At 69.3% G+C, this 54,884-nt stretch carries 51 protein-coding genes (1 of these 51 only partly in view); 29 read left to right on the plus strand and 22 right to left on the minus strand.

Going from position 1 to position 54,884, the window contains the following annotated elements; translation table 11 throughout:
• A protein-coding gene (locus U6958_RS06830; RefSeq protein WP_012207447.1) for an aldehyde dehydrogenase family protein crosses the window boundary here: on the minus strand, positions 1-414 show its start. The gene continues 1,110 nt to the left of window position 1, outside the view; the window shows 414 of its 1,524 coding nt (coding positions 1-414); it begins with the start codon at positions 412-414; its stop codon lies beyond the left edge, outside the window.
• 322 nt (positions 415-736) lie between these two features.
• Between U6958_RS06830 and U6958_RS06835 the strand changes: the two genes are divergently transcribed.
• Positions 737-2,707 carry a sigma-54-dependent Fis family transcriptional regulator gene (locus U6958_RS06835; RefSeq protein WP_074921518.1) on the plus strand — a complete coding sequence of 657 codons (1,971 nt, stop codon included), beginning with the start codon at positions 737-739 and terminating at the stop codon, positions 2,705-2,707.
• A 15-nt stretch (positions 2,708-2,722) separates the two neighbouring features.
• Here U6958_RS06835 and U6958_RS06840 read toward each other — a convergent pair whose 3' ends face one another.
• Both U6958_RS06840 and U6958_RS06845 read right to left on the minus strand, forming a co-directional pair.
• Positions 2,723-4,141, minus strand: a complete 1,419-nt coding sequence (locus U6958_RS06840) for an RtcB family protein (protein ID WP_074921517.1) — start codon at positions 4,139-4,141, stop codon at positions 2,723-2,725.
• Positions 4,142-4,304: 163 nt separating this feature from the next.
• Positions 4,305-5,069 carry an IclR family transcriptional regulator gene (locus tag U6958_RS06845; protein ID WP_013800690.1) on the minus strand — a complete coding sequence of 255 codons (765 nt, stop codon included), beginning with the start codon at positions 5,067-5,069 and terminating at the stop codon, positions 4,305-4,307.
• Positions 5,070-5,139: 70 nt separating this feature from the next.
• Here U6958_RS06845 and U6958_RS06850 point away from each other — a divergent pair, with 70 nt between their 5' ends.
• On the plus strand, positions 5,140-6,327 hold the full coding sequence (locus U6958_RS06850) for a M20 family metallopeptidase (RefSeq protein WP_016445477.1): 1,188 nt from the start codon (positions 5,140-5,142) through the stop codon (positions 6,325-6,327).
• A gap of 51 nt (positions 6,328-6,378) precedes the next feature.
• Positions 6,379-7,383, plus strand: coding sequence for a tripartite tricarboxylate transporter substrate binding protein (locus U6958_RS06855; RefSeq protein WP_046986376.1), 1,005 nt, complete (start codon positions 6,379-6,381; stop codon positions 7,381-7,383).
• A gap of 16 nt (positions 7,384-7,399) precedes the next feature.
• Here U6958_RS06855 and U6958_RS06860 read toward each other — a convergent pair whose 3' ends face one another.
• Positions 7,400-8,254 (minus strand): LysR substrate-binding domain-containing protein, encoded by an 855-nt coding sequence (locus tag U6958_RS06860; protein WP_074921516.1) that lies wholly within the window; start codon positions 8,252-8,254, stop codon positions 7,400-7,402.
• Between the two features lie 131 nt (positions 8,255-8,385).
• On the opposite strand from U6958_RS06860, the gene U6958_RS06865 reads away from it, so the two are divergent.
• Both U6958_RS06865 and U6958_RS06870 read left to right on the plus strand, forming a co-directional pair.
• Positions 8,386-8,799 (plus strand): VOC family protein, encoded by a 414-nt coding sequence (locus U6958_RS06865; RefSeq protein ID WP_012207434.1) that lies wholly within the window; start codon positions 8,386-8,388, stop codon positions 8,797-8,799.
• Positions 8,796-9,749, plus strand: coding sequence for a glyoxylate/hydroxypyruvate reductase A (locus U6958_RS06870; RefSeq protein ID WP_074921515.1), 954 nt, complete (start codon positions 8,796-8,798; stop codon positions 9,747-9,749). The genes U6958_RS06865 and U6958_RS06870 overlap by 4 nt, the downstream gene beginning before the upstream one ends.
• 17 nt (positions 9,750-9,766) lie before the next feature.
• Here the strand turns inward: U6958_RS06870 and U6958_RS06875 are convergent, their stop codons facing one another.
• Positions 9,767-10,657 (minus strand): LysR substrate-binding domain-containing protein, encoded by an 891-nt coding sequence (locus U6958_RS06875; RefSeq protein WP_061287322.1) that lies wholly within the window; start codon positions 10,655-10,657, stop codon positions 9,767-9,769.
• 156 nt (positions 10,658-10,813) lie between these two features.
• On the opposite strand from U6958_RS06875, the gene U6958_RS06880 reads away from it, so the two are divergent.
• Positions 10,814-11,209: a RidA family protein gene (locus U6958_RS06880; RefSeq protein WP_074921514.1), complete on the plus strand. Its 396-nt coding sequence runs from the start codon at positions 10,814-10,816 to the stop codon at positions 11,207-11,209.
• A gap of 86 nt (positions 11,210-11,295) precedes the next feature.
• Here U6958_RS06880 and U6958_RS06885 read toward each other — a convergent pair whose 3' ends face one another.
• Positions 11,296-12,240, minus strand: a complete 945-nt coding sequence (locus U6958_RS06885) for a LysR family transcriptional regulator (RefSeq protein ID WP_013800697.1) — start codon at positions 12,238-12,240, stop codon at positions 11,296-11,298.
• Positions 12,241-12,395: 155 nt separating this feature from the next.
• Between U6958_RS06885 and U6958_RS06890 the strand changes: the two genes are divergently transcribed.
• The 11 genes from U6958_RS06890 to U6958_RS06940 all read left to right on the plus strand — a co-directional run bounded on the left by U6958_RS06890 (position 12,396) and on the right by U6958_RS06940 (position 25,060).
• A complete protein-coding gene (locus tag U6958_RS06890) occupies positions 12,396-13,247 on the plus strand; it encodes a fumarylacetoacetate hydrolase family protein (protein WP_074921513.1) in 852 nt (283 codons plus the stop codon).
• A gap of 172 nt (positions 13,248-13,419) precedes the next feature.
• On the plus strand, positions 13,420-15,516 hold the full coding sequence (locus U6958_RS06895) for a hydantoinase/oxoprolinase family protein (RefSeq protein WP_074921512.1): 2,097 nt from the start codon (positions 13,420-13,422) through the stop codon (positions 15,514-15,516).
• Positions 15,513-17,303: a hydantoinase B/oxoprolinase family protein gene (locus U6958_RS06900; RefSeq protein ID WP_043790064.1), complete on the plus strand. Its 1,791-nt coding sequence runs from the start codon at positions 15,513-15,515 to the stop codon at positions 17,301-17,303. Before U6958_RS06895 ends, U6958_RS06900 begins: the two co-directional genes overlap by 4 nt.
• Positions 17,304-17,311: 8 nt before the next feature.
• Positions 17,312-17,689, plus strand: a complete 378-nt coding sequence (locus tag U6958_RS06905; protein WP_074921559.1) for a hypothetical protein — start codon at positions 17,312-17,314, stop codon at positions 17,687-17,689.
• Complete coding sequence (locus U6958_RS06910; RefSeq protein ID WP_074921511.1) at positions 17,686-18,771, plus strand: GTP-binding protein; 1,086 nt, start codon at positions 17,686-17,688, stop codon at positions 18,769-18,771. The genes U6958_RS06905 and U6958_RS06910 overlap by 4 nt, the downstream gene beginning before the upstream one ends.
• A gap of 46 nt (positions 18,772-18,817) precedes the next feature.
• Positions 18,818-19,816, plus strand: coding sequence for a tripartite tricarboxylate transporter substrate binding protein (locus tag U6958_RS06915; protein ID WP_074921510.1), 999 nt, complete (start codon positions 18,818-18,820; stop codon positions 19,814-19,816).
• A 78-nt stretch (positions 19,817-19,894) separates the two neighbouring features.
• Positions 19,895-21,013 (plus strand): porin, encoded by a 1,119-nt coding sequence (locus U6958_RS06920; RefSeq protein WP_074921509.1) that lies wholly within the window; start codon positions 19,895-19,897, stop codon positions 21,011-21,013.
• 131 nt (positions 21,014-21,144) lie between these two features.
• Positions 21,145-22,125, plus strand: coding sequence for a quinone oxidoreductase (locus tag U6958_RS06925; RefSeq protein ID WP_013800704.1), 981 nt, complete (start codon positions 21,145-21,147; stop codon positions 22,123-22,125).
• A complete protein-coding gene (locus U6958_RS06930; RefSeq protein ID WP_074921508.1) occupies positions 22,122-23,117 on the plus strand; it encodes a LysR family transcriptional regulator in 996 nt (331 codons plus the stop codon). Before U6958_RS06925 ends, U6958_RS06930 begins: the two co-directional genes overlap by 4 nt.
• The gene (locus U6958_RS06935; RefSeq protein WP_016445490.1) at positions 23,114-24,004 is read left to right on the plus strand and encodes a DMT family transporter; all 891 of its coding nucleotides are present in this window, start codon (positions 23,114-23,116) and stop codon (positions 24,002-24,004) included. The genes U6958_RS06930 and U6958_RS06935 overlap by 4 nt, the downstream gene beginning before the upstream one ends.
• A gap of 84 nt (positions 24,005-24,088) precedes the next feature.
• Positions 24,089-25,060 (plus strand): LysR family transcriptional regulator, encoded by a 972-nt coding sequence (locus U6958_RS06940; protein ID WP_016445491.1) that lies wholly within the window; start codon positions 24,089-24,091, stop codon positions 25,058-25,060.
• Positions 25,061-25,094: 34 nt separating this feature from the next.
• On the opposite strand, the gene U6958_RS06945 is transcribed toward U6958_RS06940, so the two are convergent.
• Together U6958_RS06945 and U6958_RS06950 are read right to left on the minus strand one after the other, a co-directional pair.
• Positions 25,095-27,362: a xanthine dehydrogenase family protein molybdopterin-binding subunit gene (locus U6958_RS06945; RefSeq protein WP_074921507.1), complete on the minus strand. Its 2,268-nt coding sequence runs from the start codon at positions 27,360-27,362 to the stop codon at positions 25,095-25,097.
• A gap of 14 nt (positions 27,363-27,376) precedes the next feature.
• The gene (locus U6958_RS06950) at positions 27,377-27,850 is read right to left on the minus strand and encodes a (2Fe-2S)-binding protein (RefSeq protein ID WP_016450919.1); all 474 of its coding nucleotides are present in this window, start codon (positions 27,848-27,850) and stop codon (positions 27,377-27,379) included.
• Between the two features lie 252 nt (positions 27,851-28,102).
• Here U6958_RS06950 and U6958_RS06955 point away from each other — a divergent pair, with 252 nt between their 5' ends.
• Both U6958_RS06955 and U6958_RS06960 read left to right on the plus strand, forming a co-directional pair.
• The gene (locus U6958_RS06955) at positions 28,103-28,384 is read left to right on the plus strand and encodes a hypothetical protein (RefSeq protein ID WP_016445493.1); all 282 of its coding nucleotides are present in this window, start codon (positions 28,103-28,105) and stop codon (positions 28,382-28,384) included.
• A complete protein-coding gene (locus U6958_RS06960; RefSeq protein ID WP_074921506.1) occupies positions 28,381-28,662 on the plus strand; it encodes a type II toxin-antitoxin system mRNA interferase toxin, RelE/StbE family in 282 nt (93 codons plus the stop codon). Before U6958_RS06955 ends, U6958_RS06960 begins: the two co-directional genes overlap by 4 nt.
• A 45-nt stretch (positions 28,663-28,707) precedes the next feature.
• On the opposite strand, the gene U6958_RS06965 is transcribed toward U6958_RS06960, so the two are convergent.
• From U6958_RS06965 to U6958_RS06980, 4 genes are read right to left on the minus strand one after another with little or no spacing between them, the layout of a single operon-like run.
• Entirely contained in the window at positions 28,708-29,898 is a 1,191-nt protein-coding gene (locus U6958_RS06965) for a cytochrome c (RefSeq protein WP_074921505.1), read from the minus strand.
• Between the two features lie 12 nt (positions 29,899-29,910).
• Complete coding sequence (locus U6958_RS06970) at positions 29,911-30,747, minus strand: ABC transporter ATP-binding protein (protein WP_012207417.1); 837 nt, start codon at positions 30,745-30,747, stop codon at positions 29,911-29,913.
• Entirely contained in the window at positions 30,741-31,796 is a 1,056-nt protein-coding gene (locus U6958_RS06975) for an ABC transporter permease (RefSeq protein ID WP_074921504.1), read from the minus strand. The genes U6958_RS06970 and U6958_RS06975 overlap by 7 nt, the downstream gene beginning before the upstream one ends.
• Entirely contained in the window at positions 31,793-32,899 is a 1,107-nt protein-coding gene (locus U6958_RS06980) for an ABC transporter substrate-binding protein (RefSeq protein ID WP_074921503.1), read from the minus strand. Before U6958_RS06980 ends, U6958_RS06975 begins: the two co-directional genes overlap by 4 nt.
• Positions 32,900-33,117: 218 nt before the next feature.
• Here U6958_RS06980 and U6958_RS06985 point away from each other — a divergent pair, with 218 nt between their 5' ends.
• The 7 genes from U6958_RS06985 to U6958_RS07015 all read left to right on the plus strand — a co-directional run bounded on the left by U6958_RS06985 (position 33,118) and on the right by U6958_RS07015 (position 39,923).
• Positions 33,118-34,521 (plus strand): O-acetylhomoserine aminocarboxypropyltransferase/cysteine synthase family protein, encoded by a 1,404-nt coding sequence (locus U6958_RS06985; RefSeq protein ID WP_074921502.1) that lies wholly within the window; start codon positions 33,118-33,120, stop codon positions 34,519-34,521.
• Positions 34,522-34,556: 35 nt separating this feature from the next.
• The gene (locus U6958_RS06990; protein WP_074921501.1) at positions 34,557-35,660 is read left to right on the plus strand and encodes an isopenicillin N synthase family oxygenase; all 1,104 of its coding nucleotides are present in this window, start codon (positions 34,557-34,559) and stop codon (positions 35,658-35,660) included.
• A 19-nt stretch (positions 35,661-35,679) separates the two neighbouring features.
• On the plus strand, positions 35,680-36,492 hold the full coding sequence (locus U6958_RS06995) for a MetQ/NlpA family ABC transporter substrate-binding protein (protein ID WP_012207412.1): 813 nt from the start codon (positions 35,680-35,682) through the stop codon (positions 36,490-36,492).
• A gap of 13 nt (positions 36,493-36,505) precedes the next feature.
• A complete protein-coding gene (locus U6958_RS07000) occupies positions 36,506-37,654 on the plus strand; it encodes a methionine ABC transporter ATP-binding protein (protein ID WP_074921500.1) in 1,149 nt (382 codons plus the stop codon).
• Positions 37,632-38,297, plus strand: a complete 666-nt coding sequence (locus U6958_RS07005; RefSeq protein WP_013800725.1) for a methionine ABC transporter permease — start codon at positions 37,632-37,634, stop codon at positions 38,295-38,297. Before U6958_RS07000 ends, U6958_RS07005 begins: the two co-directional genes overlap by 23 nt.
• Before the next feature lie 111 nt (positions 38,298-38,408).
• Entirely contained in the window at positions 38,409-38,897 is a 489-nt protein-coding gene (locus tag U6958_RS07010) for a VOC family protein (protein ID WP_012207409.1), read from the plus strand.
• A gap of 87 nt (positions 38,898-38,984) precedes the next feature.
• The gene (locus U6958_RS07015) at positions 38,985-39,923 is read left to right on the plus strand and encodes a CysB family HTH-type transcriptional regulator (RefSeq protein WP_013800726.1); all 939 of its coding nucleotides are present in this window, start codon (positions 38,985-38,987) and stop codon (positions 39,921-39,923) included.
• A gap of 20 nt (positions 39,924-39,943) precedes the next feature.
• Here U6958_RS07015 and U6958_RS07020 read toward each other — a convergent pair whose 3' ends face one another.
• From U6958_RS07020 to metK, 6 genes are all read right to left on the minus strand, one after another.
• Positions 39,944-40,435, minus strand: coding sequence for a GNAT family N-acetyltransferase (locus tag U6958_RS07020; RefSeq protein WP_012207407.1), 492 nt, complete (start codon positions 40,433-40,435; stop codon positions 39,944-39,946).
• A 72-nt stretch (positions 40,436-40,507) separates the two neighbouring features.
• Positions 40,508-41,626, minus strand: coding sequence for a bifunctional nicotinamide-nucleotide adenylyltransferase/Nudix hydroxylase (locus U6958_RS07025; protein ID WP_074921558.1), 1,119 nt, complete (start codon positions 41,624-41,626; stop codon positions 40,508-40,510).
• A gap of 46 nt (positions 41,627-41,672) precedes the next feature.
• Positions 41,673-43,373, minus strand: a complete 1,701-nt coding sequence (locus U6958_RS07030) for an NAD+ synthase (protein ID WP_074921499.1) — start codon at positions 43,371-43,373, stop codon at positions 41,673-41,675.
• 39 nt (positions 43,374-43,412) lie between these two features.
• The gene (gene pncB / locus U6958_RS07035) at positions 43,413-44,612 is read right to left on the minus strand and encodes a nicotinate phosphoribosyltransferase (protein WP_012207404.1); all 1,200 of its coding nucleotides are present in this window, start codon (positions 44,610-44,612) and stop codon (positions 43,413-43,415) included.
• Positions 44,613-44,668: 56 nt separating this feature from the next.
• Positions 44,669-45,499 carry an isochorismatase family protein gene (locus tag U6958_RS07040; RefSeq protein WP_074921498.1) on the minus strand — a complete coding sequence of 277 codons (831 nt, stop codon included), beginning with the start codon at positions 45,497-45,499 and terminating at the stop codon, positions 44,669-44,671.
• 180 nt (positions 45,500-45,679) lie between these two features.
• Complete coding sequence (gene metK, locus U6958_RS07045; RefSeq protein WP_074921497.1) at positions 45,680-46,861, minus strand: methionine adenosyltransferase; 1,182 nt, start codon at positions 46,859-46,861, stop codon at positions 45,680-45,682.
• Between the two features lie 135 nt (positions 46,862-46,996).
• On the opposite strand from metK, the gene U6958_RS07050 reads away from it, so the two are divergent.
• Entirely contained in the window at positions 46,997-47,848 is an 852-nt protein-coding gene (locus U6958_RS07050) for a lysophospholipid acyltransferase family protein (protein WP_074921496.1), read from the plus strand.
• Positions 47,845-48,711: a lysophospholipid acyltransferase family protein gene (locus tag U6958_RS07055; RefSeq protein WP_034364842.1), complete on the plus strand. Its 867-nt coding sequence runs from the start codon at positions 47,845-47,847 to the stop codon at positions 48,709-48,711. Before U6958_RS07050 ends, U6958_RS07055 begins: the two co-directional genes overlap by 4 nt.
• On the opposite strand, the gene U6958_RS07060 is transcribed toward U6958_RS07055, so the two are convergent.
• The 3 genes from U6958_RS07060 to zwf all read right to left on the minus strand — a co-directional run bounded on the left by U6958_RS07060 (position 48,705) and on the right by zwf (position 52,096).
• Complete coding sequence (locus U6958_RS07060; protein ID WP_074921495.1) at positions 48,705-49,616, minus strand: alpha/beta fold hydrolase; 912 nt, start codon at positions 49,614-49,616, stop codon at positions 48,705-48,707. The two genes, U6958_RS07055 and U6958_RS07060, sit on opposite strands and share 7 nt — an antisense overlap.
• A gap of 45 nt (positions 49,617-49,661) precedes the next feature.
• A complete protein-coding gene (yihA, locus tag U6958_RS07065) occupies positions 49,662-50,423 on the minus strand; it encodes a ribosome biogenesis GTP-binding protein YihA/YsxC (RefSeq protein WP_017403957.1) in 762 nt (253 codons plus the stop codon).
• A 218-nt stretch (positions 50,424-50,641) separates the two neighbouring features.
• Positions 50,642-52,096 (minus strand): glucose-6-phosphate dehydrogenase, encoded by a 1,455-nt coding sequence (gene zwf, locus U6958_RS07070; RefSeq protein ID WP_074921494.1) that lies wholly within the window; start codon positions 52,094-52,096, stop codon positions 50,642-50,644.
• A 154-nt stretch (positions 52,097-52,250) separates the two neighbouring features.
• Here zwf and pgi point away from each other — a divergent pair, with 154 nt between their 5' ends.
• Positions 52,251-53,795 carry a glucose-6-phosphate isomerase gene (gene pgi / locus U6958_RS07075; RefSeq protein WP_034364876.1) on the plus strand — a complete coding sequence of 515 codons (1,545 nt, stop codon included), beginning with the start codon at positions 52,251-52,253 and terminating at the stop codon, positions 53,793-53,795.
• Positions 53,796-53,818: 23 nt separating this feature from the next.
• On the opposite strand, the gene U6958_RS07080 is transcribed toward pgi, so the two are convergent.
• On the minus strand, positions 53,819-54,721 hold the full coding sequence (locus tag U6958_RS07080) for an SMP-30/gluconolactonase/LRE family protein (RefSeq protein WP_205626946.1): 903 nt from the start codon (positions 54,719-54,721) through the stop codon (positions 53,819-53,821).
• Positions 54,722-54,884 lie beyond the last annotated feature (163 nt).

Genomic DNA, 54,884 nt, shown 5'->3' on the forward strand with positions numbered 1-54,884 from the left:
GCCTTCCTGGGCGCGCACGCAGCCCGCGAAATAGCGGAAATGGTCCACGGTCAGCGGGATGTCGGCATTCAGCGTCTCGCGGATGGCCTTGCCGTTGTCCACGGTCTCGGCATAGGCGAGCAGCTCCAGGTTGGCCTCGATGCGGTCGGCGATCTTCAGCAGGACGTTCGCACGCTCGGCCGCGCTGGTGCGGCCCCAGGCGTCGCTGGCGGCATGGGCGGCGTCCAGCGCCAGTTCGATGTCCTCGGCCGTGGAGCGCGCGGCGCGGGTGTAGACCTTGCCGCTGATGGGGGTGACCACGTCGAAGTACTGCTCCTTGACCGGAGGTACGAACCTGCCGCCGATGAAGTTGTCGTAGCGGGCCTTGTAGGCGATCTTGGCGCCAGCGGCGCCGGGTGCTGCGTAGACGGTCATGCTGCTTGTCTCCTGAGGATGCTTATGGGTCTGTTGTGATCGGGTGTGGATCGGGATATCCGGCCATGGCCGGACGGCAGACATGATTCAAAAGCCGTGCCAGCCTGCAGGCCGCAGGGCAGGTGCCCGCAAAGGCGCGCGGGACGTGACTGCTGCGGGTATTCCCGTGCGCGTTCGCCCTGTGCCGTGACGTTGCGCAACAGGACAACTGTCCAGAAATGGAACAGTCGGGCGCCTGACCCGCCACTTGGCTTGCCCGGTGCCCGCCGGCCCCGCATACTGGCCCGCAACGCGGCGCAATGACGCCCGAGCAGGAGACAGCATGCAATCGAGAGCCTCCCTTGTGGCCTTGCGCCAGGCCCGTCACAGCCTGATGGAGTCGGGCCGCTGCCCCAGCGGCCTGGTGGACGAGCGCCTGGCGCGCTCGTGGCAGCGCTGCATCGAGCAGGGACTGCGTCCCACAGGACGGCTGGGCGCCGCCGACAACCTGGAGCAGCATGCGCTGGGCGTGCTGCGCAGCCGCCACCATGCGCTGCTGGCGCATTCACGGCCCGTCATGGAATACCTGTCCGAGCAGGTGCGCGGCAGCCAGAGTGTGGTGGTGCTGGCCGGCCCCTGCGGCACCCTGGTGGATACCTGCGGCGACCCTTTCTTTCTGGGCAAGGCCGAGCGCGTGGCCCTGGCCAGCGGCGCGTCCTGGCATGAGGCGCAGCGCGGCACCAATGCCATCGGCACGGCACTGGCCGAGATGGACTCCATCGAAATCCAGGGCGGCGAGCATTTCCTGGAGCGCAACGGCTTTCTCACCTGCGCGGCCGCGCCCATCCTGTCGGGCACGGGCCAGCTGCTGGGCATTCTGGACATCTCCAGCGAATATGGCCGGGGCAGCCCGCACACGCTGGGCCTGGTCGGCACGGCGGCCCGCATGATCGAAAACCGCCTCATGGCCTGCGACGGCCAGCGCCACATCCGCCTGCACCTGCACGCGCGGCCCGAAGGCATTGGCACGGTGGGCGAAGGCATTGCGCTGATCTCGGGCGACGGCTGGGTGGTGGGTGCCAACCGCGCCGCGCTGGCCTTGCTGCGCCTGTCGCACGCGCAGCTGGGCAGCGTGGCGCTGGACCAGGTGCTGGACGCCAGCCTGCAGGAGCTGCTGTCACGCCAGCACCGCCAGCCCGATGCGGCCCAGCCGCTGCGGCGCCATGACGGCACGGCGCTGTTCGGCCAGCTGGTGCCGGACCGGCGCACCATCATGGCGGGGGCGGCGGCGCAGACAGTGCAGGAGGCGCTGGGAGCGCGGCAAGCGGGGGAAACACGGCAGGCCCCCCGCGATGCGCTGGCGCGGCTGGACACGGGCGATGCGCGCTGGCGTGCGGCGGCCGACAAGGCCCGGCGCGTGCTGGGCAAGCCGATTGCGCTGCTCATCCAGGGCGAGTCCGGCGTGGGCAAGGAATGGTTTGCGCGCGCGGCCCACGACAGCGGGCCGCGCCGCGACGGCCCCTTCGTGGCCATCAACTGCGCGGCCATGCCCGAGTCGCTGATCGAGGCCGAGCTGTTCGGCTACCGCCAGGGCGCCTTCACGGGCGGGCGGCGCGAAGGACAGGCGGGCCTGCTGCGCCAGGCGCACGGCGGCACCCTGTTCCTGGACGAGATCGGCGACATGCCGCTGTCGCTGCAGACCCGGCTGCTGCGCGTGCTGCAGGAGCGGCAGGTGGTGCCGCTGGGCGGTGGCACGCCCGTTGCGGTCGATTTCGCGCTGGTCAGCGCCTCCAACCGCAGGCTGCGCGAGGATGCCGACCAGGGGCGCTTTCGTGCCGACCTGTACTACCGCATCAACGGCCTGGCCGTGGAGCTGCCTCCGCTGCGCGAGCGCGGCGACTTCGAGGCGCTGGCCGCGCGCATGCTGGCCGACATCGAACCCGCGCGCCCGCTGCGCATGGCACCGGCCCTGCTGGCGCAGCTGGCCGGCCATGGCTGGCCCGGCAATCTGCGCCAGTGCGCCAGCGTGCTGAGAACGGCCTGCGCCATGCTCGATCCCCATGAGGACTGCCTGCAGTGGCAGCACCTGCCCGACGACTTCCAGGCCGAGCTGGCGCAGACCGCCCGCAGCGGCCCCCGGCTCGACGCTGCGCCGCAGAGCCTGGATGAACTCTCGCGCTCGGCCGTGCGGCAGGCGCTGGAGAACTGCCGGGGCAATGTCACCCAGGCCGCGCGCATGCTGGGCATCAGCCGCCAGACGCTGTACCGCAAGCTTGCCCAGGACCGTGCGGCGGACGGCTTGCGGCTGCAGTGAGGCGCCTGCCGGTGCTCAGGCCTTGAAGGTGATCCAGGGCCTGAGCTTCACGGCGGCATGGATCAGGCCGGCGGCCTCCTGCGACTCGATGACCGGGCCGATGGGCTTGTAGGCTTCGGGCGCCTCCTCGATGCGGCGCTCCTCGCGCAGCGTCACGCATTGCCAGCCCTGTTCGGCCGCATGGCCTGCACGGGCTTCGGGGCGCAGCGCGCGCACGGCCTGGCGGCGCATGCGCCGCCCCGCGCCATGGCTGCAGGACCAGAGCCAGTCGGCCGCGCCCAGGCCCGTGACCAGGTAGGAGGCATCGCCCATGGACCCCGGGATCAGCGCGAAGTCGCCCTCGTTGGCCGGCGTGGCGCCCTTGCGGTGGATGTTCATGCCGCCTTGCTGCAGGACCACGTTGTGCGGCACATCGACCACCAGGCGCGAATCCGCTGCGCCCACGATCTGCTCCAGGTCCTTGCGCACCAGCTCGGCCAGCACCACGCGGTTGGCCCAGGCATAGCGCGCCGCCACGCCCATGGCCTGCAGGTACTCGCCGGCCAGCGGACCCGACAGGCCGTACAGACCGCTGGCCGGGTGCTTCACGCCTTGCGGCCACTCGGCCCGGGCGCGGTCCTTCCAGGCCTGGCCCACGTAAAAGCCCAGGTCGCGCGAGCCGCTGTGGATCATCACCACCACGTCGCCCGCGCGCAGGCCGGCCCGGTAGGCCGCGTGGCGGTCCAGCACCTCGTCGACCACCTGCAGTTCCACGAAATGGTTGCCCGATCCCACCGTGCCCAGGCACGGGTCGCGGAACACGGCATGGCGCTCCTGCAGATAGGCATGGGGCGCGTGGCGGGCGCTGCCAGCGAAGCTGTCCAGGCCGATGCAGGCGGCCAGCTCGCGGTGCAGGCGGTCCCTGTCGACATGGCCCCACAGGCCCTGGCCGCTCAGCCGGTCCACAAAGGCGGCCGGCCCGTGGTCGAACAGCGCGCGGAAGGCGGCCGTGGTCACGGGCACGTCGCGCCCGCTGCCCAGCAGGCTGGCGGTCAGCAAGTCCACCAGCCGGCCCTTGTGCGGTGCCAACTGGTCCAGCCGGGCACCCGTGGTCAGCAGGCGCACGCTGCAGTTGATGTCCGTGCCGATGGCGGCCGGAATGACGAAGTCCGATGGCGTGGCCACCACGCTGCCCACGGGCGCCACCGTGCCCGGATGGAAGTCGGGCGTGGCGCAGGCGCGGCAGACGGCGCCGTGGCTGCCCTGGCCGTCATGCCGGCGCACGGCCGCAAAGGCCAGCAACTGGCGCACGGCCTTGTCCTCCAGGGGAAGACTGTCGGGAAGAAGAATGTGGGCCTCGGCCTGGCCATCGCGCACGTGGTAGATGCCGTCGCGATAGTCGAGAGAGATGCCCGTGCGTGCAAAGGCACGCTGGAGTCGTTGAGGAGTGCTCATGGCTGCAGATCCGCGAGGCCTGGTTGGCGCTCGCCGCGTCCGGTGGGTGTACGGACGATGAAAGACACCCGGGCGGCAAAGGCCCGGAAAACGTCTTTCCTGCAGCAGCTCGTTCAAGAAAGAAGGGGCGCAGTATAGCGGGATCCGCGCTGGACGGCAGGCGCTACGCGTTGCGCCGCTCGTACTGGGCGATGGCGTTGAGCAGCAGGGGCGAGAACTTCTTCGCGTAGTCGGCTCCACTCCACTGGCTTGACGATCCGCTCAGGTGCAGGGCGCCCAGCGGCACGCCGTCGGCATCGACCACGGCGGCGGCCAGCGCGACCTCGCCCATGATGAATTCATCGACCACCATGGCGTAGCCGCGCTCGCGCACCTTCTTCAGTTCCGCCTGGACGGCCTTGGCCGTGGTCAGCGTCCGGGGCGTGCTGGCCACCAGGCGGCCGGGGGCCAGCAGTTGCTCCACCTGCGCCTCGTCCAGCCGGGCCATCACGGCGCGCCCGCCTGCCGTGCATTGCAGGGGCACGCGCCGCCCGACCAGGGAGGCATGGTAGTGCTCGGTGCTGGTCTGGTGGCGCAGCACATGCACCAGCCAGTCGCCGTCGCGCAGCGACAGGCTGATCTTCTGCTCCGTGTCCTTGGACAGCTGCAGCAGCAGGGGGTTGAGCGCCTCGGCCAGCGCATGGGTGCGCAGGAAGTGGAAGGTCAGGTCCAGCACGCCCGGCCCCAGCCGGTAGCGGCGGGTCTGGCTGTTTTGCTGCAGGTAGCCCTCGGCGCTGAGGGTGTAGGCGTAGCGCTGGGCGGCGCTCTTGTCCAGGCCGCTGCGCTCCATGATTTCCGTGAGGCTCAGGTCGCCCGCCGCGCCCTTGAAGCAGTCCAGCACGCGGAATGCCTTGCCCACGGAACCCACATACAACGCGTTTTCGATCATCGTTTTACCTGATTGTGAATCTGAGGTATTAAATAACAATACCAAGTATTGAAAAATACGGAGGCAGCGGATGCCACAGCAAGCCATTGTCAGTGCGGACCGGGCGGTCGGCGCGTCGGAGTGGATCAAGGACCAGCGGGAGAACATGCTTTCGCTGCTGGCCGACATTGTCAACATCGATTCGGGCAGTTTCGACAAGCCTGGCGTGGCGCGCGTGTTCCGGCGCCTGGAGGCCTTCTTCCTGGGCCAGGGGCTGCAGGTCAGCCCGCATTTCGTCGATGGCGTGGAGGCCGCGATCTCGGTCACCGTGAACGCGGGCAGCACCGTGGGCAGGCCCGTGCTGCTGATGGGGCACTGCGACACGGTCTTCCCTGAAGGCGAGGCCGCGCGCAGGCCGTTCCGCATCGAAGGCGGCAGGGCCTACGGCCCGGGCGTGGCCGACATGAAGTCGGGCATCGTCATGAACGCCTTCCTGCTGGCTGCGCTGGCCCACAGCGCGGAGCCTGCGCCCGAGGTCACGGGCCTGTTCACCTGCGACGAGGAAATCGGCTCGCCCCTGAGCAAGTCCGTCATCGAGCCCTTTGCGCGCAAGGCGGGCTTTGTCTTCAATGCGGAGCCGGGCCGGCCTTCGGGCAACGTGGTCACGGGCCGCAAGGGCGGCGTGTTCTTCGGCGTGGAGATCGAGGGCAAGGCGGCCCATTCGGGCGCCAACTTCGCCGAGGGCATCAGCGCCATCTCGGAGTTGGCGCACAAGGTGGTGGCGCTGGACGCGCTCACCGACCTGGACAAGGGCGTCACCGTCAACGTGGGTCTGGTGTCGGGCGGGCTGTCGGTGAACACATCGGCGCCGTCGGCCAAGGCGGCCATCGACCTGCGCATTTTCGATCTGGACCAGCGCGAGTCCCTGGTGGGCCGCATCCGCTGCATCTGCGACAAGTCCTTCATCCAGGGCACGCGCTCCACGCTGAACATCACCGGCGAGTTCCGCCCCTTCGTTCCCACGCCGCAGTCGCAGCAATTGTTCGAGCTGTACCAGGCCGAGCTGGGCGCGCTGGGCCACAAGGCCGAGGGCGAGTTCAGCGGCGGCTGCGCGGACTCGGGCGTGACCTCCAGCCTGGGCGCCATCACGCTGTGCGGCACCGGACCCGTGGGCGGCAAGTTCCACACCACCGACGAGTACTGCGAAGTGGACACCATCGTTCCGCGCGGCCTGGCGGTGCTCCACACCATTGCGCGCCTGCCCCACGCCCGGTGGTAGGGCGCGCCTGATTCCCGCCTTCCCCCTCAAGCCACTGCCTGGTGCACTTTCATGAATCCACTTGCCTTGCCCACACGCCGCTCGCTCCTGAAAATCGCCGCCGGCCTGCCGCTGGCGCCCCTGCTGCTGCAGCCCGCCGCGGCCTCGGCGCCCGGCCCGGTCAGCCTGATGGTGCCCTACCCGGCAGGCGGGCCCAGTGACGTCAGCGCCCGCATCCTGAGCAAGCCCATAGGCGAGGGACTGGCGGCCAAGGTGATCGTGGAAAACCTGGGCGGCGCCACGGGCACGATTGCCGCATCCAAAGTGCTGGGCGCCAGGGCCGACGGCAGCATGTTCTTCCAGGGCACGCAGAACGAACTCATCCTGCCGCCGCTCACCAACAAGGCCGTGCGCTACCAGCCCGATGCGTTCGAGAACCTGCAGTACATCACCGTCACCCACCTGGTGCTGCTGGTGCGCTCGGGCCTGCCGGCCCGGGACATGCAAGAGTTCCTGGCGCTGGCGCGCTCGCGCAACGAGAGCAATTCGCTGACCTACGGCTCGGTGGGCGTGGGCTCGCTCTACCACCTGATCACCGAGTACATGGGCAAGGTGGTGAAGGTGCCGTTCACCCACGCGCCCTATGCGGGCACGGCGCCCGTGATCCAGGACCTGGCCGGCGGCCAGATCGACTTCAGCATCATGCCGTTCCAGGCGTCCATGCTGGAGATGATCCGCACCGGCCGCTTCCGGGCGCTGGCTGTGCTGTCGCGCAACCGGCCTGCCGTGCTGTCGGCCGTGCCCAGCATCACCGAAGTGCCGGCGCTGCGCGATTTCGAGTACGCCAGCCTGGCGGGCTACTTCGTCAAGCGCGGCACGCCGCAGGACGTCAAGCAGCGCCTGAACCAGGCCATCGGCCAGGCCCTGCTGGACCCGCAGGTCATCGCCAAGCTGGAGGCCGACGGCCGTGATGTCGCCAAGCCCATGGGCCTGGACGATGCGGCGGCCGCCTATGCGCGCGAGATCGCCAAGTACCGCGAGATGATCCGCGTCACGGGCTACGTGCAGGCGGATTGAGAACGAAGGCCGCAACCTAAGCGAGTGCACCCTCCAGCAGCTCGGCCATGCGCGGCAGGTCGGGCTCGGCGCTGGTCACCAGCAAGATGGCGCGCTCATAGGCGGCGCCCGCAATGGGCAGCATGCGGCAGTCGCCCATGAAGCGCTCCAGGCCCGTCCAGTGCGGCACCAGGCCCACGCCCATGCCGTCGGCGGCCAGCATGGCAATGGCCTCCAGCGCGTCCAGGTCGCACAGCACCGCAGGCTCCAGCCCCTGGTCGGCCAGCCAGTCGGCCGCATGGCGGCCACCCCAGGCATCGGGGTCGTAGCGTATGTAGGGCAGGCTGCGCAGCAGCGCGGCAGGCCGGCCGCGTGCCTGGGACGGGGCCAGCAGCACCAGCGGCTCGCGGCGCAGCTGCACGCTGCGCAGCGCCTTGGGCAGTTCAAAAGGGGGCGCCACGATGACGGCGGCATCGAGCTCGCCGGCCTGCAGCATCTGGAACAGCGCGCGCGAGGTACCCGGCACGATGACGGGCCGGCACTGTGGCGCCGCCTGCGTGAGCTTGCGCAGCGCGGCCGGCAGCATGCCGGTGAGCGCGGTCGAGATGGCGCCGATGCGCAGCGTGCCGGCCAGCCCATCGGCGCTGGCATCGCTGCCCAGCAGCGCGGCCTCGCGCACCAGGCGCCGCGCGCGCGGCAGCAGGGCCAGGCAGGCCTGGGTGGGGCGGGCCGCATGGCCGCTGCGCGAAAGCAGGGCAAAGCCCAGCTCGCGCTCCAGCGCCTGCACGCGCTGGCCCACGGCGGCGGCGGTCAGGTGCTCGGCGCGCGCCGCATCGGCGATGGAGCCGCTGTCCACCACGGCGATCAGGCTCTTGAGATAGCGGGTCTCCAAAAGATTTCCTTGGGGATTGCAAAGAAATCAACGCTATCACTTTTGAAAAGCCTCTGCTAGGCTCGCGCCACCCACGGCAGGCCACGGCCTGCGAACCTGCCTGCACCACAAGCACAACCAAAGGATCAGCCATGCGCACCAGCTTCCACCTTGCCTACCATGTCCGCGATCTGGACGAAGCGCGCGCCTTCTACGGCACGCTGCTCGGCTGCCAGGAAGGCCGCAGCACCGAGACCTGGGTGGACTTCGACTTCTTCGGCCACCAGATCTCGCTGCACCTGGGCGAGCCCTTCCCGGTCACGAACACCGGCCGCGTGGGCGACCACATGGTGCCCATGCCCCACCTGGGCCTGGTGATGGCCATGGACGACTGGAAGGCCCTGGCCGCGCGGCTGTCGGGCGGCGTGGTGGATTTCGTGCTGCAGCCCGGCATCCGCTTCGAGGGCGAGCCCGGCGAGCAGGCCACCATGTTCTTCCGCGACCCCAGCGGCAATCCCATCGAGGTCAAGGGCTTCGCCGACCTGGACAAGGTCTTCGCCAAATGAGCGCCTCGCTGCCCCCGCTTCCTTTCGTCTGCGCACCCGGCTACCCGGCAGCCCAGGCCTGGCTGCAGGCCCTGCAGGCCGCCCTGCCCGAGGAGCGCGTGGTCGCCCTTGATGCGCTGAATGCGGGCCAGCGCGCGGCCTGCGAGGTCGCCATCGTCGCCAACCCCCAGCCCGCCGACCTGCGCACGCTGCCGCGCCTGCAATGGGTGCACAGCGTCTGGGCCGGCGTGGAGCGCCTGGTGGCCGACCTGGGCGATACCGACCTGCGCATCGTCCGCCTGGTGGACCCGCAACTGGCCGACACCATGGCCGAGGCCGTGCTGGCCTGGACCCTGTACCTGCACCGCGACATGCCGCGCTATGCCCGCCAGCAGGCCGCGCGCCAATGGCTGGCGCATGACGGCGTGCGCGCGCAGGACAGGACGGTGTCGCTGCTGGGCCTGGGCGCACTGGGCGAAGCCAGCGCGCGGCGGCTGCTGGCGGCAGGCTTCCAGGTGCGCGGCTGGAGCCGCACGCCCAGGCAGATGGAAGGCGTGCAATGCCATGCGGGTGATGCCGAGCTGCCGGCCATGCTGGCGCAGACCGACATCCTCGTGTGCCTGCTGCCGCTCACGCCGCAGACGCGCGGCCTCGTCGGCGCGCAGGCGCTGGCCGCGCTGCCTGACCATGCCTCGCTGATCAACTTTGCGCGCGGCCCCATCGTGGACGATGCCGCGCTGCGCGCCGCCCTGGACAGCGGCCGCCTGGCCCATGCCGTGCTGGACGTGTTCGACCAGGAGCCCCTGCCCGAAGCGTCCTGGCAGTGGGCGCATCCCGCCGTGACCGTGCTGCCCCACATCTCGGCACCCACGGACCGCGCGACGGCATCGGCCATCGTGGCGGGCAATATCCGCCGCTGGCGCGCCAGCGGCGAGCTGCCGCAGGCGGTGGACGCGGCACGGGGCTACTGAGGGCGGCTGCGGTACGGCTACGGCAAGGCCATGGACTGGCTTCTGAGCCAGTCCATGACGGCGCGCACATGGGGGCCCGGCTCCCGTTGCTCGCCCACGGCCAGATGGTAGGTATGGCCGGTGATCGAGGGGCCGAAGGGCTGCAGCAGGTGGCCGGCCGCAATGTCCTCGGCCACCAGGGCCAGGCTCACCAGGGCAATGCCATGGCCGGCAATGGCCGCCTGGATGGCATGGCCCTCGTCGGAAAAGCGCAGTTGCCCCGCCGGTGAATTCCAGGCCAGGCCTGCCTCGTCAAACCAGCGCTCCCAGGTGGGATTGCTGGCGTGCGCCGTCTTCCAGTCAAAGCGGATCAGCGGCAGGCGGGCCAGGTCGGCCGGACCCAGCACGCCCAGCCGGGGATTGGCCACGGGCGCAAAGCGGTCGCTGAACAGGGGCTCGGCCACCAGGCCCGGATAAGGGCCGCGCCCGTAGCGCACGGCGATATCGACGGCATGGGAGCGCAGGTCCACCACATCGTCCGAGGCCTGCAGTTGCAGGTCCACCTCCGGGTGCATCGCGCGGAAGCTGGCCATGCGCGGCACCAGCCATTTCACGGTGAACGCATTGGTGGCCGAGATGCTGACCTGGGCGCGCAGGCGCTTTTGCAGCAGGCGCTCCAGCGTGGCGGCAAAGGCGTCGAAACCGTCGCGCAGCACCGGATAGAGCTGGGCGCCCGCCTCGGTCAGCACCACCTTGCGTACCTGGCGATCGAACAGCGCCAGGCCCAGCTGTTCCTCCAGCGCGCGGATCTGGTGGCTGATGGCCGTGGGTGTCACGGCCAGGTCGTCGGCGGCCTGCTTGAAGCTGCCCAGGCGGGCGGCGGCCTCGAAGGCGCGCAGTGCGGAAAGCGGCAGCTGGTTGCGTTGCATGAGGGCTGGAGGACGCAAGGGGCGGGTGAGCAATGGGGTGAGGAAAACTCATCTTATGCCTGACAAATGAACCTTTGTCGCAATCATCCGGCTTGCCTATCGTCCGCCCATGCCCCAAGCGCGATCCTGCCGGGGATGGATGAAGGAAATGAAACCATGCTGCACCGTGTCACCACGCAACCCGACCCCTACGAGCCGTTTTTGCTGCCGCAAGGCATTCGCTTTGGCGAGCTGCTGTTCATCTCCGGCCAGGCCGGCGCCGGAGACGATGGCCGCATCGTGCCGGGCGGCTTCCTGGCCCAGGGCCGGCAGGCGTTTGCCAATCTGCGCCGCGCGCTGGAGGCGGGCGGCTCCAGCCTGAAGGACGTGATCAAGGTCACCATCTTCGTCACCGACATGGGCCACTTCGACGAGGTGGTCGCCCTGCGCCGCGAGTTCTTCGGCGCCCCCTATCCGGCCGACACGATTGCCCAGATCCAGGCGCTGTACGACCCGGCGGCCATGATCGAGATCGAAGCCATTGCAGCCGTGCGTGATGGGCAGGCCCGCTGACATGGTTGCGGCCGTTCTGTTCCGATGGCCTGGCCACGGCGTGCATGGCCGACGACTGGAGCCGATGGGGCCGATATCTGATCCCTTCAACCGCCGAGCAGTCCCGAGGTGCTCAGCGGCCCCGGCGACAGCTGCTGTCCCCATGCCTGCGTCAATGCCTCGATGGCATCGCCCACCACGCGGCAGGCCTGGGTGAGCTTGCCGTGCCGGGGCAGGGCCAGCGTCACATGGCGCACCAGGCCGGGGTTGACCAGGCGGCTGGCCTGCAGCCGGCCCTGGCGCAGCTCGGCATCGATGGAATACGGGCCGATCACCGAGTAGAGGCCGGGCGCGTGGGCCACGAGTTCCTTTTGCACGGTCAGCGAGTCGGCCTCGGCCGCCGCCGCGAGCCGAAAGCCGTGGCTGTGCGCGGCCTCATCGAGCGCGTCGCGCCAATGGCTGGGGCGGCGCGGCAGCACCAGCTGCAGGCCGTCGAGCGCGGCGAACTCCGTGGTGGGCGCCAGGGTCAAGGGGTCGCCAGGGCGCGACACCAGATAGCTGTGCGCGGTGCTAAGCAGCCGCTCGTCGCCGCCGGCCGGGCGCGCGAAGCGAAAGAGGATGGCCAGGTCCACGGCGCCGCTGTCCAGCAGCGCGTCGAGCTCCGTGCCCTGGGCCTCGGTGATGTTCAGGCGTATGCCGGGGTGCTCGCGCTGCAGCCAGTCGAACACATGCGTCATCAGCGGGTGCGCGGCCGAGGGCACGATGCCCAGCCGCACCTCGCCCCATAGCTGGCCTGCGTCCGCACGCAGCGTTTCCTGCAATTGCTCGGTTTCCTGCAGCCAGCTGCGCAGCCGCAGCGCGGCCCGCGCGCCCAGCGGCGTCAGCGTGACGCCCCGGCCCGTGCGCCGCAGCAAGGGGCCGCCCAGAGACGCTTCGAATTCGCTGATCTGCCGGCTGATGTGCGACTGCACGGTGTGCCGCCGTGCCGCGACCTTGCTGATGCTGCCGGCTTCGGAGACCTCGAGGAAGAGCTTGACGCTGGGCAGGTGCATGGTGGTTACCCGGTTGAGGTATGCCTGATGAGGCAATTCTGAAAGCCTGAAATTCTATCTATCCAGATATCAACGGGATTTCTACAGTGCAGTCATGCCTTGCCAGCGGCCTTGCCTTGGCAGGTTTTCCAGACACTGAACCTAAGGAAAATCCGTTGAAACTCGCCAGCTTCATCCATGCCGGACAGCCCCGCTACGGGCAGGTTCTGGCCGAGCGCTTACTGCTGCCGCCCGCCGAATTTCTCGCCCGCCATCCCGACCTGCTGTCCGTGCTGCGCGCACAGGTGCTGGGCGAGCTGGAGCAGGCCCTGCAGGCCGGCGCCGTGTCCGTCGATGCGGCGCAGACCCAGGCGCTGCCCGTCATCCCCAACCCCGGCAAGCTCATCTGCGTGGGCCTGAACTACAAGACCCATGTGGCCGAGACGCGGCGCGCCGACAGCGAGCACCCGTCGCTGTTCCTGCGCTTCAACGACAGTCTGGCCGCCGATGGCGACGAGCTGCTGCGCCCGGCCTTCTCGGAGCGTTTCGACTGGGAGGGCGAGCTGGCCTTCGTCATCGGCCGGGGCGGGCGCCACATTGCAAAGGAAGATGCCTTCGACCACATCGCCGGCTATGCCTGCTTCAACGATGTGAGCGTGCGCGACTGGCAGCGCCATACGCACCAGTTCACGCCCGGCAAGAACTTTCCCGGCACGGCGCCCTTCGGCCCCTGGCTGGTCACGCGCGACGAGGTGGCCGACGTGCGCAGCCTGGCGCTGCAGACGCGCCTGAACGGCAGCGTGATGCAGCAGGCCAGCCTGGGCGACCTGATCTTCGACATCCCCACCATCGTGGCCTATGTGTCGCGCTTCACGCCGCTGTCGCCAGGCGACGTGATCGCCACGGGCACGCCGGGCGGCGTGGGCGACCGCCGCGAGCCGCCTCTGTACATGAAGCATGGCGATGTGGTCGAGGTCGAGATCACGGGCCTGGGCGTGCTGCGCAACCGTATCGGCACTGATGTCTGAGATGACACCCCCTGAGTCGCTTCGCGCCTTCCCCCTCTCTCGCTTCGCGGGAGGGGGACGACACCCTCGGTGCGGGGCGGCCCTTCCTCGGTGTCCCTCGCTTTGGGGCACGCCGGTTTCAAGGACTGTGGGCGGCGCATGGCGCTGTGAATAACTGTCTCTGGAGAATTTCATGGATAACCAACAAGCGATTTCGCAGCGGCCCCGGCTGCGCATTGCCGTCGATATCGGCGGCACCTTCACCGACATGGCGGCGTTCGACGAGGCCAGCGGCCGGCTGCTGTTCGGCAAGGCCCTGTCCACGCATGGCGAGCTGGTCAACGGCATCCAGGCCACGATAGACAGCGCGGGCATCGACTGGCGCGACGGCCATCTGTTCCTGCACGGCTCCACCATTGCCATCAACACGCTGCTGGAGCGCAACGGCGCCCACACCGCGCTGCTGATCACCGAGGGCTTTCGCGACATCTACGAGATCGGCCGCGTGAACCGGCCCGATGCCTACAACCTGTTCTTCAACAAGCACCAGCCGCTGGTGCGGCGCTCTCTGCGCCATGAGGTGTCCGAGCGCCTGCGCGCCGACGGCAGCCTGCACAAGCCGCTGGACGAGGCGGCCGTGCGCGAGCTGGCCCGCGAGCTGGCAGGGCAGGGCGTGGAGGCCGTGGCCGTGCTGCTGCTGCACTCCTACCGCAATCCGGCGCACGAGCAGCGCGTCAAGCAGATCCTGCAGGAAGAGATGCCGGGCGCCTTCGTCTGCGCCTCGCACGAGCTGTCGCAGGAGTACCGCGAGTTCGAGCGCGTGTCCACCGCCGTGGCCAATGCCTATGTGGGGCCGCGCGTGTCGCAGTACCTGGGCCAGCTGGAGAGCCACCTGGGCGGCAAGGGCTTCGAGGGCGATTTCTACATCGTGCAGTCCACGGGCGGCCTGTTCCCGGTCGAGCATGCCAAGGTGGGCTGCGTTCGCATGCTCGAATCGGGTCCGGCGGCCGGCGTGATCGGCGCCCAGGCCATCTGTGCGCAACTGGGCATGGGCGATGCCATCGCCTTCGACATGGGCGGCACCACGGCCAAGGCCGGCGTGATCAGCGAAGGCCGGCCGCTGACCACGGGCTCGGCGCTGATCGGCGGCTACGAGCAGGCCCTGCCGATACAGATCCCGATGATGGACATCCACGAAGTGGGCACGGGCGGCGGCTCCATCGCCCGCGTGGAGACGGGCAACGCGCTGCGCGTGGGCCCGCAGAGCGCCGGCTCCATCCCCGGCCCCGTGGCCTATGGCCGTGGCGGGCTGGAGCCCACGGTGACCGACGCCAACCTGGTGCTGGGCCGGCTGGACGCGGAGCATTTCCTGGGCGGCGAGCTGCAGCTGGACATGGACGCCTGCCAGCGCCAGATGGCCGAGCGCGTGGCGACCCCGCTGGGCCTGGAGCCCACCGAGGCGGCCGACGGCATCCTGCGCATCGCCGTGACGCAGATGTCGCATGCCGTCAAGGCCGTGACCACCGAGCGCGGCCTGGATGCGGGCAGCTTCACCATGGTCGTCTACGGCGGCGCGGGTCCGTTGCACGCCTCGGCCATTGCGCGCGAGATCGGCATCCGCAAGGTGCTGATTCCCTATGCGCCCGGCTATTTCTCGGCCTACGGAATGCTGTTCTCCGACCTGCGCTACGACTATGTGCGCTCGGTGTTCCGCAAGCTGGGCGAGGTGTCCTTCGAGGAGATCGAGGCCGCCTACCAGAGCATGGAGGACGAGGGCCGCGCCGCGCTGGCGCAGTCCGGCATCGCGCCGGACGGCATCGTGATCGAGCGCGCCGCCGACATGCGCTACGTGGGCCAGGAGCATGCGGTGACCGTGGACCTTCCCATGGCCTTCTTCGAGGGACGGGACCGCTCGGCCATCAAGCGCCAGTTCGACGAACTGCACAAGGTGCGCTACGGCACCTCGGCCCCGCAGGAGCCGGCCGACCTCGTGAGCCTGCGCGTCACCGTGCTGGGCACGATGAAAAAGCCGCCCCGGCACAGCGTGGAGCGCGGCAGTGCCGAGCCCAGCCGTGCCTCCGTGCGCACGGTCAAGCTCGTCTATTTCCGCTCCAGCGGCTGGGTGGACACGCCGGTGCATCTGCGCGAGCGCCTGCTGGCGGGCAACGAGATCGCGGGGCCCGCGCTGATCGAGGAACACGCATCCACCACCGTCGTGCAGCCCGGCGACCGGCTGCGCGTGGACGAACTGGGCAATCTGCAAATCGACATCGGGAGCGACCGCACATGAACCACCCCACTGACTCCAGGCCCGTCGATCCGGTCACCGTCGAGATCATCCGCAACGGCCTGTACGCCGTCACGGAGGAGATGAAGACCAACCTGACGCGCACGGCCTACAACCTCATCATCTACGAGGCGCTGGACTTCACGGTCGGCCTGTTCACGCGCGAGGGTGACACGGTGTCCATCGGCCTGGGCCTGCCCATGTTCATCCGCGGCATGTCGGAGACGGTCAAGGCCAAGATCCGCCACTTCGGCTACGAGAACATCCTGCCGGGCGACATCCTGGTCACCAACGATGCCTACACCACCGGCAGCCACCTGAACCATTTCACGTTCACCATGCCGGTGTTCCATGAGGGCCGGCTCGAAGGCTTCACCTGCTGCATGGCCCACTGGCTGGACGTGGGCGGCACGCTGGGCAACGTCACCACGGACATCTTCAGCGAAGGGATACAGATCCCCATCATGAAGTACCAGCGCCAGGGCGAGGTCAACCAGGACCTGATCGACATCATCGCGATGAACGTGCGCCTGGCCGAGCGGGCCCTGGGCGATCTGCGCGCGCAGATCACGGCCATCACCACGGGCGAGCGCCGCTATGTGGAACTGCTGCAGCGCTATGGCGTGGATGCGGTCAACGGCGCCATCGCGCAGATCATGGATTCCAGCGAGGCCGTGGCGCGCAAGAACACGCTGTCGATTCCCGATGGCGTGTACGAGGCCGAGTCCTTCATGGACGACGACGGGCTGGACATCGGCAAGCGCATTCCCATCCGCGTCAAGGTCACGGTGCAGGGCGACGAGATGACGGTGGACCTGTCGGATGTCTCCAAGCAGGTGCGCGGCTTCTACAACTCCGGCTTCACCACGGGCATCGCCTGCGCGCAGGTGGCCTACAAATGCCTCACCACGCCGACCGACTACCCGGTCAACGACGGCAGCTTCCGGCCGCTCAAGGTGATCATGCCCATGGGCACGGTGATCAGCGCCGAGAGGCCCTATCCCATGCGCGTGTGGATGACCTTCCCCATGACGGTGATCGACACCATCTTCAAGGCCCTGGCGCCGGCGATTCCCGACCGCTCCATCGCGGGCCACCATGCGGACCTGGTGTTTCCCAACATCCATGGCATCTCGCCCGAGGACGGGCGGTTGTTCATCGTCGGCATCGGCCCGCTGGGCGGCGGCTGGGGCGCCAAGAGCCGCGAGGACGGCGTGTCCGTCACCGTCTGCATCAATGACGGCGACACCCACAACAGCCCCACCGAGCAGCTCGAGGCCAAGTACCCGGTGCTGGTGGAGAAGTACGAGATCCGCCAGGACTCGGCCGGCGCGGGCCAGTACCGGGGCGGCCTGGGCGCGGAGATGGTGGTGCAGGCGCTGTCGCCCTTCACTGTCACCACGCGCATCGACCGCGTGCACTGCAAGCCCTGGGGCCTGGAGGGCGGCGGCGACGCCATGGGCAACGGCCTGGCCGTGCGCCACAAGGGCGAGTGGAAGACCGACCATGCCAACGCCAAGATCTTCAACGTGCGCCTGGAGCGCGGCGATGCCTACCGCATGCTGTCGGGCGGCGGCGGGGGCTTTGGCGACCCGCTGGCGCGCGAACTGGACAAGGTGGCCGAGGACGTGCGCGAAGGCTATGTGAGCGCCCAGGTGGCCCGCGAGGTCTACCGCGTGGCGCTGGACAGTCAGGGGCAGGTGGACCACGAGGGCACGCAGGCGCTGCGCAGCGGCAGGTCTCCGTCCGCCGCAACGGCAACCTCGGCCGTTGCCTGGGACGGGCAGTGAGCACGGCCATGGCCTCCGACCACGCCCTGCAGGCCGGCCGGCTCTGGGACCTGTGGTGCGCCCTGGCGCTGCGCCATGTCGCCCTGGGCGGTGCCTGCGCCTGCGGGGCGGGCGGCATCAGCCTGCGGCTGGAGGACTTCGAGCTGGACATCGTGGACTACCTGCAGGACGGAGGCGAGCGCTGCGAGCAGCCCGAGGTGGCGGCCTGGTTCCGTGCCCGGCCCGCACCCGGGCAGGGCGCGCAGCCGCTGCGCGGCCTGCTCGATGCGCTGGGCTCGGACGAGGTGCCGCAGGCCGTGGCGCAGTGGGCGCTGGCGCGGCTGGAGCGCACGCTGCGCTCGTTCGCAGAGGTGCATGGTGGGGCACAGGGCGGGGTGGCGTCATGAGCGGGCATTTCTCCAGCCTGCTGGCCCTGCCCGAAGCGGCGGGCCAGCGCATTCCGGTCACCGTGCTCACGGGCTTTCTGGGCAGCGGCAAGACCACGCTGCTCAACCGGCTGCTGGCGCTGCCGGACCTGCACGGGACGGCCGTCATCGTCAACGAGTTCGGTGCGGTCGGCATCGACCAGGACCTGACCAGCCTGGCCTGCGAGGACACGGTGCTGCTGGCCAATGGCTGCCTGTGCTGCAGCGTGCGCGGCGATCTGGTGGAGGCGCTGGAGCGCTTGGCCCTGCGCGAACAGGGCGCGCCGCGCCGCGTGCTGATCGAAACCAGCGGTCTGGCGGACCCGGGGCCGATACTGCGCTCCTTCCTGGGCGAGCCCGCCGTGCGCGCGCGCTATGCGCTGGCCGGCGTGGCCTGCACGGTCGATGCCGTGCTGGGCAGCGCCACGCTGGCAGGCTATCCCGAAGCGGTGCGGCAGCTGGCTGTGGCCGACCTGGTGCTGCTGACCAAGACAGACTTGCTGGGCGGCGCACAGCCCGCTGCGCAACTGCTGGCCCAGGTGCAGGCCATCAACGGCGAGGCGCCGCAAGGCATGGACCCCGGCCACCATGTGGCGCTGCTGCAGCGGCTGATGTCGGAAGGCGCGACGGGGCAGCAGGACGCCGCAGCGGGCATGCTCCAGACGCCCGGCTACCGGGCCATGGCTCCGGTGACAGCTCCGGTGACAGCGCCGGCAGGCGCGCACCGCGACGGCATCTCGTCCTTTGTGCTGCAGCGCGACGAGCCCCTGCCCGCGCAGGCGTTCGGCGAATGGATGGACTGGGTCACGGCCATGCGCGGCGATGACCTGCTGCGCGTCAAAGGCATCGTGCACCTGCAGGAGCACCCGGACCAGCCCCTGGTCATCCATGGCGTGCAGCACCTGTTCGCCCCGCCGCAGACGCTGCCCCGCTGGCCGGGTGCCGACCGGCGCACGCGCATCGTCTTCATCACGCGGGGGCTGGATGCCCAGGCCCTGGACGACACGCTGAGCGTGCTGGTGCGCAGGCACAGGCGGCGCGCGCCGAATCAGGACCCGGGCTGAGCCACACAACGGCCGGCCCATTTTCAAAAGAAACAGGAGACAAAGCATGAAAACTCTGACACGGCTGAAGGGGCCGGTGCTGGGCGCCTTACTGGGTGCGCTGGCTGCCTTGCCCATCGCCTGCATGGCCTCGTCCAGTGCGCCCGCCGCCTTTCCCGAGCCGGGCAAGATGGTCAAGGTCATCGTCCCCTTCGTGGCGGGCGGCGGCGTGGACAGCGCCGCGCGCCTGTTCGCCGAGCAGTTGCGCAAGCAGCTGGGCACGACGGTCATCGTCGAGAACCGTGTGGGCGGCAGCGGCGTGGTGGGCGGCCGTGCGGTGCTGGCGGCTGCCCCCGATGGCTACACCCTGCTGTTCTCGGCCGCCACGCATGTGCTGGCCAAGCAGGTATTGGCCCATCCGCCCTATGACCCGCAGACCGACTTTGTCCCCGTGGCGCGCGTGGGCGAGGCGCCGCTGATGCTGGTGATCTCGCCGCAGCTGCCCCACAGCAAGCTGGGCGAGGTGCTGGCCGCAGGCGCCAAGAGCACGTGGACGGCGGCCATTCCCGCCGTGGGCGCACCCAGCCACCTGGCCACGCTGCTGCTGGCCCAGCAGGGCCGCATGCGCCTCGAGTACGTGCCCTACAAGGGCACGCAGCCCGCGCTGGTGGATGTGGGCGGCGGCCATGTGGACCTGCTGCTCGACTCCATGGTCTCCGTGCTGCCGCTGGCCAAGGCCGGCAAGGTGCGGCCGATTGCCATCACCTCCGGCAAGCGCAGCCCGCTGGCGCCCGAGGTGCCCACCATGCAGGAAAGCGGCCTGCCGCGGTTTGCCTACACCTCCTGGTACGGACTGTGGGCGCCCAAGGACACGCCTGCCGACCGGGTGCAGCGGCTGAACCAGGCCTCCAACGCGGCGGTGGCCGAGCTGGCCAGGTCCGGCGCCTTCGCGAGCCTGGGCATCGACACGGTTTCGGAGAGCACCGAGCAGTTCAAGCGCTTCATCGCCGCCGATGTGGCGCAGAGCGCCGCGCTGCTCAAGGGCGCGGGCTTCAAGCCCGAGTAGCCGGGCAGACACCGGCACACGCCCGAGAAAAACAAAGAGCAAAGAGCAAAGCAAAGCAAAAAATCACAAGGAGACAACATGCAGGTATTCATACGCCATGCCCTGGCCGCCTCGCTGGGGCTGGCCGCCGCGCATGCGGGCGCGCAGTCCTCGGTATCGATCTCGGGCACCGTCGATGTGAGCGTCAGGCAGGTGCGCAACCAGGGCCTGGGAACGGTCACCTCGCAGGCCAGCGGCGCCAACTCCACCAGCAAGCTGGTATTGCGGGGGCAGGAGGACCTGGGCGACGGCCTGAGCGCGGGCTTCTACCTGGACGGCAGCCTGCTGGCCGACACCGGCGCCATGGGCGCCAGCGGCCCGTTCTGGGACCGACGCTCCACGGTCAGCCTGGCCTCGCGCCAATGGGGCGAGCTGCGGCTGGGGCGGGACTGGGTGCCCACGCACCTGGTGTGGAGCGGCTTCGATCCGTTTGCCACGCTGGGCATCGGCAGCGCCAATGGCTTTCGCTCGTTCACGGCTTCCCGCGCGCTGGGCCAGGCCTTCGGCACGGCGCCGGAGTCGCAGGCGGCCAATCCCACGCTGCGCGTGAGCAATGCGGTGGAGTATTTCCTGCCGGCCGGCCTGGGCGGGCTGCAGGGCGTGTCCGGCAGCCTGATCGCCACCTTGGGCGAGAAGGGCGCCACGGCGGCAGGCCAGACGCGCGGCAACGGCTTTCGGCTGGGCTGGGCGGGCGCGGGCTGGAACGTGGCGGGCGCGCAGTTCACCACGCGCAACACCCTGAGCGGCATCCATTTCAAGGACCAGAGCTACGGTGTCTCCTACGACTTCGGCTGGCTCAAGGCCAGCCTGGCCCAGCGCCGCTGGGTCCATGGCGTGGACCGCACGGTCAACACCCTGGTGGGCATGAGCGTTCCCGTGGGCAGCGGCGTGGTCAAGCTCAGCTACGTCAAGGCCGACCAGAAGGGCGCAACGGCGGCGCAAAGCGCCAGCGATGCCGACCTGTGGGCGCTGGGCTATGTGCACTCGCTGTCGCGGCGCACGGCGCTGTACGCGCATGCGGCCCGCATGTCCAACCGCAATGGGGCGGCCTTCGCCATTGCCGGGGGTGCAGCCGTCAGCGGCAATCCGGCCGCGGCCAATTACTTTGGCGGGCGCGCTTCCACGGCCTTCGAGCTGGGCCTCCGGCACGACTTCTGACGGGCGGCGTGGGCGGCGTGCGCGCTGGTTCGTGGTCATTGCTGCACCCCATGCAGCAGTGAACTGCACGCCGGCCTATTGCTGCCCTCAATCGCTTCTTCTACGCTGCACCCATTTCACGGAGCAGCGAGATGAACCCATTGATCAAGGTCCGCATGGACGCCGCAGGCACCCCCGACGCCATGCGCCTGGAGCCGGTCGAGGTGCAGGCGCCCGGCCCCGGCCAGGTCTGGCTGGAGCAGACGGCCATCGGCGTGAACCCGCTGGACGTGAGCCAGCGCAAGGGCGCTGTCGCCATCGCCTTTCCCTCGGGCCTGGGGCTGGAGGGCGCGGGGCGGGTGGCCGCCGTGGGCGAGGGCGTGACGAATGTGGCCGTGGGCGAGCGCGTGGGCTACGCCACGGGGCCGCTGGGCGCCTATGCCAGCGCCCGCCTGTATCCGGCCGAGCGCCTGGTGAAGCTGCCCGATGCGCTGCCTGACGACGCGGCGGCGGCCGTGCTGTTCAAGGGCATCACGGCGCAGTACCTGCTCAAGACCACCCATGCCGTGGGCCCCGGCAGCCGCATCGTGATCTATGGCGCCGCCGGTGCGCTGGGCCAGTTGATGTGCGCCTGGGCCAGGCACCTGGGCGCCCTGGTGATCGGCGTGGTGTCCAAGGCAGCCAGCGTGGAGCGCGCGCGGGCGGCCGGCTGCGATGAGGTCTTCGTGTTCGATGCGGCCACGCTGCCGGGCCAGGTGCTGCAGGCCACCGGGGGCCTGAAGGCCGACGTGGTCTACGACCCCATCGGCCGCACGACGCTGGGCGCCTCGCTGGACTGCCTGCGCCCGCGCGGCCTGCTGGTGTCCTTCGGCGCGACCTCCGGCCTGCCCGATCCCATCTCGGTGGCCACGCTCAATGCCAAGGGCTCGCTGTTCCTCACGCGCCCCTCGCTGGCCGCGCACACGGCCACGGCGGCCGAGTACCAGGAGCGCGCACGGGACGTGCTGGCCGCCGTGGCGGCCGGCATCATCGTGCCCGGCGTCTGGCGCCGGTATGCGCTGGCGGAGGTGGCGCAGGCGCATGGCGATCTGGAGCAGGGACGCTCCCAAGGTGCGATCATCCTGACCCCATGAACCTTCTGGACAGCCAGCACGCCGATGAACTGGCGGCCCTGGTGGCGCTGCATGAACAAGGCTCCTTCGCTGCGGCGGGGCGGGCCTTGCTGCGCCATCCGTCCGTGCTGTCCAAACGCCTGAACGCGCTGGAGACCCGTCTGGGCGTGCGGCTGGTGGAGCGCAGCACACGCCATCTGCACCTGACCGACGAGGGCCTGCGCCTGGTGGACAAGGTGCGCCAGGCGGCCGGCCTGATTGCCGATGCCCAGAAGGAGGCCGCCCAGGGCGCCTCGCAGGCCCGGGGCCGGCTGCGGCTGTCGCTGCCGGCAGCGATGGGGCGGCGCTGGCTCAGCCCGCTGCTGGCGGAGTTTGCGCTGGCGCATCCGCAGATCGTGCTGGAGGTGGAGTATGCGGACCGCTTCGTGGACATCGTGGGCGAGCGCTTCGACGCGGCGGTGCGCATAGGCCGGCTGGCGGACAGCCGGCTGGTGGCGCTGCGGCTGGGCGGGCACCAGCGCATCCTGGGCGCCGCTCCCGCCTACCTGCAGGCCCACGGCACGCCGGTGCACCCCGAGGACCTGGCGGCGCACCGCTGCCTGGGCTTCACGGGGCTGCAATCGTTTCCGCAATGGGAGCTGGTGCACGGTGGCGCATCGGGCGATGTACCGCAAGGCCAGGCCCGGCACACCGTGCTGGTGCGCGGCCCCATGGTCAGCAATGACAGCGAGGCACTGCTCACGGCCGCCGTCATGGGCGTGGGCATTCTGGCCGGCGGCGACTGGCTGATGAGCGAGCACATGGCCGCAGGCCGGCTGGTGCGGGTGCTGCCGCAATGGCGCCTGGATGGCGCCTCGGGCATCTACTTCGTGCGGCCCTCGGCGGCGTTCAGCAGCGCGGCCATGACGGCGCTGCGCGACTGCCTGGTGCGGTGGTTTGCCACGCGCAGCCCCTGGCGCACGGGGCATGACACACTGGCGCCGCCCCCGCCCTTTTCCGCAACCGCTCCATGACCCAAAGACCCTCGCCGCCCGCCATGGCGGCCGCCTTGCTTCCCTGGCTGTTCGTGCTGCTGTGGAGCACGGGCTTCATCGGCGCCAAGTTCGGCCTGCCCTATGTGGAGCCGCTGACCTTTCTGACGCTGCGCTATGCCATCGTCCTGGTGCTGATGGCGGCGGTAGCCCTGGTGCTGCGCGCGCCCTGGCCGCGGTCGGCACGGCAGTGGCTGCACATTGGCGTGTCAGGGCTGTTCGTGCATGGCGTGTACCTGGCCGGCGTGTTCACGGCCATCGCCCACGGCCTGCCTTCGGGCGTGACGGCCCTGGTGGTGGGGCTGCAGCCGCTGATCACGGCCCTGGTGGCCGGCACCTTGCTGGGCGAGTCCGTGCGGCCCCGGCAGTGGGCCGGGCTGGCGCTGGGCTTCACGGGCGTGGCCCTGGTGGTGGCGGGCAAGATCGCCTCGGTGCCGGTCCATGCCCTGCTGGCCATGCTGGTGCCGGCCGTGGTGGCGCTGGCCGGCATCACGGCCGGCACGCTGTACCAGAAGCGGTTCTGTCCATCGTTTGATCTGCGCACGGGCTCGGTCATCCAGTACCTGCCCTGCCTGGTGGCGACGGGGGCGCTGGCCCTGGCCACGGAAACCATGCAGGTGCGCTGGAGCGGCGAGTTCCTGTTCGCGCTGGGCTGGCTGGTGCTGGTGCTGTCCGTGGGCGCGGTCAGCCTGCTCAACCTGCTGATACGCCGCGGCGGCGCCGTGCACGTGGCCAGCCTGTTCTACCTGACGCCGCCGGCCACGGCCCTGATCGCCTGGGCCATGTTCGGCGAGACGCTGGGCGGCCTGGCGCTGGCGGGCATGGCCTTGACGGCAGCCGGCGTATGGCTGGCGCGCCAGGGGCGCTAGCTTGCCCCGCAAGCCGCGGGCAGGGCATGCGCAAAGGCGGGATACTGCGGCACTGTCAGCCCACGAATACCGGATTTCCGCACCATGCCCATCAATGAACTGCGCGCCATCGCCACCTTTGCCAAGGCGGTCGAGCTGGGCAGCCTGCGCCAGGCGGCGCTGTCCCAGGGCGTGAGCCCGCAGGCCGCCAGCCAGGCGGTGGCCCATCTGGAGCAGCACCTGGGCGTGCGCCTGCTGCACCGGACCACGCGCAGCCTGGCGCTGACCGAGGAGGGCCAGCGTTTCCTGCAGGACACCCAGCCGGCGCTGGCCGCGCTGGACCGCGCACTGAACCTGGCGCGCGACAGCCGCGAGGGCATTGCGGGGCCGTTGCGCATCGTGGGCCCCAAGTCCTGCTTTGCGCCCGTGCTGATGCCGCTGCTCGATGAGTTCTGCCGCCTGCACCCGGGCATCGTCCCCGATGTGCGGCTGGACGACGGCATAGGCAACTGGGTGCTGGACCGGGTCGATGCGGGGTTTCGCATCGGCGCCTCGCCCGATGAAAGCGTGATCGGGCGGCGGCTGTTTCCCGTGCAGCTCATCGTCTGCGCGGCGCCGCAGTACCTGCAGCGCCATGGCGTGCCCCGGTCGCTGGACGAGCTGGCCGCGCACCGCTGCAGCATGTTCCGCCATGCGGCCACGGACACGGTGATGCCCTGGTACCTGCCGGTCGATGGCGAGCTCACGCACCGCTACCTGCAGCCGGCCCTGTCCACCAACGATGCCGAGCTGGAGCTGCATGCCGTGCTGGCCGGCCAGGTGCTGGGCCAGCTGTCCAACATCTGCGCGGCCGCGCACATCCGCGCGGGGCGCCTGGTGCCCGTGCTGCTGGAGCATGTCAGCGAGCACATCGGCCTGCATGTCTACTACGGCAGCCGCGACGCGCTGCCCCGGCGCGTGCGTGCCTTCATCGACCTGGCCGTGCAGCGGCTGCAGGACTGCCCGGACTATCTGCTGACCATGGAAGAACTGGAAAGGGCGGCGGCCGCAGGTGCCGCCGCCCTTTCCGGGGGCTGACCGGGATCAGGTCCGGCCGTTCAGGCCAGATCGATCACGCCAGATCGAACGGCAGCTTGCGCACGGGCTTGCCCGTGAGCTGCGCCACGGCGTTGGCGAAGGCCGGTGCCAGCGGCGGCAGGCCGGGCTCGCCCATGCCCGTCGGCGGCTCGGCGCTGGGCACGACGTGGACGGCGATCTCGGGCATGTCGGTGATGCGCGGCACGGCGAAGTCGCCGAAGTTGCTCTGCTCCACCACACCGTCCTTGAGCGTGATCGCCGCGCCGGGCAGGCACATGGACAGGCCCATCAGCGCCGCGCCCTGCACCTGCGCCTCGATGGTGCGCGGGTTCACGGCCAGGTTGCAGTGCACGCCGGCCGTGGCCTTGTGCAGCACCGGGCGGCCGTCCTTGACCGAGGCCTCCACCACATAGGCCACCACCGTGTCGAAGGACTCGTGCACGGCCACGCCCCAGGCACGGCCCGCGCGCAGCTGGCGCTTGCCGTAGCCGCTCCTGTCCACGGCCAGCTGCAGGGCCAGGCGATGGCGCGGGTGCTTGTCGCCGAACATCTGCATGCGGTAGGCCACGGGGTCCTGGCGGCTGCTGCGCGCGATCTCGTCGATCAGCGTTTCCATGACGAAGGCCGTGTGGGTCGATCCCACGCTGCGCCACCACAGCACGGGCACGTTGACCTTGGGGTGGTGCACGGTCAGGCGCATGGGCAGCGGATAGGGCTCGCGCATGCCCTCCACGGCCGTGGCGTCGATGCCGTTCTTGATCATGCCGCCCTCGAACATGGTGCCCGCCGTGATGGACTGGCCCACGATGGCGTGGTCCCAGGCCAGCACCTTGCCGCGTTCGTCGAAGCCGATCCTGGCGCGGTGCAGGTGCATGGGGCGGTAGTAGCCGCCCTTGATGTCGTCCTCGCGGCTCCAGACCATGCGCACGGGGGCGTTCAGGCCGGCGCGGCGCGCGGCCAGCGCCACCTGGCAGGCCTCGACCACATAGTCGCTGGTGCCCACGCCCCGGCGGCCAAAGCCGCCGCCGGCCATCTGCACGTGCACGCGCACCTGTTCGGGCTTGAGGCCCAGCACACGCGCGGCGGCCATGCCGTCCACGCCCGCGAACTGCGTGCCCAGGTAGAGGTCGGCACCCGCCTCGCCGGTCTCGCCCATCTGCACCGTGCAGTTGAGCGGCTCCATGGGCGCATGGGCCAGGTAGGGGAAGCTGAACTCGGCCTCGATATGGCGCGGCGCCTTGTCCAGCGCCGAGATGTCGGCGTCGAAGTGGCGCGCGCCGGGCTGCGCGGCCAGCTCGCGGTACTGGGCCAGCTGGCGTTCGCTGTCCACCTTCTCCACGGCGTCGGTGTTCCATTGCGCCTTGAGCGCCTCGCGGCCCTTGCGCGCTGGCCAGTAGCCGGTGGCGATCACGGCCACGCCTTCGCCGCCACCGTCCACGGGCACGCGCAGCACGGCCTTGACGCCGGGCACGGCACGCGCCGCAGCGTCGTCCAGCGAGGCCAGCTGCGCCTTGAACACGGGCGGGTGTGCAATCACCGCCGTCAGCTGGCCCGGCAGGTGCATGTCGATGCCGAAGCTCTGCTGGCCGCTGCTCTTGGCCCGGGCGTCGATGCGGCCCGTGGGCTTGCCGATCAGCCGGAAGTCCTTGGGATTCTTCAGCACGACGGTGGCCGGCACGGGCTGGGCCATGGCGGCCTGGGCCAGCTCGCCATACGACAGCTTCTTGCCATTGGGGCCGAGCACGAAGCCCTCGCGCGTGCGCAGCGTGGCTGCGTCCACCTTCCACTGCGCGGCGGCGGCGGCCACCAGCATGGCGCGCGCACGGGCGCCCAGCTCGCGGTACTGGGTGTAGCTGTGCTTGAGGGCGGTGGAGCCGCCCGTCATCTGGATGCCGTAGCGCGGATCGGCATAGGCCGCATCGTTGCCGCCCAGGCGTGCGCGGACCTTGCTCCAGTCGGCGTCCAGCTCCTCGGCCAGCACCAGGGGCAGGGCGGTGTGCACGCCCTGGCCGAACTCCAGGCGGTTGATGGCCACGGTGACTTCGCCGCTGGGCGAGATCTCCACGAAGGAGGCGGGCTGCTCGGTGGGCTTGAGGCCGGCGGCCTCGCCCTTGCCCGGCGCCTGCGCCATGGCGGGAAACACGCCCAGGGCCAGCGAACCGGCACCGGCGATCTTGAGGAAGCTGCGGCGGGGGATCTGTGCAAGGGTGGGCGCGTCGGCGATGGCAGCGGTGGCCTCGTCACGGTCCAGGATGTGCTGCAGGGCGCGCGGCAGTTCGGCGGGGTTGAAGGTGGTCAGCATGCGGCGTTCTCCGTTCAGCCCAGGGTGCGCGCGGCATCGGCCACGGCCGCGCGGATGCGTGCATAGGTTCCACAGCGGCAGATGTTGCCGGCCATGGCCGCGTCTATCTCCTCGCCGCTGGGCTTCTTGCCCTTGGGCAGCGACTTGAGGAAGGCCGTGGCGCTCATGATCTGCCCGCTCTGGCAGTAGCCGCACTGGGCCACGTCGTGGCGCACCCAGGCATCGCGCACGGCGGTGCCCACGCGGTCGGAGCCCGAGGTCATGGCCTCGATGGTGGTGATCTTCTGGCCCGCGGCCGCCGAGATCGGCGTCACGCAGGAACGTATGGCCTGGCCATTCATGTGCACCGTGCAGGCGCCGCACAGCGCCGCGCCGCAGCCGAACTTGGTGCCGGTCATCTCCAGCGTGTCGCGCAGGGCCCACAGAATGGGCGTCTCGGGGTCCAGGTCCATGGAAACGGTCTTGCCGTTGATGGTGAGATCGGTCATCGCAGTCTCTCCTTGTTGTGGGTCAGTCAGGCAGGGGTGGGGTCCCCGCAGTAGTGTCGTGCGCAGCGGCGGCCCATGGAAGCCGGGCGCCGTCGAGGCGCGAATATAGAAAGAGGCCTTGCTTGCAACTAGTCCTGATTTGATTGATGCATTGGCAAGTGCAAGTTGCGAATGGGGCGGAGCGGTTGAGTCTCTGGAGTGTTTGGTACTGACGATGTATATACTTTGTTGGTATCTTCACAGGAGTCAATCATGCCCAAGGAAGCCGTTTTCACCATGAAACTGGAAGCCGAGCTGCGCGAAGACTTCATGGCCGAAGCCGCAGGCGAGGACCGGCCCGCATCCCAGGTCATGCGGGAGTTGATGCGCGGCTACATTGAGCAGCGCCGCAAGGCCCGTGAATATGACGGCTATCTTCAGCGCAAGGTCGAGGAGGGACGTGCCTCCATGCGCGCTGGACTTGGCCGCTCGAATGAGGAAGTCGAGGCCGAGTTCGCTGCCCGGCGCCGTCAGGTTGCGGCAGACCGTGCGTGAAAGTCATCTGGACGCCGCAGGCGCAGCAGGATCGCGCCGATATCTGGGACTACATCGCAGCTGACAATCCTCGCGCAGCCTTGCGCATGGACCTGCTTTTCAGCGACGCAGCGGCCCGGTTGGCCGCGTATCCCAAGATGGGCAAAGCGGGCAGGATTGCCGGCACGCGCGAGCTGATCCCCCATGAAAGCTATCGCCTTGTCTATGAGATCGATGGCACGACGGTCTGGGTGCTGGCCCTGGTGCACACCGCGCGCCAGTGGCCGCCAGCGCGGTGACGATAACTGCATGCCAGGCCGGGATGGCCCTGATCAATGCACAACTCAATGCACAAACCCACCCTTGATGAACCGCACGGGCTCGGCGTCCATGCGTGCAATCAGTGCGCCCAGGCCGTCGGCCACGGCGCCAGCGCCGGAGGTGGTCTTGGCCGCCGTGTCCGTGCGGCAGACCAGGTCGTCCTCCGACCAGCCCTGTGCGCCCGGACGCGATAGCGCGCGCAGCCAGCCGCTGCGGTCGCCCAGCCATTGCATGCCCTGCAGCTGCTCCGAGCCGCTGAGCAGCGCCATGGCCTGCCAGGCGCGCGGGTCGTTGACGGTGCAGTCCAGGGCGCTGGCGGCGCGGTTGCCGCCATCGGGTGACAGCTGCAGGCTGACCAGGCGCGGGTCTTCCTGCACCGGGCCGCTGCCTGCCACCACCCTCAGCCGCTGCTGGCGGCTTTGCCAGGTGCTCAGGCGGCGTGCGGGCTGGCCTGCGCACTGCACGGCCATGTCGGGAAGTCCCACGGGATAGGGCCAGTTGCCGGCGATCTGCAGCATCTGGCCTGCGGCGCGGGCCTTCATGAAGTCGATCAGGGCCCATGCGTCGTCGCTGGACAGCCGGTCGGCCTGGCCGTGTGCCCGTGCGCCGTCGCCAGACTCCACGGGGCGGCGGTCATGAAGAATGGCCCAGAGCAATTCCCCATCGGCGCGGCGCCACAGCAGCGGGCTGGTGAAGTTGGGGGGCCAGACCGGCTGGCTGGCGGCCAGCGGGCCGTGGCCCCGGCCATCGGCGCCGTGGCAGGCCGTGCAGTGCTGGGCATAGGCGGCGCCGCCGCGCGCAATGCTCTCCACGCTGAAGCCCGTGGGCGAGGCATGGAAGCTGGTGGCATGCGCGGGCACCAGGATCAGGTCGGCACGCGGCCAGGGGGCCAGCAGCAGGGCGAGCGCGGCCAGCGCGGTCAGCACCAGGGCCGGCAGGCGGATGCGGCGCAGAACCAGGACCAGCACCAGGGCCAGCAACAGCAAAACGATGGCGGTGGCCACGGCCGCCAGCGACCACAGCAGGCCCCGGGCCTGGCCCAGGTCGATCAGCAGGTTTTCGCCGGACAGGCGCAGGGCCCAGGGCCAGGCGGGCTGCCCATCCACCGTGCCGGCCAGGCCCAGGCCGTGCAGCAGCTGCAGCAGGCCGACCTGGGCCTGCTGCATGGCGCCGATCAAGGGGTTGAGCCAGTCGGGGGAGTCGCTGCGTTGCATCGGAGGCGGGCGCTACCAGGTCTGGTCCAGGCCCAGGTGGCGCAGGGCCTCGTGGCGCAGCTCGGACAGGCGGGCGTGGCCGCGCTGGCGCGGGTAGGGCAGGTCCACATCGATCTCGGCCACGATGCGGGCGGGCCGCTGGCTGAAGACCAGCACGCGGTGGGCCAGGAAGAGGGCCTCTTCCACATCGTGCGTGACCAGCAGCACGGAAAAGCCTGCGCGCTGCCAGATCTTGAGGATCTCGCTTTGCATGGCCAGCCGCGTCAGCGAGTCGAGCTTGCCCAGCGGCTCGTCCAGGATCAGCAGGCGCGGGTCGTTGACCAGGGCGCGCGCCAGGGCAGCGCGCTGTGCCATGCCGCCCGACAGCTGGTGGGGATGGCTGTCCGCAAAATCCTCCAGTCCCACCAGGCGCAGGGCCTCGTCGATGCGGTGGGCCTGGCTGTCCAGCAGGCCGCGTGCCTGCAGGCCCAGGGCCACGTTGCCGCGCACCGTGCGCCAGGGAAACAGCGTGGGGTCCTGGAAGACGACGATGCGCGAGGGATCGGGCTCGGTGATGGCCGTGCCGTCCTGCGCCACGGCGCCGGCCGTGGGCGCGTCCAGTCCGGCCACCAGGCGCAGCAGCGTGGACTTGCCGCAGCCGCTGGGGCCCAGCAGGGCCACGAACTCGCCGGGCCGCACCTGCAGGCTGACCTCGTCGAGCACCTGCAGCGCGCCCTGCCCCTGGCCGAACCAGTGGCTGACGGCCTGCACATCGATGGCCGCGCCGGCTAGGGCCGCCCCGGCTAGGGCCGCCCCGGCGATGGCGGGCGTGGCTGCGGCGTTGGCGGCGTGTTCTGCGGCAATCACCATTTGACGGTTCCCTTCTGCCACGACAGCGTGCGGTCGCGCACGGTGAACAGCAGCGTGATCAGGCCCGAGCACAGCACGGCCATGACCAGCAGCGCCGTGTACATGTTGGCGTAGGCTGCCCAGCCCTGGGCCCACTGCAGATACCAGCCCAGGCCGGCCTTCACGCCCATCATCTCGGCCGTGATCAGCACCGAGAACGAGGCGCCCAGCCCCATGAACAGGCCCACGAAGACCTGTGGCAGGGCGGCCGGGATGGCCACGCGCAGCACCAGGAACCAGGGCGATGCGCCCAGCGTGCGCGCCACGTCATAGTAGCTCTTGCTGACCGATGCCACGCCCGACCAGGTCAGCACGGCCACCGGAAAGAACGTGGCCAGCGCCACCAGGAACACGGCTGCCGAGTAGCTGGACGGCGCGAAGAAAAAGGCCAGCGGCAGCAGGGCCGAGGCGGGCACCGGCCCCAGGAAGCGCAGCAGCGGATGCACCCAGTAGCCCGCGATGCGCGACCAGCCTATCCACACGCCCGTGAGAAACCCGATCACCGCGCCGAACACGATGCCGTTGAGCAGCAGCCGCAGCGAATACAGCGTGGACAGGCCCAGGCGCTGCCAGTCCTCATGAACCACGTCGATCAGGCTTTGCGGTGGCGCGAAGAACGGCGGCGGCAACGCGCCGAGCTTGGCCGTCAGCGTCTCCCACAGCGCCAGCAGCAGCGGCGCCGCCACCAGCCAGGCACCGGCCGGGCGCAGCCAGCGGTCGATGCGCCGTGCTGCCCGTACGGGTCGCACAGGCAGCACGGCCGATGCCAGCAGCAAAAGGGCCACGGCCAGGGCGGCAATGCCGAACTCCTGCGTGAATGCCCATTCGCTGAAGCCGATCTCCTTGTTGGGCCACAGCAGGGTCAGCATGCCCAAGCCGGCCCAGGCGGCGGCGGCCAGCAGGCCGGTGCGCCAGGGGCCTGCCTTGCGCGAGTCCTGCACCTGTTCCCGTTCCAGGCCGGGTGCGGCATCCGTGGCGCCCAGGCGCCAGCGTGGTCTTGCGGTGCTCATGCGAGGACGTCCAGCGTGATGTGGCTGGCAAAGCGGCCAGGGTCGGTCTGCTTCTTGAGCACGCCGGCCGTGCGGAAGTCGGCCGCAAAGGCCTGGACCTCGTCGCGCAGCGGCTTGCCGTGCGGATGGTGCTTGAAGGTCAGCTCGGCCAGCAGGCGCTGCAGGTCCTCGACAGGCACCTTGGGCGAATACTTGGCAAAGATCTTCGCCGTTTCATTGGGGTTCTCGGCGATGTAGTCCGAGGCCTGGGTCAGCGCGCGCACCACGCTGGCCGCTGCGGGCTTGTTGGCCCGGGCGAACTTTGCGCCTGCGCCGATCACGCAGCAAATGCTTTCGGCGTACTCGTTCTTGGCGCTGTTGCCCAGTTCGAGGAAGGTGCCGGGGTTGCGCTTTTCGATCAGGTAGAGATTCGGGTCGCCGTCGGCAATGGCCTGGATCTCGCCCTTCTTGGCGGCCACATCCAGCAGGTCGGCCGGGTAGACGCGCCATTCGATGTCCTTGTCCACATCCAGGCCGCGCTTGGCCAGGTGGATGGAATAGAACTGCTTGGCCGGGCTGTTGAGATCGGCCACGCCGATGGTCTTGCCCTTGAGCGTGCTGGGGTCCAGCGTGACGCCGGCCGACTTCAGGCCGACCAGGCGCAGGCAGCCGCCGTGCACGCTGCCGATGAGCTTGACATCCAGCCCCGCCTCCAGCGGCTTGATCCAGCGGTGGATCAGGCCCGCGCCCGCATCGGCCTTACCCGTGGCCAGCGCCTCCAGCAACTGGTCGGCCGAGCCGCCCCAGTTCAGCAGTTCCACGTCCAGGCCGTTGCGCTCGAAAAAGCCGCGCTCCAGCGCCACGGGAATGGGCGAATGGCAGAAGCTGGCCTGGCTCCAGGCAAAGGTGATCTTCTGGCGCGGCTGCGCCCCGGCGCGGCCGCTGAACCAGGCGGCCGATCCCAGCGCGCCGGCTGCGGCGCCGGCGCGGATCAGGGTGCGGCGCGAGAGCGAGGGCTCGGTCGCCTCGGGAGCATCGAGCGCCCCGAAAGCACCGCAATCTGCGCCATGGGCGCAGCGGCTGCCCTGGGTCCTGTCGATCTCGGTCTGGGTCTTGCGGGTCATGGAACTCCCTCCAAAGCAGTTTCGGGACTGCCGATGCTGTCCGCTGAGTGCCGTGTTGCCAACGACGCAAAACGCGCATCCATATGTGCGTGACAACTAGGAAGGGCGTGGCCCGGCGACATGCGCAAACCGAATAAGCGAACGCGTTTTTCTTCGTAGTGCGCAGGGCGCGGGCTTCGAATAATGGGCTGCATCGACCACTCATACGGAGTCCATGCATGACCTCAGCGACCGGCACCGAGTCCGCCCCGCACGACGCAGCCAGCGATGCGCTGTGGCAGCAGGACACCCAGGCCCTGCACGCCGGCTACCGGGGGCGCGAGCAGCAGCGCAGCGCGGCCGTGCCCATCTACCAGAGCACCTCCTTCGTGTTCGACAGCGCCCAGCACGGCGCCAACCTTTTCGGCCTGGTGGAGGAGGGCGATGTGTACTCGCGCACGGCCAACCCCACGCTGGCGGTGCTGGAGCAGCGCATTGCGGCTCTCGAAGGCGGCGTGGCCGCGCTGGCCCTGGCCTCGGGCATGGCCGCCATCGACGTGGCGCTGGCTACGCTGGCCAGTGCGGGCGACCATGTGGTCGTGGCCTCGCAGCTGTATGGCGGCACGCACAACTTCATCGCCCATGTGCTGGCCTCGCGCGGCGTGCAGAGCACGGCCGTGGCCAAGGATGATTTCCAGGCGTTGCGCCGGGCGATAGGGCCGCGCACCAAGGCCGTGTTCGTGGAGTCCGTGGGCAATCCATCGGGCGGCATTGCCGACCTGCGCCAGCTGGCCGACATCAGCCATGCGGCGGGCGTGGCGCTGGTGGTGGACAACACCGTGGCTTCGCCGCTGCTGCTGCGGCCCTTCGACTGGGGCGCCGACATCGTCGTGCATTCGGCCACCAAGGCCATCGGCGGACACGGCAATGTGCTGGGCGGCCTGATCGTGGACAGCGGCCGCTTCGACTGGCTGGCGCACGCGGGGCGCTACCCGCAGTTCAGCGCCCCCGAGCCGGCCTACCAGGGCTTTGTCTTCACCGAGAAATTTCCCGACCGCGCCTTCATCGCGCGGGCCCGTGCCGTGCTGCTGCGCAACTGCGGCGCGGCGCTGGCGCCGCACAGCGCCTTCCTGCTGCTGCAGGGCCTGGAGACACTGGGCCTGCGCCAGGAGCGCGCCAGCCGCAACACGCTGGCCGTGATCGATTTCCTGCAGCGCCATCCGCTGGTGGAGCGCATACACCACGCCAGCCAGAGCGGCCACGCCGACCACGCGCTGGCCCTGCGCCAGCTGCGCGGCGGGCATGTGCCGGCGCTGCTGGGCTTCGAGCTGCGCGGCGGCCGGCCGGCGGCGCGCGCCTTCTATGACGCGCTGCGCCTGTTCCTGCGCCTGGTCAATATCGGCGACAGCAAGTCGCTGGCCGCCATTCCTGCCGAGACCACGCACAGCCTGCTCAGCGACGAGGAACTGGCGCGCGTGGGCATTGCGCCCGGGCTGGTGCGCCTGTCCATCGGCATAGAGCACCCGCAGGACCTGCTGGCCGACCTGGCGCAGGCGCTGGAGCAGGCGCAGGGCCATGCGGTGTTGGCGGCCGAACGCGAACAAGACCGCGAGCAAGACCGCGATCAGCGCCTGGCAGCCTGAGCGTCCCTTCCTTCCCCCTTCCCTGGCAGCACAGCATGAGCACCTTGACAGCATCCACTCTCGACGCACCCGCCGCCACAGCGGCAACCCCGGCCCTGCCCGTCATCGATCTGCAGGCCCTGCGTGACCCGGCCACGCAGGCCCAGGCGCTGCGCCAGCTGGCGCGCACGGCGCGCGACACCGGTTTCTTCTACCTGGAAGGGCACGGCATAGGCCGGGACGCATGGCAGGGCATACAGCGGCGCGCGCGCGAATTCTTTGCGCAGCCGCTGGCGGACAAGCAGGCGCTGGCCATTGCCAACACGCGGCACTTCCGGGGCTATACAGCCGTGGGCATGGAGATCACGCGCCAGCGGCCCGACCAGCGCGAGCAGATCGACCTGGGCGAGGAATCGCCCGAGATTCCCGCAGGCCCCGGCGTGCCGGACTGGAAGGGGCTGCAAGGCCCCAACCAGTGGCCGCAGGCCCTGCCCGGGTTCCGCGAGGAGGTGCTGGCCTGGCAGGCGGCAGCGCATGGCGTGGCGCTGGAGCTGCTGCGCCACTTCGTGGCCGCGCTGCAGCTGCCCGAGGGCGCGCTGGACGCCCTGGTCAGCGGCCTGCCTGCGCATCGCATCAAGATCATCCACTACCCGGGCAGCGAGCTGGGCGCAGCAGGCCAGGGCGTGGGCGCGCACAAGGACGGAGGCCTGCTGACCCTGCTGCTGCAGGACGAGGTGGGCGGGCTGCAGGTGGAGACGCCGGCCGGCTGGGTCGATGTGCCGCCGCGCGACGGGGCCTTCGTCATCAACATCGGCGAGATGCTGGAGCTGGCCACCAACGGCTATCTGCGCGCCAACGTGCATCGCGTGCTGGTGCCGCGCGCGGGCGTGCAGCGCTACTCCATCGCCTACTTCCTGGCACCGCGCCTGGACCTGGGCCAGGTGCCGCTGCTGACCCTGCCGCCCGAGCTGGCCGTGCTGGCCACGAGGCCGCAGAGCGACCCGGACAACCCGCTGTTCAGCCATGTGGGCGAGAACGCGCTCAAGGGCCGCGTGCGCTCCCACCTGGATGTGGCCCAGCGCTTCTATCCCGAGCATTTCGCCCGCCTGCAGGCCCAGGCCCGCGCGGCCGGCCGTGAGCTGCACCCTGGTGCCTATTGATTCTTGAAAGGACTGTGCGATGGACAAGCGAGTATTTCTGCGGGGACTGGCGGCGGGGGCCTCGGTGGCGGCGATGTCAGGCGCCATCCGGGCCGCGCAGGCCGGCCCGCTGCGCGTGGGCGTGCGCGGCGGCGTGGACGAGGAAATCTGGGAGGTGGTGACCCGCGTGGCACGCGAGCAGGGGCTGCAGGTCAAGCCCGTGGTCATCAGCGGCGCGGCCAGCCCCAACGAGGCGCTGAACAACGGCGACATCGAGGCCAACTCCTTCCAGCATGTGCCGTTCCTGCGCGACCAGAACCAGCAGCGCGGCTACCGGCTGGTGGCGGCCGGCGACACCTACATCTCGCCCATCGCCTTCTATTCGAAAAAGCACAAACGCCTGGCCGACCTGCCCGCTGGCGCACGCCTGGGCATTCCCAACGATCCCAGCAACCAGACGCGTGCGCTGGTGGTGCTGCAGGACCAGGGCATCCTGAAGCTGCGCGAGGGCTTCGACCCCTTCAAGGGCACGGCGGGCCTGGCCGACATTGCCAGCTACCAGAAGAAGGTGCAGCTGGTGGAGGCGGCCTCGGTGGTGCTGGCGCGCTCGCTGGACGATCTCGATGCCTCGGCCATCGTCAACAGCTTTGCCTACCAGGCCGGGCTGATCGCCACGCGCGATGGCATTGCCGTCGAAAGGCGCGAGCGCAATCCCTACGTGAACATCATTGCCGTGCACGAGCGCGACCGCGCTGCACCCTGGGTCGCGGCCCTGCTGCGCGCCTACCAGTCCGAGCCCGTGCGCCAGTTCATCGTGAGCAGGTACCAGGGCTCGGTGCTGCCGGCCTTCTGAGGCGTGTAAGGCAATGAAGATGGAACAGGCGGCGGCCGGCGAGCCCCATGCAATCGATGCGCTGCAGCGGCCGCACATCGTCTTCGAGGGCGTGCGCAAGCACTACCCTGGAACGGGAAGGGGCACGGGAAGGGGCGCGGGCGAGCCCGTGCACGCGCTGCAGGCGCTGAGCTTCGAGGTGTCGCGTGCCGAGGTGTTCGGCATCATCGGCCGCAGCGGCGCCGGCAAATCCACGCTGCTGCGCACCATCAATGCGCTGGAGCGGCCCAGCAGTGGCCGCGTGCTGGTGGACGGCACCGATGTCGCCACGCTGGACGAGGACGCGCTGGTGGCGCTGCGCCGGCGCATCGGCATGATCTTTCAGCACTTCAACCTCCTGTCCTCGCGCACGGTGTACGAGAACGTGGCCCTGCCGCTGCAGGCCGCAGGCTGGCGGCCCGCGCTCGTGCGCGCGCGGGTGGACGAGCTGCTGGCCCTGGTGGGGCTGGCGGACAAGAGCGGCGCCTACCCGGCCCAGCTCTCGGGCGGGCAAAAGCAGCGCGTGGGCATTGCGCGCGCGCTGGTGCACGAGCCCGAAATCCTGCTGTGCGACGAGGCCACCTCGGCCCTGGACCCCGAGACCACGCAGTCCATCCTGGAGCTGCTGCGCGAGATCAACCGCAAGCTGCGGCTGACCATCGTGCTCATCACGCACGACATGGCCGTGATCCGCGAGGTCTGCGACCGCGTGCTGGTGCTGGACCAGGGCCGGCTGCAGGAGATCGGCGAGGTCTGGCAGCTGTTTGCGGCACCGCGCTCGGAGGCGGCGCGTGCGCTGCTGCGGCCGCTGCGGCAGGCCTTGGCGGCCGACCTGGAACTGGTGGCGGCGGCCGATGGCCCGGAGGCCGTCGCCGTGCTGGCCATCGGATGGGCCGACGGCGGCAGCCAGCAGGGCCTGCCGCTGGCGCAGCTTCAGGTGCTGGGCCCGCGTGCCCGTTTGTTGCAGGGTGGCCTGGACCGCATGCGCGGGCGTTCGCAGGGCCGCCTGCTGGTGGGCGTGCCGGTGCAGGATCTGCCGTCGGCACTCTCCCCGCTCTCGCCGGCCGCGCTGTCTTCCCTTCAACAGGCGCTGGGCGCCGATTCACTGCAACTGCTTGGCCATGTCCCTGCCCCCGCTCGATAAATACCTGCAGGCCTTTCTGGAAACCCTGCTGATGGCGGGCGCGTCCTCGCTGATCGCCATCGTTGCCGGGCTGGCGCTGGCCATCGTGCTGCACACCACGGCGCCGGGCGGGCTCTATGCCAGGCCGCGGCTGTACCGGGGGCTGTCGGCGGCGGTGAACATCGGCCGGGCCATTCCCTTCATCATCCTGCTGGTGGCCCTGCTGCCGGTGACGCGCGCCATCGTGGGCACCACGCTGGGCACCTGGGCGGCGGTGGTGCCACTGTCGGCCAACCTGATCCCGTTCTTTGCGCGCATCGCCCAGGTCAGCCTGGGCGAGGTGGACGGCGGCCTGGTGGAGGCGGCGCGTGCCATGGGCCTGCGCCGCCCGCAGATCGTGCGCCAGGTGCTGCTGCCCGAGGCGCTGCCGGGCCTGATCGGCGGCATGACCGTGAGCGTGATCGCCATGGTCAATGCCTCGGCCATGGCGGGCGCCGTGGGGGCGGGCGGCCTGGGCGACCTGGCCATCCGCTACGGCTACGAACGCTATGAGACGCGCGTGATGTTCGAGGTCATCGTCATCCTGGTGGCCCTGGTGTCGGTGCTGCAGTTCGGCGGCGAGTGGCTGGCGCGCCGTGCCGACCACCGGCGTTCGATCTCTTGAGATGATTTGGAAATAACAGACTGAATTTTTATTATTTTTGGTTTTTTCGACTTGTCTCGACAATGGCCTGCAGCAGCATTCGGGCTGCTGATTCTTTTCCGAGATGCTTCGATGACCCACACCACACGCCCCGCCTGGCCTTCCCCTCTTGCCGGCCGCACTGCCATGAAGCCGGGCGTGGCCATCGTCTGTGGCGTTCACCATGTCCAGCTGTCCTTCCCGGCGCGTGCCCAGGCGGCCATGGAGCGCTTTTATGGCGAAGTGCTGGGCCTGTCTGCCCTGACCGTTGCCGGGCGTCCGGGCCTGAGCTTTCTGGCCGGCGGGCAGCGCATTGATCTGGTGCCCTACAAGGGGCAGTCCGGCGGCACCGAGCGCGCGGCGGGCAACCTGGTGCACCTGGCGCTGACGGTCAGCGACGTGGATGCGCTGCGCCAGCAGTTGCTGGTACACGGCGGCCTGGCGCTGGAGGTGGCGCCCGTGAGCGAGGGCCGGCGCTGCTATGCGCGCGACCCCGCAGGCAATCTGATCGAGCTGCTGGAGCTGCCCCGCGAGGCAGCGGCCGATGCCCCGGACGAGCCGGCCGTGGCCTGTTCGGCCTGAAGCCTCTCGCCGTTCCCCTCTCTCTTTCCTTCCTGCTTTTGCCTTCCACAGGCCCGGGCCGCACCGGCCCCGGGCGGAGCCTTGCCCATGAACTTCCAGCAACTGCGCTATGTGCGCGAAACCGTGCGCCGCGGCTACAGCCTGACCGAGGTGGCCCACACGCTGCACACCTCCCAGCCCGGCGTGAGCCGGCAGATCCGCGAGTTGGAGGAAGAGCTGGGCGTGGAGATCTTCATCCGCGCAGGCAAGCGGCTGACCGGGCTGACGCCGCCCGGCGAGGCGCTGCTGCCCATCGTCGAGCGCCTGATGCTGGAGGCCGACAACCTGCGCCGCGTGGGCGCTGACTTCAGCGCCAGCGAGCAGGGCCGGCTGTCGATTGCCGCCACCCACTCCCAGGCCCGCTATGCGCTGCCCCATGTGGTGCGTGACTTCCGCCAGCGCTATCCGCAGGTGCGCCTGCACCTGCACCAGGGTTCGCCCGAACAGGTGGCGCAGATGCTGCGCAGCGGCGAGGCCGACATCGGCGTGGCCACCGAGGCGCTGGCCGGCTATGAAGGCCTGGTCGCGCTGCCCTGCTACCGCTGGACGCACGGCGTGGTCGTGCCGCCCGGCCACCCGCTGCTGCAGTCGCAGCAGGCGCTGACGCTGGAGGCGCTGTCGCGCTTTCCCATCATCACCTACGAGCAGGGCTATACGGGCCGCGCCCACATCGACGAGGCCTTTGCGCGCGAGGGCCTGGAGCCCGACGTGGTGCTCACGGCCATGGACGCCGACGTGATCAAGACCTATGTGGAGCTGGACATGGGCGTGGGCATCGTCGCCTCGGTGGCGCTGGATGCCGAGCGCGACCAGGGGCTGCGCACGCTGGACGCCGGCCACCTGTTCGAGGTCAACACCACGCGGCTGGGCCTGCGCAAGGGCGCCTGGCTGCGCGGCTATGCCTATGCCTTCATCGAGACCTTCGTGCCCACGCTGACGCGCGAGGTGGTCGAGCAGGCCGTGCGCCAGGGCGTGGAGCCCGAGTAGGCAGACGAAGGAGGCCGGCCTCAGCCCGGCTCGCGCGCCATCTCCAGCAGGGTGTCGCCGGTCACGCGGTAGCGGATCCACTCGGTCTGGGGCAGGGCGCCCAGGCGGTCGTAGAACTCGATGGAGGGCAGGTTCCAGTCGAGCACGCTCCACTCGAAGCGGCCGCAGTCCTTCTCGACGGCGATCTGCGCCAGGCGGCGCAGCAGCGCCGTGCCCGCGCCCAGGCCGCGCGCCTCGGGCGTGACGTAGAGGTCTTCGAGGTACAGGCCGTGGCGGCCCTGCCAGGTCGAGTAATTGAAGAAGTAGACCGCAAAGCCCACGGGCTGGTCGCCATGCAGGCAGATCAGGCCGAAGACGGCGGGGTTGTCGGCAAACAGGGTGCGCTTCACATGCTCTGGCGTGGCCAGGACTTCATGCTCGGCTTTTTCATAGACGGCGAGTTCGCGCACGAAGCGGACGATGAGCTCGGCGTCATCGGGGGTGGCGGGTCGGATCTGTAGGGTGGTAGTCATTCAATCGCGGGGGAACACGGGAAGCCCGGAAAAACGGTATTGCGGCGCAAGATGGCGCCGCAATCTCCGGTTTTAGCCGATTTTCGCGCCCGTGTCCGCCAGGGGCTGTTGCACCGGAAGGGGCAGGAACTGGCGCAGGATCTGGAAGTGGTCCTCGAAGAACGCGCTTTCCATGGCGGGCAGGTCGCAGACGGCCACCCAGCGCGCCAGTGCCGCATCGTCGCCGCCCTGCACGGGCGGCAGCGAGGGCAGCACGCCCAGGTCCAGGTAATGCACATGGGTGATGGTGCGCCCGCGCAGGCTGCGGTCGGGATGGTCGAAGACCTGCACGGACTGCAGGGCCGCCTGCAGGTCGGCCTCGCTGAGCGTGGAGCAGGTCTCCTCGCGCAGCTCGCGCAGGCAGGACTGCCACAGCGTGTCGCGCGGCTCCAGGAAGCCGCCCGGCAGCGCCCACAGGCCCAGGCCCGGGGCATGGGCGCGGCGTATCAGCAGGATGTGGTCCTGTTGCGCGCCTTCGTGCGGCACGCGGCAGCGCAGCAGCGCATCCACGGTCACGAAGACGGGCGGGTAGGGCGCCGCAGCCCAGGCCTTGCGGTACCGGGCCAGCATGCGCCATTCCTCGCACATCTGCGCATGGACGGGCGTGGTGGCCCATTGGCGCAGGAACTGCAGGGTGGCGGGCGGCACCTGGGCGGCCAGGGCCTCGAAGTCCACGCCGGATTCGCCGAAGTAGATGTCGCGCAGCGGCGTGGCGTCGAACTGGCCCAGGCGCGGCAGGCTGATCAGTTGCCAGCGCGGAAAGCGCGCCAGGTAGCCGCTGGTCGCATCCTTGAAATGGCCGACCAGGGCCACGCTGGCGCCTTCGGGCACGCAGGACTGCACGGCCTGCTGCACGGCCTGTACCCACAGCGGTTCGTTGTAATAGTCGCGCACGGGCACGCAGTGCAGGCGGGCCGCGTCCGCGGGCGGCAGCGCCTCGCGCAGCATCTGCGCGCGCTCCTGCCAGCTGAAGGGATTCTTGGGATTGGGCGCCTGCCAGGCGCTGCCCAGCACGACGACGATCTGCTCGGCACGCTCCAGCGCCGCGCGCAGCAGGGCCATGTGGCCGTTGTGCAGCGGCTGGAAGCGCCCGATCAGCACGGCGGTGTGCACGCGCTCGCTGGTGGCCGGGGTTTCGGTGGGGGCGTCCATGGCGGCAGTCTCTTGCATAAACAGGCTCGGTGGCTTCACTCTGGCTTCATTCGTAGTGGGCGGCAATGGGCATCTGGCGGCCCGTGCCGAAGGCGCGCGGGCGCACGCGCAGTATGGGCGGGGCCTGGCGGCGCTTGTACTCGCTGCGGAAGATCATGCGCTTGACGCGGTCAACCAGCTCGGCACCGCCGGGTTGGCCCAGCAGCTGGGTCACAAAGCGCTCGGCCGTGCCGTATTCGGCGGTGGACAGGTGCCGGCCTTCGATGGCATATTTGAGGATTTCGTCCAGCACCACATAGGGCGGCAGGCTGTCCTCGTCCTTCTGGTCGGGCGCCAGCTCGGCCGAGGGCGGCTTGTCGATGATGGCCTGGGGAATCAGCTCGCGGCCCGCACTGTGGTTGATGTGGCGCGACAGCTCGAAAACCTCGGTCTTGTACAGATCGCCCAGCAGGCCCAGGCCGCCGTTGGTGTCGCCATACAGCGTGCAGTAGCCCGCCGATATCTCGGACTTGTTGCCCGTGGTCAGCAGCAGGTGGCCGAAGGCGTTGGAGTACTCCATCAGCGTGGTGCCGCGGATGCGTGCCTGCAGGTTCTCCAGCGGCAGGCCCTGCAGCGGCTGGCCGAAGCTGGCCTCGAACTGGCGCGCATAGCCGTCGACCAGCTCGCGGATCGGGTGCTCGTGCAGCGTGATGCCCAGGTTGCGGCACAGGATCACCGAGTCATCGACCGAGCCGCTCGACGAAAAGCGCGAGGGCATGGTGACGGCCACCACGTTGTCCGCGCCCAGGGCCTCGGCCGCCAGGGCCAGGGTCAGTGCGCTGTCGATGCCGCCCGAGCTGCCCACCACCGCGCGCGTGAAGCCGCAGCGGCGCGCATAGTCGCGCAGGCCCAGCACGATCTGGCGGCGGTAGAACTCCATGGTGGGCAGGCCTTCGGCCGGCACGCTCATGCAGGGCTGGCCGGCTGCGTCGAGGAAGCGTCCGTCGTCGAACTGCAGCGTGCGCAGGTCTTCGACAAAGCGCTCGGCCTCGAAGACCACGCCGCGCCCGGGCTCCACCGCGAAGGAGGCGCCGTCGAACACGATCTGGTCCTGGCCGCCGATCTGATTCACATAGAGGATGGGCAGGCCGTGGCGCGTGGCCGCCTGGCCGAAGATCTCGTGGCGCTGCTCGCGCTTGCCCAGGTGGCTGGGGCTGGCGTTGATGCTGACCACCAGGTCGGGCGCGGCGTCGGCCATGCGCGCGAAGGGGTTGGTGGCGTAGTCGGCACCGGCGTCGTTCCAGCCATCCTCGCACACCAGAAAGCCCACCTGGGCCTGGCCTATGCGCAGCACCTTGGCCGCGTCGGGGCCGGGCTCGAAGTGGCGGCGCTCGTCGAAGATGTTGTAGGTCGGCAGCAGCTGCTTGTCGTAGCGCAGGCGCACGGCGCCGTCCTTGAGCACCAGCAGGCTGTTGTGCAGCGGCTTGCCCGGCCCGCTGGCGCGCGTGGGCGCGCCGATGACCCAGTGCAATTGCGGCCACTGGCGCGTGGCCTGCAGCAGCTGCTGCAAGCCTTGCTCCAGGCGTTCGCGAAAGGCGGGCTCGTCCAGCAGGTCGCCAGGGTAGTAGCCGCACAGCGACAGCTCGGGAAAGACCAGCAGGTCGGCCTGCTCGTGCGCGGCGCGGGCAGCGGCCTCGGCCATGCGGGCCACGTTGCCGGCGATGTCGCCGACGGTGGGGTTGAGTTGGGCGATGGTGATGCGCAGCATGAATGGAGCCTTGGCGGTGTCAGGCGGTGTCGGGCGGTGTCAGACGGCGACAGGCTGGGCCAGGCCGAAGACCTGGCGCAGATAGGCCAGATAGGTTTCGTCGTTGCACAGCGTCTTGCCCGGCGAGTCCGAGATCTTGGCCACGGGCTGGCCGTTGGCGTGGGTGAGCTTCATCACGATGTTGATGGTCTCCAGCCCCATGTCGTTGGTCAGCCGCGTGCCGATGCCGAAGCCCAGCTGTATGCGGTCGGCAAAGCGCTGGTACAGGGCCAGGGCCGTGTCCAGGTCCAGCCCGTCGGAGAACACCAGGCGCTTGGCCTGGGGGTCTATGCGCAGCTTCTGGTAGTGGGCGATGGCCTTCTCGCCCCAGGCATACGGGTCGCCCGAGTCGTGCCGCAGCCCGTCGAAGAGCTTGGCGAAGTACATGTCGAAATCGGCCAGGAAGGCATCCATGCCCACGGTGTCGGTCAGGGCCACGCCCAGGTCGCCCCGGTACTCCTGCACCCAGTCCTCCAGCGCGGCGATCTGGAAGTCGCGCAGGCGCACGCCCTGGGCCTGGTAGCTCTGCAGGTACTCATGGGCCATGGTGCCGATGGGCACGATGCCAAAGTCGCGCGCCAGCAGCACGTTGGACGTGCCCTTGAACCACTGCGCCGTCTGCGTGGCAAAGGCCTGGACCACCTCGCGCTGCCAGGCGCCCGAGAAGCGCCGGCGCACGCCGAAGTCGAACAGCTCGAACGGGTTGCGCAGCCTGGCCTCGCAGGCCAGGTGGCGCAGGCGCTCGATCTTGCCGGCCAGGCGTCTGCGGCCTTCGGCCAGCGCCGCCTCGGCGTCGAAGCGCCGGAAATACAGCTCGTTGACGATGGCCAGCACATAGATCTCGAAGCCCATCACATGGACCTGGGGGCCCTTGGCCTCGATGTGCAGGGTGTCGCCATCGGCCCAGGCACGGATGAAGGCGCGCTGGAACTGGAAGATGCGCAGAAAGTCGATGAAGTCGCTCTTCATGAAGCGCAGCCCGCCCAGGTAGGCCAGGTCTTCGGGCGTGAAGCGCAGCGCGCACAGCGCGTCCAGCTCGCGCTCCACCTCGGGCAGCAGCTCGGCCAGCGGGAAGGCGGTCTTCGTGCGGCAGACGAATTCGTATTCGGCCTCGGTCTGGGGATTGCGGTGCAGCATGGCCTGCCACATCGTGAATTTGTAGAGATCGGTGTCGAGCAGGCTGGTGATGATGGGAGCCATGGTGCGATGCTGGGGAAACAGGAAAGGAGGCTGCGCGCGTGAAGGCGGTCCGGCCCCTACAGGTGGAGTTCTTGGCTGGAGGCCAGCCGCAATCCGCGGGCCTGCATGGCTGCAAGGAAATCATGGTGCGCGGACTCGAAGCCCGGCACCGGGCTCATGGCGTCGTGCATCAGCACGATGCGCTCAGGATGGGGAAGGTGCTCGACCAGATGCTCGACCGTGGAGCGCACGCAGTGGCTGCTGGCCTCGCCAGCAACGACCAGCAAGTCGGCCCGGTCCAGCCGCTCCAGCAAGGCCGTGTTAAGCAAGGTCGCCGGATCGGCCGGGTCCGGCACCTCGGCCTGCAGGGCGCTGTAATGCTCGGTCCAGGGATTGAGCCCCTTGAAGACGTTGTACACGGCGCGCTGGCGCTGCTGCTGCCAGTCGCCGCAGGCCGCCAGCACATCGGCATGGATACCGTGGCCCCAGCTGCCCACCTCGCAGTGCACGGGCCAGACCATCAGCGTGTAGCGGCTGTTGGCTTCGAGTGCATCCAGATAGTCCAGGCTGCGCTGCAGCGCCCCGGCGTTGCGCGGCCGAAACACCCCCGCCCGCACCTGCGCCGCCGTGATCGCGGTGAACGGCGCTACATCGCCGCTGTCGTCGCCATTGCCCTGTTGCCAGAAAGCCGGATGGGCGATGTCGTAGCGCTGGTGCGAGTCCAGCGTCACCGTGATGGCGTCCACCTTCGCCCCCTCGCGCCGTATCCAATCGGCCAGCCGCTGCATGTCGGCATGGGCGCCCGCCACGGGAAGGCTGGGACGTTGCCGGCCAGGACACCAGTCCTCAGGCAGATCGCAGAAGTCGTTCTGGGGGTCTATGACCAGGAGCTGGGTGGTGGAGGGCATGGGCTTGGCGCTGTGCGTCGGAGGGTGAAGTGAAACGCTTACCAGGGTCCAAGTGTAGTGAGCTAAGGCTGTCCGCCCGACCGAAGAGGCCAGGACCCGGGTGCCAGCAAGGGACACCTCACGTAAAAAGCCCCATGAAGGCGAGGCCTGCATGGGGCTTGTCGGTGGTGAGGGGCGTCTTTACAGGCAAGCCGCAGCACGCAGCGCCGCTGCCTTGTCCGTCCGCTCCCAGGTGAACTCGGGCTCTTCACGGCCGAAGTGGCCATAGGCAGCGGTCTTGCTGTAGATGGGGCGCAGCAGGTCCAGCATCTGGATGATGCCCTTGGGACGCAGGTCGAAGTGGGCGGCCACCAGCTTGGCGATCTCGGCGTCGGGGATGACGCCCGTGCCTTCGGTGTAGACCGTGATGTTCATCGGGCGTGCCACGCCGATGGCGTAGGCCACCTGGATCTGGCACTGGCGCGCCAGGCCGGCGGCCACGATGTTCTTGGCCACGTAGCGCGCGGCGTAGGCGGCGCTGCGGTCCACCTTGGTTGGGTCTTTGCCGCTGAAGGCGCCGCCGCCGTGGGGGCAGGCACCGCCGTAGGTGTCGACGATGATCTTGCGGCCGGTCAGGCCGCAGTCACCCTGGGGGCCGCCCACGACGAAGCGGCCCGTGGGGTTGATCAGGTACTTGGTGTCCTGCAGCCACTCGGAGGGCAGCACGGGCTTGATGATTTCCTCGATGATGGCTTCGGTGAAGCTGGACTTCATCCTGGTGGCCGATTCCGACTGGTCGGGGCTGTGCTGGGTGGACAGCACCACGGTGTCGATGCTGTGGGGCTTGCCGTCCACGTAGCGCATGGTCACCTGGCTCTTGGCGTCGGGGCGCAGGAAGGGCAGGCGGCCGTCCTTGCGCAGCTGGGCCTGGCGCTCGACGAGGCGGTGCGCGTAGTAGATGGGCGCGGGCATCAGCTCGGGTGTCTCGTCGCAGGCGTAGCCGAACATCAGGCCCTGGTCGCCGGCGCCGGTGTTGAGCTCGTCATCGCTGGCCTTGTCCACGCCCTGGGCGATGTCCTGGCTCTGCTTGTCGTAGGCCACGAGTACGGCGCAGCCCTTGTAATCGATGCCGTAGTCGGTGTTGTCGTAGCCGATGCGCTTGATGGTGTCGCGTGCGACCTGGATGTAGTCGACGTTGGCGCCCGTGGTGATCTCACCTGCCAAAACCACCAGGCCCGTGTTGGTCAGTGTCTCGGCCGCCACGCGGCTGTACGGGTCTTGGGCGAAAATGGCGTCCAGGATCGCGTCAGAGATCTGGTCAGCCACCTTGTCCGGATGGCCTTCAGAGACGGATTCCGAGGTGAAAAGAAAATCGTTCGCCATGTGAATAAACTCCTTGGTTGCAGCTTTTTTTGATGGGCGTTGCCCAAGCTGCAGGAGCCCTGGCGAACGCTTTAGCAGACTTGTTTTACGTCGCTCTGCAAGTTGCTCAGTTAACTCAGCGACCCGCACATTTTAATGCCTTCCTTGTTCCGACTGTTTGCTGCACTGCCTTTGTGGCTATTGCACCCCCTTGGCGCGCTCATGGGCTGGGTGGCTTTCGTGGCCTCCGGCACGTACCGGCGCCGCTTTCTGGCCAATGCCCGCCAGGCCGGCTACGGCTTCGGCGCCGTGGCGCCGGCCGTGGGGCACGCGGGGCGCATGGTGGCGGAGCTGCCGCGCATGTGGATGGGCAGGCAGCCGAGCTGCCAGATGCACAACGAGGAATGCGTGCGCCGGGCCTACGCTGCCGGGCGCGGCATCATCTTTCTGACGCCCCACCTGGGCTGCTTCGAGCTGTCGGTGCAGCATGCGGCACGGCAATGGTCGGCCGAGCATGGCGAGATCACCATTCTCTACCGCCCCGCGCGCCAGCCCTGGCTGGCCCGCGTCATGGAGACGGCGCGCAACCGCCCCGGCGTGCAGGCCGTGCCGACCACGCTGGCCGGCGTGCGCCAGATGATCAAGGCGCTGCGCAAGGGCGCGGCTGTGGGGCTGCTGCCAGACCAGGTTCCGCCCGAGGGGCAGGGTGTCTGGTCGCCGTTCTTCGGCCGTGATGCCTATACGATGACGCTGGCGGCGCGCCTGGCGTTGCAGACGGGGGCCGCGGTGATCGTGGCCCGTTGTGAGCGCTTGTCCTGGGGGCGGGGCTATGCGCTGTATCTTGAGGAGTTGCCCGTGCCCTTGTCCGAGAATCTGGAAGCTGCGGTGCAGCAGATCAACGAGGCGATGGAACACACCATCCGCCAATGCCCGCAGCAGTACCTGTGGGGCTATGCGCGCTACAAGCAGCCGCGCCGTGAAGCAGCTGCCGGCGAGGTGGGTGCATGAGCGGGCGCATCGGCGTGTGGCTGATGCGGTCGCTGGCGTGGATGCCGCTGCCGTGGCTGCGGGGGCTGGGTGCGTTTCTGGGGCGCGTGCTGTTCGTGCTGGCCGCGCCGCGCCGCAGGGTGGCGCTGCGCAATCTGGCGATGTGCTTTCCCGAGCTGACCGAGGCGCAGCGCGTGGATCTGGCGCGCCGCAACTTCATCGTCTTTTGCCAGACTTGGCTGGACCGCAGCTGGCTGTGGGCGGCGCCGCGCGAGGTGGTGGCCGAGCGCGTGAAGCTGCAGGGTGCCGTGCATGAGCTCGATGGCGACACCCCGACCATCCTGTTCGCGCCGCATTTCTACAGCATGGACGCGGGCGGGCTGGCCTTGCCGCTGCACACCACCCGGCCCTTCACCTCGATCTTCTCCACCCATCCGGACCCGGCGGTCGATGAGTGGTTCATGTCGGGGCGCCAGCGCTTTGGCGACGTGCGCATGCTCAACCGCGCCGACGGGGTCAAGCCCATCATCTCCAGCCTGCGCAAGGGCGGTTTGCTGTACCTTTTGCCCGACATGGACTTCGGTCGCAACGACTCGGTCTTCGTGCCTTTCTTCGGCGTGAACGCGGCCACCATTCCCTCGCTGTCGCGCTTCGCGCGCCTGGGCCGGGCCAAGGTGCTGGGCATGTACACGCGCATGACGCCCACGGGCTACGTGGCCGAGATCACGCCGGCCTGGACGGATTTCCCCACCGACGATGTCGAGGCCGATACGGCCCGCATGAACCGTGAGCTGGAGGCGGCCATCCGCACCATGCCCGACCAGTACTACTGGGTGCACAGGCGCTTCAAGACCCGGCCCGAGGGCGAGCCTTCGGTCTACTGAAGGGGGCGGGACAGGAACTGCTCCAGCGCTTGCCGCACCGCATCGGGCTGCTCGTGCACGACCCAGTGCGAGGTGCCGGCCAGGTGCTGCACCGTCAGGCGCGGCACCCACGGCTCCAGACCTTCGACCAGTGCAGGCTGCAGCGCCGGGTCGCTGTCGCCCCAGAGCACATGCGTGGGCACGCCGATGTCCAGCATCTCGGGCGGCAGCCTCAGGTTGCGCAGTGCGTCGGCTGAGTCCGGATCTTCGGGCCGGGGCGGCACCAGGGGACTGGCGCCGTAGTAGTGGCAGGAGCCTTGCACGCCCAGGTCCCAGTGCTCGCGGTAGCGCTGCTGCAACTGCGGCGTGAGCCATCCGGGCAACTCGCCCTGCGGCGTGCGGAAAAAGCCCAGCATGCGCTGCCAGTCGTTCTCGGCCAGCAGGGTGGGCGCATCAGGTCGGCGCAGAAAATGCATGTACTGGCTTGCGGCCTGCTGCACGGGGTTGTGCAGCAGTTCGCGCAGAAAGGCGCCCGGATGCGGGGCGTTGAGGATCATCAGCCGTTGCATCAGCCCGGGATGGCGGTTGGCCAGGCCCCAGGCCAGGGCACCGCCCCAGTCGTGGGCGATCACGCAGGCTGCGGGTGCGCCAGGGCTTTCGATGGCGATCAGCGCCGCCAGATCCTGCAGCAGGTGCTTGGCCTTGTACTGCTCCACACCGGCCGGCTGGCTGGAACGGCCAAAGCCCCGCAGATCGGGTGCGACGCAACGCCATTGCGTGCCGAACTGCTCCAGCATGCCTTCCCAGATGAAGCTGCCTTCAGGAAAGCCGTGCAGGAACAGCAGCAGTGGCTGGCCGGGTTCGCCGCTGACGCGGCAGTGCAGATGGATGCCGTGAGGCAGCTCGCGAATGCAGGTGTTCACCATGTTGCGCTCCTTGCGGGGCGCTGGCTACACGAGCGCCTCCAGGCGCTAATCTTGGGGGCTGTCGGTCGCGGCGGGCGTCGCAGTTGCGACGTTCGCGACGTCGGCGGGCCCGTCCGTGGCCGCCGGCGGATTCAGGCCTTCGGGATGACTCCAGTGCCACAGCAGCTGGGCCACCTCGTCCACGCCCTGCTTCTTGAGCGCGGAGAACATGCGCACTTCGCCACCACCGGCGTTGAGCCGCGTGATGGACAGCACCTTGGCCTGCTCGGCACGCGTGAGCTTGTCGGCCTTGGTCAGCAGCACGAGGAATTTCAGGCCTTCCTGCACGCGCGGGCGCATGGCGTCGAGCAGGGCTTCGTCCAGCTCCGTCAGGCCCAGGCGCGGATCGCACAGCAGCACGATGGCCGACAGGCTCTCGCGGCTGACCAGATAGTTCAGCATCACGCGCTGCCAGCGCTGCTTGTCCGTGCGCGAGACGGCGGCATAGCCGTAGCCGGGCAGGTCGGCCAGCACGGCGTCGGTCACGCCCTGCTTGCCCAGGGAAAACAGGTTGATGTGCTGTGTGCGGCCAGGCTTCTTGGAGGCGAAGGCCAGCTGCTTTTGCTGCGTCAGCGTGTTGATGCAGGTGGACTTGCCGGCGTTGGAGCGGCCCACGAACGCGATCTCGGGCACATCGACCTTGGGAAGATGGTGCAACTGCGCAGCCGTCGTCAAAAAGCGCGCCGTGTGCATCCAGCCCATGGCCAGCTTGGGATCGATCAGGGAGGAAGTGGGGGCGGCATCGCCAGCCGGCGCAGCAGGATTCATGGTGTGGTCAGTCTCTCGGGGCCTCATTGTAGGTTCCCCCATGGAACCGGCGCGCCCAGCGGGCTATAGGCAACGGTGCTGACAAAGCGTGGCGCATGAAACTGGCGCACTCCAAAGTCGGAGACAGCGAGCAAGGGCCGCCCCGCCGCGAAGCTGTCGTCCCCCTCCCCCGCGAAGCGGGCAGAGAGGGGGAAGGCGCGCAGCGCCTCAGGGGGAGCCTAAACCTCTTCGCTCCAGCAAAAACCATCCCTCGCAATCATGGCGCTGGCTGCGCTGGGCCCCCAGCTGCCCGCCGCATAGCCGCGCGGCCCCGAGGTGTCGCTGCGCCAGTGCTGAAGGATGGGTTCCACCCAGCGCCAGGCCTGCTCCTGCTCGTCGCTGCGCACAAAGAGGTTCAGCCTGCCGGCGATCACGTCCAGCAGCAGACGCTCGTAGGCGCCCACGCGCTTGGCACCGAAGCGCTGGTCGAAGTCCAGGTTCAGGTGCACGGGGGCCAGCGAAGGCTCGGCCTGCTGCTGGGTGGCGCCCTGTGCCAGCAGGTGCAGCTCCAGCCCGTCCTTGGGCTGCAGATTGATCACCAGGCGATTGGCTTCGGACAGGGGTGAGCGGAAGATCGGGTGGGGCACGGGCCGGAAGTTCACGACGATGCGCGCGTCCCTTCCTGCCAGCCGCTTGCCGGTGCGGATGTAGAAGGGCACGCCGGCCCAGCGCCAGTTGCAGATCTCGGTGCGCAGGGCGACGAAGGTCTCGGTCTGGCTGCCCGCCGCCACGCCTTTTTCCTGCTGGTAGGCCGGCACGGGCTGGCCCTGGCTGGCGCCGGCCAGGTACTGGCCGCGCACCACGTGCTGGCTCAGGGTTTCCGGCGTCCAGGGCCTGAGCGACTGCAGCACCTTGAGCTTTTCGTCGCGGATGGCATGGGCCGATGCGTTGATCGGCGGCTCCATGCCGATGGCGCACAGCAGCTGCAGCGCATGGTTTTGCACCATGTCGCGCAGCGCGCCGGTCTGGTCGTAGAACGCGCCCCGGCTTTCCACGCCCAGTTCCTCGGCGATGGTGATCTGGATGTTGGCAATGGTCTCGCGCCGCCACAGCGGCTCGAACAGCGCATTGCCAAAGCGCAGCGCCAGAAGGTTCTGCACAGAGGGCTTGCCCAGGTAGTGGTCTATGCGGAACACCTGCTCTTCGCGCAGCACCTTGCGCAGCGTGGCATTGATGGCCTGGTTGGAGGCCAGGTCGTGGCCCAGCGGCTTTTCCAGCACCACGCGGGTGCGCGGGCCGTTCAGGCCCACGGCGGCGATCTGCTCGCAGACCGTGGTGAACAGGCTGGGGGCGGTGGCCACGTACATCACCACCGTTTCTGCGTCGCGCGCGGCCAGCGCCTGTGCCAGCTTCCTGTAGTCGGCGGGCTGCGACAGGTCCATGCGCAGGTAGTGCAGCAGGTCTGCGAAGCGGGCGAATTCCTCGGGGCTGGGGCGCTTGGACAGCTCGACGCCGTCAAAGCGCGACTGGATGAGGGCGCGGTACTGGTCGTCGCTCAGGTCATCGCGGGCCACGCACAGGATGCGGCCGCCCTCGGGCAGGGTGCCATGGCGAAACGCCTGGAACAGCGCCGGCATGAGCTTGCGCCATGCCAGATCGCCCGTGCCGCCAAACAAGACCAGATCGAAACCCATGTTGCCTCCCGAGGTGAATATTTTGGTAACTGAGTTACCAATTTTTGAGGAAATCGAATAAATTATAGAGGCACCACGTCATTTGATTGAAGCTTCAGATGATGATTGTTGTAATTTGATTACTTCTCTGCAAGCAGCCCTGTCGGTGAACCCCATGCTTATCCGTTGCGATCACGCCCTCGCCTGGCCTCTTTTGCAAAACCACGCCCGGGCCGTGATGCCCGATTTCGACCTGCGCGGTGCCTTCGCCTCTGACCCCGCCCGGTTCGCGCGCTTCAGCCAGGAGGCTCCGCACTGCTTTGCGGACCTGTCCAAGAATCTGTGGGACGCGCAGGCCGAAGACCTGCTGCTGCAGCTGGCCCGCGATTGCGAGGTGGAGCGCCAGCGCGACGCCATGTTCGCGGGCGAGGCCGTCAACTCCACCGAGGGGCGTGCGGCGCTGCACACGCTGCTGCGCCATCCGCCCGGCAATGCGCCGCCGGGTCTGGCCTGGGCGCTGGCCCAGGTGCACGAGACGCTGGATGCCATGCTGGCCTATGCCGAGCGCGTGCGTGCGGATGCGGATATCACCGACGTGGTGTGCATGGGCATAGGCGGATCGGGTCTGGGGCCGCAGATGGCGGTCCAGGCGCTGCAAGGCCTGGGCGATGCGCGCCGGCGCATGCACTTCGTCTCGAACGTGGATGGCCACGCGCTGCAGGCCGTGCTCGTGGGCCTGCAGCCGCGCAGCACGCTGTTCATCGTGGCCTCCAAGGTGTTCAACACGCAGGAGACGCTGACCAATGCGCGCAGCGCACTCGACTGGTTCCACGCAAACGGCGGCAGCGAGGTGTCCCGCCATTTCGTCGCGCTGACCACCCATGCCGCTGCGGCGGCGCAGATGGGCATCACCACCACCTTCGGCTTCTGGGACTGGGTGGGCGGGCGCTATTCGCTGTGGTCGTCCATCGGACTGCCGGTGGCCGTTGCCGTAGGCGCTGCCGCGTTTCGCGCCATGCTGGCCGGTGCGCACGCCATGGACATGCATTTCCGCACGTCGCCGCTGCAGGCCAATCTGCCCGTGCGCCTGGGCCTGCTCGACGTCTGGTACCGCAATCTGCTGGGCTTTGGCAGCCGCTGCATCGCGCCCTACCACGCAGGCCTGCGGCGCCTGCCGGCCTATCTGCAGCAACTGGAGATGGAGAGCAACGGCAAGCGCGTGGACCGGCAGGGCCGGCCGCTGGCGCTGGGCTCGGCACCCGTGCTCTGGGGTGAGCCCGGCACGGATGGGCAGCATGCCTTCTTCCAGATGCTGCACCAGGGCAGCGACATCGTGCCGCTGGAGATCATTGCGGTGAAGCAGGCTTCGCACACCTTGCCAGGCCACCAGGAACAGTTGCTGGCCAACGCGCTGGCCCAGGCCCAGGCCCTGATGCAGGGGCGCGCCAGCGAGGACGGGCACCGCCATTTCCCCGGCAACCGTCCCAGCAGCTTCCTGCTGCTGGACGCGCTCACGCCTGCGGCGCTGGGCGCGCTGGTTGCGCTGCAGGAACACCGCGTGTTCGTGGCCGGCGCGCTGTGGGGCATCAACAGCTTCGACCAATGGGGGGTGGAGCTGGGCAAGCTGCTGGCGCGTGACCTTCAGCTGCGCCTGGGCAATGGCGACATGGCGGGGCTGGACGCCTCCACCGCCGGTCTGCTGCAGCGGCTGCGGGCCTGATGGCCTGAGGGCCTGGCCCCGCTCTACGCCTCCCGGAAGCAGTTGACCGGCAGCCCTGGCACCTCGACGCGGCAATGCATCAGCGCCCCGGCAGGCACGGCGGCCCGGCGTTCTTCCTCGGGGCGGCCGTGCGCGGCGGAGGTGATGTAGAGCGTGCGCAGGTCTTCTCCGCCCAGGCAGACCATGGTGGGGCAGCACACGGGCGTCTCGATGCGCTGCACGACTTCGCCCTGCGGGTCCAGCCGCAGCACGCAGCCGCCTTCGTACATGGCCACCCAGTAGTGGCCCCGGGTGTCGACGCAGGCACCATCGGGCCGGCCGCCGTACAGGCGCCCTTGCGTGCGGGGCGCGAAGGCCTTCCACAGTGCGCGGGCCCCCAGCGTGCCGGTATCCAGGTCGAAGGCAAAGCGGTCTATGCGGTGTGCGGGCGTGTCGGCCCAGTACAGCCATGCGTCGTCGGGGCTGAAGGCCAGCCCGTTGGCCGTGGTGCAGTCGCCTGCCATGCGCTGGACCGCGTAGCCGCCGTTGTCCACCGCGCGCAGGCACCACAGTGCCGCCTCGGGCGCGGTCTTGGGTGCGAACAGGGAGCCGGCCCAGAAGCGGCCGGCTCGGTCGCAGCGGCCGTCGTTGAGGCGGAACTGGCGTGGATCGTGGTCCAGGCCGGCCAGCATGGTGATGTGGCCGGTGGCCGGATCCAGCAGGCCGAAGCCGTCTCGCAGGCCGATGACGATGCGGCCCTGGTCCGTGGGCGCGCAGCAGCCGGGCTCGCTGGGCGTGGCCCAGCTTTGCTGCTGGCCGCTGGCCGGGTCCCAGGCATGGATGCGCAGGCCCTGGATATCGCACCAGTAGAGCCGGCGATCAGCGGGGTGCCAGAAGGGCGATTCGCCCAGGGCGCTGGGAGGAACCGGGGCGATCTGCATGGCCATGGTCTGCTCGCTGGAAGTCATGGCCAGCATTCTAGGAGCGGCTCCCGCCAGACCGCTGCTGGCAGATAGTGTGTTGCGCAGATCAGGGATATCTCTAGCCAGGCATGTGCATAGAAGTATCAGCGGCCGGGCTGCCCGTACCAATGCACCCGCAGGCCTGTCC

This window comes from Delftia lacustris (assembly GCF_040267515.1).
GTDB lineage: Bacteria > Pseudomonadota > Gammaproteobacteria > Burkholderiales > Burkholderiaceae_C > Comamonas > Comamonas tsuruhatensis.

What these genes read in the sequence shown, in the direction of transcription:
- U6958_RS06835 (WP_074921518.1), top strand. Translation starts at nt 737, where the DNA reads ATGCAATCGAGAGCCTCCCTTGTGGCCTTGCGCCAGGCCCGTCACAGC.
- U6958_RS06840 (WP_074921517.1), bottom strand. Translation starts at nt 4,141, where the DNA reads ATGAGCACTCCTCAACGACTCCAGCGTGCCTTTGCACGCACGGGCATC.
- U6958_RS06845 (WP_013800690.1), bottom strand. Translation starts at nt 5,069, where the DNA reads ATGATCGAAAACGCGTTGTATGTGGGTTCCGTGGGCAAGGCATTCCGC.
- U6958_RS06850 (WP_016445477.1), top strand. Translation starts at nt 5,140, where the DNA reads ATGCCACAGCAAGCCATTGTCAGTGCGGACCGGGCGGTCGGCGCGTCG.
- U6958_RS06855 (WP_046986376.1), top strand. Translation starts at nt 6,379, where the DNA reads ATGAATCCACTTGCCTTGCCCACACGCCGCTCGCTCCTGAAAATCGCC.
- U6958_RS06865 (WP_012207434.1), top strand. Translation starts at nt 8,386, where the DNA reads ATGCGCACCAGCTTCCACCTTGCCTACCATGTCCGCGATCTGGACGAA.
- U6958_RS06870 (WP_074921515.1), top strand. Translation starts at nt 8,796, where the DNA reads ATGAGCGCCTCGCTGCCCCCGCTTCCTTTCGTCTGCGCACCCGGCTAC.
- U6958_RS06875 (WP_061287322.1), bottom strand. Translation starts at nt 10,657, where the DNA reads ATGCAACGCAACCAGCTGCCGCTTTCCGCACTGCGCGCCTTCGAGGCC.
- U6958_RS06880 (WP_074921514.1), top strand. Translation starts at nt 10,814, where the DNA reads ATGCTGCACCGTGTCACCACGCAACCCGACCCCTACGAGCCGTTTTTG.
- U6958_RS06885 (WP_013800697.1), bottom strand. Translation starts at nt 12,240, where the DNA reads ATGCACCTGCCCAGCGTCAAGCTCTTCCTCGAGGTCTCCGAAGCCGGC.
- U6958_RS06895 (WP_074921512.1), top strand. Translation starts at nt 13,420, where the DNA reads ATGGATAACCAACAAGCGATTTCGCAGCGGCCCCGGCTGCGCATTGCC.
- U6958_RS06900 (WP_043790064.1), top strand. Translation starts at nt 15,513, where the DNA reads ATGAACCACCCCACTGACTCCAGGCCCGTCGATCCGGTCACCGTCGAG.
- U6958_RS06905 (WP_074921559.1), top strand. Translation starts at nt 17,312, where the DNA reads ATGGCCTCCGACCACGCCCTGCAGGCCGGCCGGCTCTGGGACCTGTGG.
- U6958_RS06910 (WP_074921511.1), top strand. Translation starts at nt 17,686, where the DNA reads ATGAGCGGGCATTTCTCCAGCCTGCTGGCCCTGCCCGAAGCGGCGGGC.
- U6958_RS06915 (WP_074921510.1), top strand. Translation starts at nt 18,818, where the DNA reads ATGAAAACTCTGACACGGCTGAAGGGGCCGGTGCTGGGCGCCTTACTG.
- U6958_RS06920 (WP_074921509.1), top strand. Translation starts at nt 19,895, where the DNA reads ATGCAGGTATTCATACGCCATGCCCTGGCCGCCTCGCTGGGGCTGGCC.
- U6958_RS06925 (WP_013800704.1), top strand. Translation starts at nt 21,145, where the DNA reads ATGAACCCATTGATCAAGGTCCGCATGGACGCCGCAGGCACCCCCGAC.
- U6958_RS06930 (WP_074921508.1), top strand. Translation starts at nt 22,122, where the DNA reads ATGAACCTTCTGGACAGCCAGCACGCCGATGAACTGGCGGCCCTGGTG.
- U6958_RS06935 (WP_016445490.1), top strand. Translation starts at nt 23,114, where the DNA reads ATGACCCAAAGACCCTCGCCGCCCGCCATGGCGGCCGCCTTGCTTCCC.
- U6958_RS06940 (WP_016445491.1), top strand. Translation starts at nt 24,089, where the DNA reads ATGCCCATCAATGAACTGCGCGCCATCGCCACCTTTGCCAAGGCGGTC.
- U6958_RS06945 (WP_074921507.1), bottom strand. Translation starts at nt 27,362, where the DNA reads ATGCTGACCACCTTCAACCCCGCCGAACTGCCGCGCGCCCTGCAGCAC.
- U6958_RS06950 (WP_016450919.1), bottom strand. Translation starts at nt 27,850, where the DNA reads ATGACCGATCTCACCATCAACGGCAAGACCGTTTCCATGGACCTGGAC.
- U6958_RS06955 (WP_016445493.1), top strand. Translation starts at nt 28,103, where the DNA reads ATGCCCAAGGAAGCCGTTTTCACCATGAAACTGGAAGCCGAGCTGCGC.
- U6958_RS06965 (WP_074921505.1), bottom strand. Translation starts at nt 29,898, where the DNA reads ATGCAACGCAGCGACTCCCCCGACTGGCTCAACCCCTTGATCGGCGCC.
- U6958_RS06970 (WP_012207417.1), bottom strand. Translation starts at nt 30,747, where the DNA reads ATGGTGATTGCCGCAGAACACGCCGCCAACGCCGCAGCCACGCCCGCC.
- U6958_RS06975 (WP_074921504.1), bottom strand. Translation starts at nt 31,796, where the DNA reads ATGAGCACCGCAAGACCACGCTGGCGCCTGGGCGCCACGGATGCCGCA.
- U6958_RS06980 (WP_074921503.1), bottom strand. Translation starts at nt 32,899, where the DNA reads ATGACCCGCAAGACCCAGACCGAGATCGACAGGACCCAGGGCAGCCGC.
- U6958_RS06985 (WP_074921502.1), top strand. Translation starts at nt 33,118, where the DNA reads ATGACCTCAGCGACCGGCACCGAGTCCGCCCCGCACGACGCAGCCAGC.
- U6958_RS06990 (WP_074921501.1), top strand. Translation starts at nt 34,557, where the DNA reads ATGAGCACCTTGACAGCATCCACTCTCGACGCACCCGCCGCCACAGCG.
- U6958_RS06995 (WP_012207412.1), top strand. Translation starts at nt 35,680, where the DNA reads ATGGACAAGCGAGTATTTCTGCGGGGACTGGCGGCGGGGGCCTCGGTG.
- U6958_RS07000 (WP_074921500.1), top strand. Translation starts at nt 36,506, where the DNA reads ATGAAGATGGAACAGGCGGCGGCCGGCGAGCCCCATGCAATCGATGCG.
- U6958_RS07005 (WP_013800725.1), top strand. Translation starts at nt 37,632, where the DNA reads ATGTCCCTGCCCCCGCTCGATAAATACCTGCAGGCCTTTCTGGAAACC.
- U6958_RS07010 (WP_012207409.1), top strand. Translation starts at nt 38,409, where the DNA reads ATGACCCACACCACACGCCCCGCCTGGCCTTCCCCTCTTGCCGGCCGC.
- U6958_RS07015 (WP_013800726.1), top strand. Translation starts at nt 38,985, where the DNA reads ATGAACTTCCAGCAACTGCGCTATGTGCGCGAAACCGTGCGCCGCGGC.
- U6958_RS07020 (WP_012207407.1), bottom strand. Translation starts at nt 40,435, where the DNA reads ATGACTACCACCCTACAGATCCGACCCGCCACCCCCGATGACGCCGAG.
- U6958_RS07025 (WP_074921558.1), bottom strand. Translation starts at nt 41,626, where the DNA reads ATGGACGCCCCCACCGAAACCCCGGCCACCAGCGAGCGCGTGCACACC.
- U6958_RS07030 (WP_074921499.1), bottom strand. Translation starts at nt 43,373, where the DNA reads ATGCTGCGCATCACCATCGCCCAACTCAACCCCACCGTCGGCGACATC.
- pncB (WP_012207404.1), bottom strand. Translation starts at nt 44,612, where the DNA reads ATGGCTCCCATCATCACCAGCCTGCTCGACACCGATCTCTACAAATTC.
- U6958_RS07040 (WP_074921498.1), bottom strand. Translation starts at nt 45,499, where the DNA reads ATGCCCTCCACCACCCAGCTCCTGGTCATAGACCCCCAGAACGACTTC.
- metK (WP_074921497.1), bottom strand. Translation starts at nt 46,861, where the DNA reads ATGGCGAACGATTTTCTTTTCACCTCGGAATCCGTCTCTGAAGGCCAT.
- U6958_RS07050 (WP_074921496.1), top strand. Translation starts at nt 46,997, where the DNA reads ATGCCTTCCTTGTTCCGACTGTTTGCTGCACTGCCTTTGTGGCTATTG.
- U6958_RS07055 (WP_034364842.1), top strand. Translation starts at nt 47,845, where the DNA reads ATGAGCGGGCGCATCGGCGTGTGGCTGATGCGGTCGCTGGCGTGGATG.
- U6958_RS07060 (WP_074921495.1), bottom strand. Translation starts at nt 49,616, where the DNA reads ATGGTGAACACCTGCATTCGCGAGCTGCCTCACGGCATCCATCTGCAC.
- yihA (WP_017403957.1), bottom strand. Translation starts at nt 50,423, where the DNA reads ATGAATCCTGCTGCGCCGGCTGGCGATGCCGCCCCCACTTCCTCCCTG.
- zwf (WP_074921494.1), bottom strand. Translation starts at nt 52,096, where the DNA reads ATGGGTTTCGATCTGGTCTTGTTTGGCGGCACGGGCGATCTGGCATGG.
- pgi (WP_034364876.1), top strand. Translation starts at nt 52,251, where the DNA reads ATGCTTATCCGTTGCGATCACGCCCTCGCCTGGCCTCTTTTGCAAAAC.
- U6958_RS07080 (WP_205626946.1), bottom strand. Translation starts at nt 54,721, where the DNA reads ATGGCCATGCAGATCGCCCCGGTTCCTCCCAGCGCCCTGGGCGAATCG.